General features: G+C 60.5%; 50 protein-coding genes (1 of these 50 only partly in view). 21 read left to right on the top strand and 29 right to left on the bottom strand.

Features of this window, described 5'->3' with window-relative positions; all coding sequences use genetic code 11:
* The 3 genes from BFQ03_RS00370 to folE2 all read right to left on the bottom strand — a co-directional run.
* On the bottom strand, positions 1-207 hold a 207-nt coding region (locus tag BFQ03_RS00370), incomplete at its 3' end, for a metal ABC transporter permease (protein ID WP_175403867.1).
* Positions 207-875, bottom strand: a complete 669-nt coding sequence (locus BFQ03_RS00375) for a metal ABC transporter ATP-binding protein (protein ID WP_032856981.1) — start codon at positions 873-875, stop codon at positions 207-209. The genes BFQ03_RS00370 and BFQ03_RS00375, both read right to left, overlap by 1 nt.
* Entirely contained in the window at positions 872-1,768 is an 897-nt protein-coding gene (gene folE2, locus BFQ03_RS00380; RefSeq protein ID WP_032856663.1) for a GTP cyclohydrolase FolE2, read from the bottom strand. The genes BFQ03_RS00375 and folE2 overlap by 4 nt, the downstream gene beginning before the upstream one ends.
* 81 nt (positions 1,769-1,849) lie before the next feature.
* On the opposite strand from folE2, the gene BFQ03_RS00385 reads away from it, so the two are divergent.
* Complete coding sequence (locus BFQ03_RS00385) at positions 1,850-3,025, top strand: N-acetylmuramoyl-L-alanine amidase (protein ID WP_032856664.1); 1,176 nt, start codon at positions 1,850-1,852, stop codon at positions 3,023-3,025.
* Here the strand turns inward: BFQ03_RS00385 and BFQ03_RS00390 are convergent.
* On the bottom strand, positions 3,022-3,390 hold the full coding sequence (locus tag BFQ03_RS00390; RefSeq protein WP_032856666.1) for a hypothetical protein: 369 nt from the start codon (positions 3,388-3,390) through the stop codon (positions 3,022-3,024). The two genes, BFQ03_RS00385 and BFQ03_RS00390, sit on opposite strands and share 4 nt — an antisense overlap.
* A gap of 126 nt (positions 3,391-3,516) precedes the next feature.
* Here BFQ03_RS00390 and dksA point away from each other — a divergent pair, with 126 nt between their 5' ends.
* Genes dksA through BFQ03_RS00410 form a run of 4 tightly spaced genes read left to right on the top strand, consistent with a single transcriptional unit; the run spans position 3,517 to position 6,808 of the window.
* Positions 3,517-3,921, top strand: a complete 405-nt coding sequence (dksA, locus tag BFQ03_RS00395) for an RNA polymerase-binding protein DksA (RefSeq protein WP_032856668.1) — start codon at positions 3,517-3,519, stop codon at positions 3,919-3,921.
* Positions 3,922-3,947: 26 nt separating this feature from the next.
* Positions 3,948-5,156 carry a zinc metallochaperone GTPase ZigA gene (gene zigA, locus BFQ03_RS00400; RefSeq protein ID WP_032856669.1) on the top strand — a complete coding sequence of 403 codons (1,209 nt, stop codon included), beginning with the start codon at positions 3,948-3,950 and terminating at the stop codon, positions 5,154-5,156.
* The gene (locus tag BFQ03_RS00405) at positions 5,156-5,800 is read left to right on the top strand and encodes a DUF1826 domain-containing protein (RefSeq protein WP_029290068.1); all 645 of its coding nucleotides are present in this window, start codon (positions 5,156-5,158) and stop codon (positions 5,798-5,800) included. Before zigA ends, BFQ03_RS00405 begins: the two co-directional genes overlap by 1 nt.
* Before the next feature lie 45 nt (positions 5,801-5,845).
* Positions 5,846-6,808, top strand: coding sequence for a CobW family GTP-binding protein (locus tag BFQ03_RS00410; RefSeq protein ID WP_065942320.1), 963 nt, complete (start codon positions 5,846-5,848; stop codon positions 6,806-6,808).
* Here BFQ03_RS00410 and BFQ03_RS00415 read toward each other — a convergent pair.
* Complete coding sequence (locus BFQ03_RS00415) at positions 6,802-7,194, bottom strand: DUF3301 domain-containing protein (protein ID WP_032856673.1); 393 nt, start codon at positions 7,192-7,194, stop codon at positions 6,802-6,804. The genes BFQ03_RS00410 and BFQ03_RS00415 overlap by 7 nt on opposite strands.
* A 116-nt stretch (positions 7,195-7,310) precedes the next feature.
* On the opposite strand from BFQ03_RS00415, the gene pdxY reads away from it, so the two are divergent.
* Entirely contained in the window at positions 7,311-8,183 is an 873-nt protein-coding gene (pdxY, locus tag BFQ03_RS00420; protein ID WP_032856675.1) for a pyridoxal kinase PdxY, read from the top strand.
* Between the two features lie 68 nt (positions 8,184-8,251).
* Here the strand turns inward: pdxY and BFQ03_RS00425 are convergent, their stop codons facing one another.
* Positions 8,252-8,737, bottom strand: a complete 486-nt coding sequence (locus BFQ03_RS00425) for an acyl-CoA thioesterase (RefSeq protein ID WP_032856676.1) — start codon at positions 8,735-8,737, stop codon at positions 8,252-8,254.
* 292 nt (positions 8,738-9,029) lie between these two features.
* Here BFQ03_RS00425 and BFQ03_RS00430 point away from each other — a divergent pair, with 292 nt between their 5' ends.
* Complete coding sequence (locus BFQ03_RS00430; protein ID WP_032856677.1) at positions 9,030-10,793, top strand: cation:proton antiporter; 1,764 nt, start codon at positions 9,030-9,032, stop codon at positions 10,791-10,793.
* Here BFQ03_RS00430 and BFQ03_RS00435 read toward each other — a convergent pair whose 3' ends face one another.
* The 9 genes from BFQ03_RS00435 to uvrD form a co-directional block, all read right to left on the bottom strand.
* Complete coding sequence (locus tag BFQ03_RS00435; RefSeq protein ID WP_029290059.1) at positions 10,794-11,201, bottom strand: SMI1/KNR4 family protein; 408 nt, start codon at positions 11,199-11,201, stop codon at positions 10,794-10,796.
* Between the two features lie 99 nt (positions 11,202-11,300).
* Positions 11,301-12,734, bottom strand: a complete 1,434-nt coding sequence (locus BFQ03_RS00440) for a surface lipoprotein assembly modifier (protein WP_032856679.1) — start codon at positions 12,732-12,734, stop codon at positions 11,301-11,303.
* Positions 12,735-12,893: 159 nt separating this feature from the next.
* Positions 12,894-13,652, bottom strand: a complete 759-nt coding sequence (locus BFQ03_RS00445; protein WP_032856681.1) for a Slam-dependent surface lipoprotein — start codon at positions 13,650-13,652, stop codon at positions 12,894-12,896.
* Positions 13,653-13,780: 128 nt separating this feature from the next.
* Positions 13,781-14,530, bottom strand: a complete 750-nt coding sequence (locus tag BFQ03_RS00450) for a Slam-dependent surface lipoprotein (protein ID WP_032856682.1) — start codon at positions 14,528-14,530, stop codon at positions 13,781-13,783.
* Between the two features lie 37 nt (positions 14,531-14,567).
* On the bottom strand, positions 14,568-17,681 hold the full coding sequence (locus tag BFQ03_RS00455; protein WP_032856684.1) for a TonB-dependent receptor domain-containing protein: 3,114 nt from the start codon (positions 17,679-17,681) through the stop codon (positions 14,568-14,570).
* Between the two features lie 121 nt (positions 17,682-17,802).
* Positions 17,803-18,783, bottom strand: a complete 981-nt coding sequence (locus BFQ03_RS00460) for a FecR family protein (protein WP_239695215.1) — start codon at positions 18,781-18,783, stop codon at positions 17,803-17,805.
* Between the two features lie 43 nt (positions 18,784-18,826).
* Positions 18,827-19,324, bottom strand: a complete 498-nt coding sequence (locus BFQ03_RS00465) for an RNA polymerase sigma factor (protein WP_032856686.1) — start codon at positions 19,322-19,324, stop codon at positions 18,827-18,829.
* Positions 19,325-19,510: 186 nt separating this feature from the next.
* Complete coding sequence (locus BFQ03_RS00470) at positions 19,511-20,383, bottom strand: Tim44 domain-containing protein (protein ID WP_032856687.1); 873 nt, start codon at positions 20,381-20,383, stop codon at positions 19,511-19,513.
* Positions 20,384-20,627: 244 nt separating this feature from the next.
* Complete coding sequence (gene uvrD, locus BFQ03_RS00475) at positions 20,628-22,811, bottom strand: DNA helicase II (RefSeq protein ID WP_032856689.1); 2,184 nt, start codon at positions 22,809-22,811, stop codon at positions 20,628-20,630.
* A gap of 279 nt (positions 22,812-23,090) precedes the next feature.
* On the opposite strand from uvrD, the gene BFQ03_RS00480 reads away from it, so the two are divergent.
* The 3 genes from BFQ03_RS00480 to BFQ03_RS30435 all read left to right on the top strand — a co-directional run bounded on the left by BFQ03_RS00480 (position 23,091) and on the right by BFQ03_RS30435 (position 27,349).
* The gene (locus tag BFQ03_RS00480; protein WP_032856691.1) at positions 23,091-25,964 is read left to right on the top strand and encodes a GGDEF domain-containing phosphodiesterase; all 2,874 of its coding nucleotides are present in this window, start codon (positions 23,091-23,093) and stop codon (positions 25,962-25,964) included.
* A 162-nt stretch (positions 25,965-26,126) separates the two neighbouring features.
* On the top strand, positions 26,127-26,993 hold the full coding sequence (hexR, locus tag BFQ03_RS00485; protein WP_029290040.1) for a transcriptional regulator HexR: 867 nt from the start codon (positions 26,127-26,129) through the stop codon (positions 26,991-26,993).
* A 158-nt stretch (positions 26,994-27,151) separates the two neighbouring features.
* Positions 27,152-27,349, top strand: a complete 198-nt coding sequence (locus BFQ03_RS30435; RefSeq protein ID WP_082445499.1) for a PA3496 family putative envelope integrity protein — start codon at positions 27,152-27,154, stop codon at positions 27,347-27,349.
* On the opposite strand, the gene BFQ03_RS00490 is transcribed toward BFQ03_RS30435, so the two are convergent.
* Positions 27,279-28,253, bottom strand: coding sequence for a LysR family transcriptional regulator (locus BFQ03_RS00490; protein WP_065942303.1), 975 nt, complete (start codon positions 28,251-28,253; stop codon positions 27,279-27,281). The two genes, BFQ03_RS30435 and BFQ03_RS00490, sit on opposite strands and share 71 nt — an antisense overlap.
* Positions 28,254-28,448: 195 nt before the next feature.
* Between BFQ03_RS00490 and BFQ03_RS00495 the strand changes: the two genes are divergently transcribed.
* Together BFQ03_RS00495 and oadA are read left to right on the top strand one after the other, a co-directional pair.
* Positions 28,449-29,864: an acetyl-CoA carboxylase biotin carboxylase subunit gene (locus tag BFQ03_RS00495; protein WP_032856695.1), complete on the top strand. Its 1,416-nt coding sequence runs from the start codon at positions 28,449-28,451 to the stop codon at positions 29,862-29,864.
* A gap of 11 nt (positions 29,865-29,875) precedes the next feature.
* On the top strand, positions 29,876-31,684 hold the full coding sequence (oadA, locus tag BFQ03_RS00500) for a sodium-extruding oxaloacetate decarboxylase subunit alpha (RefSeq protein ID WP_032856696.1): 1,809 nt from the start codon (positions 29,876-29,878) through the stop codon (positions 31,682-31,684).
* Between the two features lie 70 nt (positions 31,685-31,754).
* Here the strand turns inward: oadA and BFQ03_RS00505 are convergent, their stop codons facing one another.
* Positions 31,755-33,035 carry an autotransporter outer membrane beta-barrel domain-containing protein gene (locus BFQ03_RS00505; RefSeq protein WP_065942304.1) on the bottom strand — a complete coding sequence of 427 codons (1,281 nt, stop codon included), beginning with the start codon at positions 33,033-33,035 and terminating at the stop codon, positions 31,755-31,757.
* A gap of 344 nt (positions 33,036-33,379) precedes the next feature.
* Between BFQ03_RS00505 and BFQ03_RS00510 the strand changes: the two genes are divergently transcribed.
* Together BFQ03_RS00510 and BFQ03_RS00515 are read left to right on the top strand one after the other, a co-directional pair.
* Complete coding sequence (locus BFQ03_RS00510) at positions 33,380-34,693, top strand: HipA domain-containing protein (protein WP_223232690.1); 1,314 nt, start codon at positions 33,380-33,382, stop codon at positions 34,691-34,693.
* A complete protein-coding gene (locus BFQ03_RS00515) occupies positions 34,690-34,968 on the top strand; it encodes a helix-turn-helix domain-containing protein (RefSeq protein WP_032856701.1) in 279 nt (92 codons plus the stop codon). Before BFQ03_RS00510 ends, BFQ03_RS00515 begins: the two co-directional genes overlap by 4 nt.
* A 3-nt stretch (positions 34,969-34,971) precedes the next feature.
* Here BFQ03_RS00515 and BFQ03_RS00520 read toward each other — a convergent pair whose 3' ends face one another.
* Complete coding sequence (locus BFQ03_RS00520) at positions 34,972-35,787, bottom strand: amino acid ABC transporter permease (RefSeq protein ID WP_065942305.1); 816 nt, start codon at positions 35,785-35,787, stop codon at positions 34,972-34,974.
* Positions 35,784-36,605, bottom strand: a complete 822-nt coding sequence (locus tag BFQ03_RS00525; RefSeq protein ID WP_032856704.1) for an ABC transporter substrate-binding protein — start codon at positions 36,603-36,605, stop codon at positions 35,784-35,786. The genes BFQ03_RS00520 and BFQ03_RS00525 overlap by 4 nt, the downstream gene beginning before the upstream one ends.
* 113 nt (positions 36,606-36,718) lie before the next feature.
* Between BFQ03_RS00525 and BFQ03_RS00530 the strand changes: the two genes are divergently transcribed.
* A complete protein-coding gene (locus BFQ03_RS00530; protein ID WP_032856706.1) occupies positions 36,719-37,618 on the top strand; it encodes a homocysteine S-methyltransferase family protein in 900 nt (299 codons plus the stop codon).
* Positions 37,619-37,621: 3 nt separating this feature from the next.
* On the opposite strand, the gene BFQ03_RS00535 is transcribed toward BFQ03_RS00530, so the two are convergent.
* Genes BFQ03_RS00535 through BFQ03_RS00545 form a run of 3 tightly spaced genes read right to left on the bottom strand, consistent with a single transcriptional unit; the run spans position 37,622 to position 39,391 of the window.
* On the bottom strand, positions 37,622-38,302 hold the full coding sequence (locus tag BFQ03_RS00535) for a GNAT family N-acetyltransferase (protein WP_065942306.1): 681 nt from the start codon (positions 38,300-38,302) through the stop codon (positions 37,622-37,624).
* Positions 38,303-38,312: 10 nt separating this feature from the next.
* Positions 38,313-38,759 carry a GNAT family N-acetyltransferase gene (locus BFQ03_RS00540; RefSeq protein WP_032856709.1) on the bottom strand — a complete coding sequence of 149 codons (447 nt, stop codon included), beginning with the start codon at positions 38,757-38,759 and terminating at the stop codon, positions 38,313-38,315.
* Positions 38,756-39,391, bottom strand: coding sequence for an FMN-binding negative transcriptional regulator (locus tag BFQ03_RS00545; protein ID WP_032856710.1), 636 nt, complete (start codon positions 39,389-39,391; stop codon positions 38,756-38,758). Before BFQ03_RS00545 ends, BFQ03_RS00540 begins: the two co-directional genes overlap by 4 nt.
* Positions 39,392-39,494: 103 nt before the next feature.
* On the opposite strand from BFQ03_RS00545, the gene BFQ03_RS00550 reads away from it, so the two are divergent.
* Complete coding sequence (locus tag BFQ03_RS00550; protein ID WP_032856712.1) at positions 39,495-41,048, top strand: MocR-like pyridoxine biosynthesis transcription factor PdxR; 1,554 nt, start codon at positions 39,495-39,497, stop codon at positions 41,046-41,048.
* A 3-nt stretch (positions 41,049-41,051) separates the two neighbouring features.
* On the opposite strand, the gene BFQ03_RS00555 is transcribed toward BFQ03_RS00550, so the two are convergent.
* From BFQ03_RS00555 to aspA, 7 genes are all read right to left on the bottom strand, one after another.
* Complete coding sequence (locus BFQ03_RS00555) at positions 41,052-45,665, bottom strand: dermonecrotic toxin domain-containing protein (RefSeq protein WP_065942307.1); 4,614 nt, start codon at positions 45,663-45,665, stop codon at positions 41,052-41,054.
* Between the two features lie 116 nt (positions 45,666-45,781).
* Positions 45,782-46,873 (bottom strand): polyamine ABC transporter substrate-binding protein, encoded by a 1,092-nt coding sequence (locus tag BFQ03_RS00560; protein ID WP_032856715.1) that lies wholly within the window; start codon positions 46,871-46,873, stop codon positions 45,782-45,784.
* On the bottom strand, positions 46,870-47,904 hold the full coding sequence (locus tag BFQ03_RS00565; protein ID WP_032856717.1) for a histone deacetylase family protein: 1,035 nt from the start codon (positions 47,902-47,904) through the stop codon (positions 46,870-46,872). The genes BFQ03_RS00560 and BFQ03_RS00565 overlap by 4 nt, the downstream gene beginning before the upstream one ends.
* A 165-nt stretch (positions 47,905-48,069) precedes the next feature.
* Positions 48,070-49,062: an AraC family transcriptional regulator gene (locus BFQ03_RS00570; RefSeq protein WP_032856718.1), complete on the bottom strand. Its 993-nt coding sequence runs from the start codon at positions 49,060-49,062 to the stop codon at positions 48,070-48,072.
* A gap of 50 nt (positions 49,063-49,112) precedes the next feature.
* On the bottom strand, positions 49,113-50,090 hold the full coding sequence (locus BFQ03_RS00575; RefSeq protein WP_065942308.1) for an asparaginase: 978 nt from the start codon (positions 50,088-50,090) through the stop codon (positions 49,113-49,115).
* A 76-nt stretch (positions 50,091-50,166) separates the two neighbouring features.
* A complete protein-coding gene (locus tag BFQ03_RS00580; protein ID WP_032856722.1) occupies positions 50,167-51,612 on the bottom strand; it encodes an alanine/glycine:cation symporter family protein in 1,446 nt (481 codons plus the stop codon).
* Between the two features lie 483 nt (positions 51,613-52,095).
* Positions 52,096-53,520, bottom strand: a complete 1,425-nt coding sequence (gene aspA, locus BFQ03_RS00585) for an aspartate ammonia-lyase (RefSeq protein WP_017739004.1) — start codon at positions 53,518-53,520, stop codon at positions 52,096-52,098.
* 180 nt (positions 53,521-53,700) lie between these two features.
* Here aspA and BFQ03_RS00590 point away from each other — a divergent pair, with 180 nt between their 5' ends.
* The 5 genes from BFQ03_RS00590 to BFQ03_RS00610 form a co-directional block, all read left to right on the top strand.
* Positions 53,701-54,624: a LysR substrate-binding domain-containing protein gene (locus tag BFQ03_RS00590; RefSeq protein WP_029289957.1), complete on the top strand. Its 924-nt coding sequence runs from the start codon at positions 53,701-53,703 to the stop codon at positions 54,622-54,624.
* A 316-nt stretch (positions 54,625-54,940) separates the two neighbouring features.
* Positions 54,941-55,432, top strand: a complete 492-nt coding sequence (purE, locus tag BFQ03_RS00595; protein ID WP_029289954.1) for a 5-(carboxyamino)imidazole ribonucleotide mutase — start codon at positions 54,941-54,943, stop codon at positions 55,430-55,432.
* A 9-nt stretch (positions 55,433-55,441) separates the two neighbouring features.
* Positions 55,442-56,527 (top strand): 5-(carboxyamino)imidazole ribonucleotide synthase, encoded by a 1,086-nt coding sequence (locus tag BFQ03_RS00600; RefSeq protein ID WP_032856724.1) that lies wholly within the window; start codon positions 55,442-55,444, stop codon positions 56,525-56,527.
* A gap of 100 nt (positions 56,528-56,627) precedes the next feature.
* Positions 56,628-56,873, top strand: a complete 246-nt coding sequence (locus BFQ03_RS00605; RefSeq protein ID WP_029289950.1) for a GlsB/YeaQ/YmgE family stress response membrane protein — start codon at positions 56,628-56,630, stop codon at positions 56,871-56,873.
* A gap of 77 nt (positions 56,874-56,950) precedes the next feature.
* Positions 56,951-57,105, top strand: partial view of a DUF3299 domain-containing protein gene (locus tag BFQ03_RS00610; protein WP_032856725.1) — the start only. It continues 382 nt past the right edge of the window; the window shows 155 of its 537 coding nt (coding positions 1-155); it begins with the start codon at positions 56,951-56,953; the stop codon falls past the right edge of the window.

Raw genomic sequence — 57,105 nt, forward strand, 5'->3', positions numbered from 1 at the left:
CAGGCTCAGGCCGGCAAACCAGAAGCCCAGTGCGGCGCCGGGCAGGATGCCGTGGGCCACCGCATCGCCGATCAGGCTCATGCGCCGCAGGATCAGGAACACCCCCAGCGGCGCGGTGCTACAGGCCAGCAGCAGGCCGCCGAGCAGGGCGCGGCGCATGAACACGAAGTCGCTGAAGGGCATCCACAGTTGGGCGGTGAGGTGCATCAGGCGACCTGCATCTGCGGTTGTTGCAGGATCAGTGCGGTGCTCGGCGCGAGCACGCAACCGCTGCTTTTGATCTGCAACGCCTGTGGCAGATGTTGGCGGACAGCGGCCAGGTCATGGCAGACCACCAGCAAGGTGCGTCCTTCGGCATGCCAGGCGTGGATATGTTTCCACAGCAGCGCCTGGCCTTGTTCATCCAGTGCGGCATGGGGCTCATCCAGCAACAACACCGGCGCTTCGGCCAGGCTGAGGCGGGCGAGTAGGGCGCGTTGCAGTTCACCTCCGGACAGGGCCATCAAGGGGCGCTGTTCCAGGCCGTTGAGGCACCAGTCCTCCAGCACGGCTTGCAGACGTTGGCTGCGTTGTTGCGGGGAGTGTTTTGTCGCCCAGAAACCGGCAATCACCAGTTCTTGAAGGCTGATAGGAAACTGCCGGTCCAGATATTGTTGCTGTGGCAGGAAAGACAGCCCGCCGCGCCGTGGAACGTCCAACGTGACCTTGCCCGCCAGGGGCTTCTGCAGGCCGGCGATGACTTTCAACAAACTGCTTTTACCCGACCCGTTTGCGCCGATCACCCCGGTCAGGCTGCCTTTGTCCAGTTCGATATCAATGGCCGGTGTCAGCGGTTGGCCCGGAGCGCCCCAGCGCAAGGCATTGCAACGGATCACGCGCGAGCCCTCGTCCAACGGCTTTCGGCCACGGCGTCGTGGGCGTGCAAGCTTTCGGCGTGGATGACTTTGAGGTGAAAGGCTTGCACGGCGTCCGAGCGTTGCAGCGCCAGGTTCAGGCGGCGGGCGGCGTCTTCACAGAACATCAGGTTCTGCCCGTTGGCCAAGGCGAAGGCTTGTTCATCGGCCCGTTTGACCGCGGTTTGTACGGCTGTGCCAAGGGCGGCTTCGGCCTGGTCGATCAACTCAGTCAGTGGCAGCGAGGGTTGCCCAGGTTGCAGATCAACCCGCAAGTGCGCAGTGCTGCGCTGGCTGTGCGGTGTGGCGATGATCCCTTTGGCGCTGCCAAGCCAGGCCAACACGTCTTCGTGTTGCAACGACGTGTTAGCGAAGTCATCGATAAATTGCTGCTGAATCAACTGCCTGGCGAGGGCAGCCGAGCACGGGCAGGTTGAGGAATAACTAACGTCAATTTTTAGTTCCACGTGGAACATCTGCTTTTCCAGGCGTGCTTCGATGCTCACCGGATAGCTCTTCCAACCGGCTAATGGGCTGACCAGCGCAGGACGTTTAAGCAACAAGTCGGTATGAATCCGCAGGTACGCACTGTTCGACAAGCCTTCATGGCTATCGAGAAAACGCTGTAGCACCTGGCGCAGCAGCGCCGGTTGCAGGTCTTGTGACTCAAGCATTTCCAGCGCCAGGTATAAGCGCGACATATGAATGCCGCGCGCCTCGCCATCGTCCAGGCTTACTCCTGCATCGGCCTTGGCGCTCAAACGTTGGCCGTCGATCAGGATGGGCAGGGCAATGCCACACATGCCCACCCAGTCGAGTGGCAAGGCTTGGCGAGAAGCCTGCGCGGCGATATCCGGCAGAGTCAGCGCATTCATAAGCAGGTCCATCGTTGGATATAAACTGACATGTTATAGTATAACAATTCAGTCGACGATTATTTTTCTGCGGTGAATGTCATGCACAGACGTCAACTCCTTAGCCTGCTGCTGGCCAGCTCCGTGTTTACTTTGCCTTTTGCGCTGCATGCGACGCAGATCCGCAATGCGCGCCTGTGGCGTTCCAATGACAAGCTGCGGTTGGTGTTCGATCTCAGCGGCCCGGTGAGCTACAAGACCTTTTCCCTGAGCGCGCCCGAGCGGCTGATCATCGACTTGAGCGGCGCGGGCCTGAGCGGTGATTTCAGCCAATTGGCACTGGCCAACAGTGGCATTACCGCGATTCGCTCCGGGCGCCAGGGTACGGGCGACACCCGAATCGTCCTCGACCTGGCCCAACCGATGCAGCTCAACAGCTTTGTCCTGCCGCCGCAGGATGGGCAGGGGCATCGCCTGGTGCTGGACCTGAGCAGCAGCGCCCGCCAAGCGTCGGTGGAGAAAGCGCATCCGAAGCGCGACATTATCGTTGTGGTCGACCCTGGCCACGGTGGCAAGGACCCCGGTGCTGTTGGCGCCAAAGGTGAGCGGGAAAAGGATGTGGTCCTGGCCATCTCCCAGTTGCTGGCCAAGCGGCTCAAGCGCGAGAAGGGCTTTACCGTAAAGCTGGTACGCAACGATGATTTCTTCGTACCGCTGCGCAAACGGGTGGAGATCGCCCGGCGCTACAAGGCCGATATGTTTATCTCGGTTCACGCAGATGCGGCGCCACGGCTGACGGCGTCGGGGGCTTCGGTGTATGCCTTGTCCGAAGGCGGTGCCACGTCGGCAACGGCGCGCTTCATGGCGCAGCGGGAAAACGGCGCCGACCTGTTGGGCGCCACCAGCCTGCTCAACCTCAAGGACAAGGACCCGATGCTCGCCGGGGTCATCCTCGATATGTCGATGAGTGCCACCCTGGCCGCCAGCCTGCAACTGGGCAATACCGTACTGGGCAGCCTGGCGGGCATCACCACGTTGCATCAAAAGCGTGTGGAGCAGGCGGGGTTCGCGGTTCTCAAGTCGCCGGACGTGCCGTCGATCCTGGTGGAAACCGGCTTTATCTCCAATGTCCGTGACAGCCAGCGGCTGGTCACTGCGCGTCATCAACAGGCAATCGCGGATGGCCTGTTTGAAGGGTTGCAGCGCTACTTCCAGAAAAACCCACCGATCAACAGTTACATGGCCTGGGCCCAGCAGCAGAAGAACGGCCAGGCCTAGCAGCCGGTGATGCGGCTACACGTGAACTTGGCGCTGGCGCCGCCGGAGCTGGAAAACCGGTTGATCGTGGTCCAGCCCACGCGCTGCGTGTAGCCAACCCATGCCTCACCATCGGAGGCCAGCCCGGTAAAAAACGTCAACTGGCCATAACGGCTGTTGGTCTGGGCCCAGTAGCGCTTGCCGATCACCTCGAACCCGCGCAAATAGGTGGTGCTGCCCACGGTGGCGACGCTGTACGCGTTGCCCTGGGCATCGACGCAGGCCAACAGGGTGGCGCTGCGGGTGCAGGTGGCCAATTGGCTCGGCACTTGCGCGCTGACCTGGTTCGCGACCAGCAGCAACATGCCGCACAACAGGTATTTCATAAGGCTTCTCGGGGCATGGACGGGCTCAAGGATTGCGCCCTTCGTCGCGTCAGGCAAGCGGGGATTAGCTTATTTGCATTGTTATACTATAACATTAAAGCGAAGCCTGACCCGTGAACCGACCTGATGACTGAACAAGACCTGCTTGCCCAATCGCCCGCCGATTACATGAGCGAGCCCCAGCAAACCTTTTTCCGCCAGTTACTGCTGGCCCAGCGCGCTGACTTGCAAGCGCGCATCGACGCCGAGTTCATGGTGCTGCGCGAGCAGGAACCCAACAGCGACCCCGCCGATGTCGGCAGCGCCGAAGAACAGCGCCAATGGCAACTGCGCCTGCTGGAGCGAGAAAAGAAGCTGTTGGACAAGATCGACGAAGCCCTGGAGCTCCTGGCCCGCGGTGAATACGGCTGGTGCCGCGAAACGGGCGAGCCGATTGGCCTCAAGCGCCTGTTGCTGCGGCCTACAGCGACCCTGTGTATCGAAGCCAAAGAACGTGAAGAGCTGCGCGAACGCCATCAACGGGCGATTTGACCGGCCACCCTGATGAGGAACACCTGATGACCGACCGTCTACCCGTTACCGTGCTGTCCGGATTTCTCGGCGCCGGCAAAAGCACCCTGCTCAATTACGTCCTGCGCAACCGCGAGAACCTGCGGGTGGCGGTGATCGTCAACGACATGAGCGAGATCAACATTGATGGTGGCGAGGTCCAGCGCGACGTCAGCCTCAACCGCTCGGAAGAAAAACTGGTCGAGATGAGCAACGGCTGCATCTGCTGCACCTTGCGTGAAGACTTACTGATTGAGGTCACAAAGCTCGCCAGGGATGGCCGGTTCGATTACTTGTTGATTGAGTCCACCGGCATTTCCGAGCCGCTGCCAGTGGCCGAAACCTTCACCTTTCGCGATGAAAACGGTCAGAGCCTGGCGGATATTGCGCGCCTGGACACCATGGTTACGGTGGTCGACGGCATGAACTTCCTGCTCGATTACCAGGCGGCCGAAAGCCTGGCGTCCCGTGGCGAAACCCTGGGTGAGGAGGACGAGCGTTCTATCACTGACTTGCTGATCGAACAGATCGAGTTTGCCGACGTCATCCTGATCAGCAAGATCGACCTGATCAGCAGCCACGAACGTGAAGAACTGGTGGCCATCCTTGAGCGCCTGAATGCCCAGGCGCGCATCATTCCCATGGTCATGGGCGAAGTGCCGTTGGCCGAGATCCTCAACACCGGGCGTTTCGACTTCGAGCGCGCGGCCCAGGCGCCGGGCTGGTTGCAAGAGTTGCGCGGTGAACATGTGCCGGAGACCGAGGAATATGGCATTGCCTCCACGGCCTATCGGGCGCGTCGGCCATTCCACCCGCAACGGTTTTTCGACTTTATCGACCGCCCGTGGACCAACGGCAAACTGCTGCGCTCCAAGGGGTTTTTCTGGCTGGCCAGCAAGCACCGCGACGCCGGCAGTTGGTCCCAGGCCGGCGGCTTGATGCGCCATGGTTTTGCCGGTCGCTGGTGGCGCTTCGTGCCCAAGAGCCAATGGCCTGAGGACCAGGAAAGCGTTGCGGCGATCATGGGCAACTGGCAGTTGAGTACTGGCGATTGCCGCCAGGAACTGGTGTTTATCGGGCAGAACATCGATTTTGCGCAACTGCGTGTTGAGCTGGACGCGTGCCTGCTGACCGATGAAGAAATGGCCCTGGGCGTCGAAGGTTGGCGCCATATGGTCGACCCTTTTGGCCCTTGGTACGAGGAGGCAGCCGCCTGATGCTGGCACCTGTGATTCAACTGCGCCCGGTGATTCGCCAGACCCGTGGGGAAACCCCGCTGGCCCTCGCCGACATCCTGGACAACGGTGTGAACCTGGCGCTGTGGCAGCGCCAGTTGCCGCTGCATATTGCCGAGTTTGGCGCCTTGCTGGTCTCGCTGAACGAGCCGCTTGCCGAGTCGCTGGTGGTGGAGTTGGACAGCGAAGAGGCTGAGCCCAACTTGCTGGGCCTGGCCGCAGGCTGTCGTGATCTGGAAGGCTACGACGGGTTTATCGCCGATGTGGCGTGGCTGGTCAGCGCCTTTGCCTGCCTGTTGGGGGCCAAGCGCATCGGCGTGCGGCTGAGGCTGCTGGATAAGGCCATGTGCCCGCGTTTTCATGTCGATCATGTGCCGGTGCGCTTGATCACCACCTACGCCGGCATCGGCAGTCAGTGGCTGCGCGAAGGGGTGATGGACCGCCGCCAGTTGAGCCAGGCAGACGCGGAACCCAGCGAGCGCATCGAGCAGATCCACTGTGGTGAGGTTGCCCTGCTCAAAGGCGAAAAGTGGCGCGGTAATGAAGGCTACGGCTTGATTCATCGCTCGCCGGCGCTGGCCGCCAACGAGCGACGGCTGATTCTGACGCTGGATTGGTTGGCATAACCGGGTAGGATCAAGCCTCTCTACACGGTCAGAATAATGTCCAGCATGCTGCAAAATATTCCCACTCATGTGATTGCCGGGCCTTTGGGCGCCGGCAAGACCAGCCTGATCAAGCACCTGCTCGCCCAGCGCCCGCCCCACGAACGCTGGGCAGTGTTGATCAATGAGTTCGGGCAGATTGGCCTGGATGCCGCGCTGCTGACCCTGGATGACGATGGTATTGCCTTGGGCGAAGTGGCTGGTGGCTGCTTGTGTTGTGTGAATGGCGCACCGTTCCAGGTAGGCCTGGGTCGTTTGTTGCGTAAGGCCAAGCCCGACCGGTTGTTTATCGAGCCCTCGGGGCTTGGCCATCCGGCGCAATTGCTCCAGCAGTTGCGCCAGGCGCCCTGGCACACCGTGCTGGCCGTCCAGCCTTGTGTGCTGGTACTCGACGCCCAGGCGCTGGCGGCGGGCAGGTCATTGCCCGAGGCCCAGCGTGAGGCGCTGGTCAGTGCCGGGTTGCTGGTGCTGAACAAGGATGAAGGGCTGGACGCCGTACAGCGCGGCGAGATTGAAAGGGCGCTGCCGGCTTGCGAGATTTTCTGGACCCGACAGGCGCAACTGCCATTGGCCCGGCTGCCGGGGCTCGATGCTCAGGCTGGGGCGGTTGTGGATAACTTCGAAACACCCAAGGGGCTGGGGCAGATCCCGGCTGTCTGGAGCGATCCGTGCGTGCCGATTTGCCTGCATCAGGCCCAGGCAGGTGCGTGGAGCATCGGTTGGCGCTGGCATCAGAGCCAGCAGTTCGACACCAGCAAGGTCCGGCAATGGCTGGAAAGTTTGGACTGGCAGCGCGCCAAACTGGTTATCCACAGTGTCGGTGGCTGGGTCTCGGCCAACGCTGTGGATAACACCACGCTCACCTGGCAGCCCAGCGAATGGCGGCGGGACTCACGTATCGAGCTGATTTTCAGCGAGGAACAGGACGTGGCTATGCTGCAAGCAGCCTTGGCCAATTGCCGTCAGTGACGGGTCTTGCTGTGCTCCTGGCGCCACTGGCTCAGTTCAATCACTTCGGCAGTGGGCGGCGGCGTCTTTATTTCAAACGGATAGGGCGCCAGTTCGATCTGCGCACTGTGGGCACCAAACTGGGTGATGGTACCGGGATGGCGTGCTTCGCCGGTCACGGTGAACTCAAAGTTGTAGACCCGCGCCAAACGCCGACGGCCGTTGGCGTCCTTGACGAAACCGATGCGTTTCAAGGCCACGGCGCCGTCGAGCAGCTCGATGTCGAGCTTGGCGCAATGCTGCTTGACCCTCTCCAGCGCGCGCTCGCGCAGGCCGTGGTTGTGCCACACCCAAGCGGCAGCCGCCGCCAGCAGCATCAGCACAAAGATATTTCCCAGGGTCAGCATGCGATTTGCTCCAACAAAGTAAGGCCAGCTTAACTGTGTCTCCGGTCTGTCGTACAGGCTGCTTTTAGTCGCATACTGCGCGGCCAGAATTTAACGGTTTTACGGAAATCCCCTGCATGAAACGTACGCCTCATCTGCTTGCGATCCAGTCCCATGTGGTCTTCGGCCATGCCGGCAACAGCGCCGCCGTGTTTCCCATGCAGCGGGTGGGGGTGAATGTCTGGCCGCTCAACACCGTGCAGTTCTCCAACCATACCCAGTATGGCCAGTGGGCGGGAGAAGTGTTGGCGCCGCAGCAAATTCCTGCGTTGGTAGAAGGGATCGCGGCGATTGGCGAGCTGGGTAACTGCGACGCGGTGCTGTCTGGCTACCTGGGCAGCGCCGCCCAGGGCCGGGCGATCCTGACCGGTGTGGCGCGGATCAAGGCGATCAACCCCAAGGCGCTGTACCTGTGCGACCCGGTGATGGGCCACCCGGAAAAAGGCTGCATCGTGCCGCAGGAAGTCAGTGATTTTTTGCTGGACGAAGCCGTCGCCATGGCCGACTTCCTGTGCCCCAACCAACTGGAACTGGACAGCTTCTCGGGGCGCAAGCCGCAGTCGCTGTTCGATTGCCTGGGCATGGCGCGAGCGCTGCTGGCGCGCGGCCCCAAAGCGGTGCTGGTCAAGCACCTGGACTATCCGGGCAAGCTGGCGGACGGTTTCGAGATGTTGTTGGTGACTGCCGAAGGCAGCTGGCACCTGCGCCGGCCGCTGTTGGCATTCCCGCGCCAGCCGGTGGGCGTGGGCGACTTGACCTCAGGTTTGTTCCTGGCGCGGGTGCTGCTGGGCGACAGCCTGCTGGCGGCCTTCGAGTTCACTGCGGCGGCTGTGCATGAAGTGCTGCTGGAAACCCAGGCGTGCGCCAGTTACGAGTTGGAGTTGGTACGAGCCCAGGACCGCATCGCCCACCCGCGCGTGCGCTTCGAAGCCACGCCGATCAGCCTGTAACACCACCAACCCTAATGTGGGAGCGGGCAAGCCCGCTCCCACATTAGGGTTGGGTTTACAGTTTGGGATCAGAGGGCGTCGGCCTTGATTTCCTGGTAGCGCTTCTCCAGCTCCTGGCGAACCTGGCGACGCTGCTTGCCCTGGATAAACCGGCGCTTGTCTTCACTGTTCTGTGGCTGCAACGCGGGCACGGCGGCCGGTTTGCGGTCGTCGTCGACAGCGACCATGGTAAAAAAGCAGCTGTTGGTATGGCGTACCGAGCGCTCGCGGATGTTCTCGGTGACGACCTTGATCCCCACTTCCATCGACGTGTTGCCGGTGTAGTTGACCGACGCCAGGAACGTCACCAACTCGCCGACATGGATCGGCTCGCGAAAAATCACCTGGTCCACCGACAGTGTGACTACGTAGCGGCCGGCATAACGGCTGGCGCAGGCGTAGGCCACTTCGTCGAGGTACTTGAGCAGGGTGCCGCCGTGGACATTGCCTGAGAAGTTGGCCATGTCAGGGGTCATCAATACCGTCATCGACAGCTGGGCGTTTCCGGGTTCCATAGCACACTCACGGTTGTAGGCATTGGTTGGGGGGCACCTCTGCGGATGCTGGAATCATTACAGCGCCATCCCTTACGGGACGCCGGGACGGGGCTTGCCGTCACGCCGGGAGCGATCTGTTTCCATATATTGCACCGGCTTTCTGCCGGAAGTCGCGGTGTTACCCTTCAAAAGCCTAGTTCAAGGGCATTTCTTACGATTAAGGCAGACTTTTCCTTCCGCACATTACGAGCCGTTGTGGTGGCTGCGTGGAACTTGGGAAAGTGCCAGTACCCTCAAGGAGCCCCTCGCCATGCACGCCATCAGCTTTATCCAGGACTTGGCCGTGATCATGCTCGTGGCAGGGGTGGTGACCATCCTGTTCCATCGCCTCAAGCAGCCAGTGGTCCTGGGGTACATCGTCGCTGGCTTCATCATCGGCCCGCACACTCCGCCATTCGGGCTGATCCACGACGAAGACACGATCAAGACCCTGGCCGAGCTGGGGGTGATCTTCCTGATGTTCTGCCTGGGCCTGGAGTTCAGCCTGCGCAAGCTGTTCAAGGTGGGCGCCACGGCGTTTATCGCAGCCTTCCTCGAAATCATCCTGATGATCTGGATTGGCTACGAAATTGGCCAATGGTTCGATTGGAACACCATGGACTCGCTGTTCCTCGGCGCGATCCTGGCGATTTCCTCGACCACCATCATCGTCAAGGCGCTCAACGACCTGAAGATGAAAAACCAGCGCTTTGCCCAACTGATCTTTGGCGTGCTGATCGTCGAAGACATCCTGGGTATCGGCATCATTGCCTTGCTGTCGAGCATCGCCGTCAGCGGTACAGTCAGCTCCGGCGAAGTGTTTTCCACCGTCGGCAAGCTCTCGCTGTTCATGATTGTGGCGCTGGTGATCGGCATTTTGCTGGTGCCGCGGCTGCTGGCCTACGTGGCCAAATTCGAAAGCAACGAGATGCTGCTGATTACCGTCCTGGGCCTGTGTTTCGGGTTTTGCCTGTTGGTGGTCAAGCTCGAATACAGCATGGTGCTGGGGGCCTTCCTGATCGGCGCGATCATGGCCGAATCCCGGCAGTTGCTGAAAATCGAGCGTCTGATCGAGCCGGTTCGCGACATGTTCAGTGCGATTTTCTTTGTCGCCATCGGCTTGATGATCGACCCGCAGATCCTGCTGCAATACGCCTGGCCGATCGCGGTGATTACCGTGGCGGTGGTGCTGGGCAAGATGTTGTCCTGTGGCCTTGGCGCGTTTATCGCTGGTAACGACGGCCGCACCTCGTTGCGGGTAGGGATGGGGCTGTCACAGATTGGCGAGTTTTCTTTCATCATTGCGGCGCTGGGGATGACGTTGCAGGTCACCAGCGACTTTCTCTACCCGGTGGCGGTGGCGGTTTCTGCGATTACTACGCTGCTGACGCCGTACCTGATTCGTGGTGCCGATCCTCTGTCGTTGAAGATTGCAGCGGTGATGCCGCAGCGCCTGAGCCGGGTGTTTGGCCTGTATGGCGAATGGCTGCGCAGCATTCAACCCCAGGGCGAAGGCGCAATGCTGGCGTCGATGATCCGCAAGATCATCCTGCAGGTGGGGGTGAACCTGGCGCTGGTGGTCGCAATTTTCTTTACCGGCAGTTTCTTCGCGGCGCGTATAGGCGGGTATCTGCAAGGCTGGATCAGTGATCCGAGCTGGCAAAAGGCATTGATCTGGGGCGGCGCATTGTTGTTGTCGCTGCCATTCTTGATTGCCGCGTATCGCAAGCTCAAGGCGCTGTCGATGCTGCTGGCGGAGATGAGCGTGAAGCCGGAAATGGCCGGGCGCCATACCCAGCGTGTGCGACGGGTGATTGCCGAGTTGATCCCGATCCTTTCGCTGCTGGTGATTTTCCTGCTATTGGCAGCCTTGTCGGCCAGTATTTTGCCGACCAACAAGTTGCTGGTGTTGATTGCGGTGGTGACCGCCGCAGTCGCAGCGGTGCTCTGGCGCTGGTTTATCCGCATACATACGCGCATGCAGGTGGCCTTGCTGGAAACCCTGGATAACCACAAGGACACCCACGAACACTGATCAGCTTTCCAGCCAGACGTCCCGCGCCCAGTGCCACACCGATTCCCAGGACTCTTCGGTGACCAGCTCTTCTTCGCCGGACCACAGCACGACCGTGCCGTCTTCCTCGACGCAGTAGTAATCGTCACCGTCCTGGCAGATCGGGATCAGCTCGCGAGGCACGCCGATATCCCAGGCATTGGCTGCGACTTCCGGCAGATAGGTGTGGGACTGTGGGTCGGTGATGGTCACCGGCTCCAGGCTGCCATACACCACATCGCTGACGGTCAGCAGGAATTCCTTGAACACAAACGGGATGTTGATAAACAGCTGTTCTTCGACTTCCACCAACTGGTCTTCGTCGGGCAGTTCCAGAGGAACCGGTACCGGTTCGTTGGCTTCACGCAATTGTTCGATAACTTCTTCCACGGCCGGGATCCTCATGCTAGATGGCGCGGTTTATAGGGGCGTTTTATACAGTAGCTCGCTATAAGTGCAACCGCGAAATAGAAAACCCGGTGAAGACGGTTAAAACTGCTTTTCCAGCTTTAGGCTGATGCTGTTTTTGTCGTAGGAATAAAGCCAGTCGACATTGCTTACGACCTTGTTGTACTTGACTGTCAGACTGGGCACCACATCCATCACCGCCAGGCGTGGGGCGCGCAGGATAAACGTGTAGCCTTGTTCATCGTCGCTGCGACGGTCATCAACAATCGCGCTGTAGGCATCGTATTGGCGCTTGCGGTATGACGCGAACAGCACGGCGCTGACACCCACCTCGAAATCCTTGGCGACGCCCAGCCGCACACCTTTTTGCAGGTAAGCCTGGGTACGGTCCTGGGCGTTGCGCTGGCTCAGGTCCACGCCGCCGAACAGCGTCCAGCGCTGGGGCAGTGCCTGCCATAGGGTGGCGTAGACCGAACTGATGCCGCCGTCGAGGTTGGTATTGAGGTCGTGCTTGTAGGCCATGTCCTTGTATTCGCCTTCGAGCTTGAACATGCGCGTGGCCGATAACGTGTGGATCCATTCGCCCCGCAGCCCCCAGGCGCTGTACATGGCGTTGTCGGCAATGGTGTTGAACTCATACGACGGCCCGAAGGAGTACTGGTTCTTGGCATCGTGGTAGCTGTAGCCGGCATTGTTGATCACTGTGCCTTCGTTGTACTTGCTCTCTTTTTCATACGCCTGGCCGTACAACAGCGAGCGCATGAATACCCCGTGATGGCCGCTGAGGGCGATGCGTTTGTTGAGCGTGGCCTCGTAATCCGCGCCGTGGGCAGACACGGCCTTGGGCAGCGAGCGTTGGACCAGAATGGTTTCTTCGGCAGTGACGTAGCGATACGTCACCGTGCTTTCGGGTGACTGATTGAGGTTTTTGCCCCAGGTCGGGCCGATGGCGAAGGAGCCTTGCCAGTCTTCACGGTGATCCAGGGCCTGCTTGAAACTGTCGACGGTCTTGCCCAGGCCCATGGCCTGCGCGTCGGCGGGGCTGAGGCCGCTGCTGATCTGCTGGAATACGGCGTTGGACTCGCCATCCTTGCGGTTCTCGAACAGCACCCGCGCCAGCTCCAGGCGGCCCGGCAGGAAGTCGGACTGTATCGCCAGCAACTGCCGGTAATAATCTTCGGCCTGTTCCAGATCGCCATCGGCGCGGGCCAGGCCGCCCTTGGCATAGGCGGTGAGCATCGGGTCGTGGCCGGGCAGGGCGGTGTAGCGTTTGAGATAGTCCCTGGCCTGTGGCCAGTTCTGGCGCGAGAGGGACACGTACACCGCACGGCCCAACTCATCCAGGTTGTTGCCGACGGTGTAGTCCTGGCCATCGATGTTCAACAGTGGCGCGGCGCCGTCGCTGGGCAGTTCATCCTTGAGCAACTCGCGCTCTTGCTGGTTGGCGCGGTACTCGATGGTCTGGTTCAGGCGCAGGCTGGTGTCCTGGTCGGCAGCAAATACCGCAGGGGCCATTAACAGCAGCAGGGAAAAGGGTAAAGCGTGGAGCGCAGGGGATCGTTTGCAGTAGGGCTGGGGCATTACTGGGCTCTCGGGATCGCTTCAAAACGCCAAAAACAAGTGCCTGGGGGCAGGCACTTGCTTGGGTGGTGCTACAACAGGTTCAACCGGCGATTACTTGGCGACGCCACCGAAGGCGGTGTCGTAGTTGCGATCGGAGAACTTGGCGATACCGGCCAGCGACGCGGTAGAGCCTGCGCCGAAGAAGCTGCCTTGCGAGGTGCCCGACGAAAGCAGTGCGTTGGTTGCGGTATTACGCGCTTGGGCAGTACCGGCGAAGCCTGCGGTGGCGGTGTCGATGGCGGCGGTGACTTGAACTTTCAGCGCGCTGTTGCTCAGCGAGCCGGTCAAGGTGGGTGCAGCGTTGCCGAACGAGGCGGTCAGGTCGCCGGACAGCACGTTAGCCCCGGAGTAGTTGTTGATGCCCTGTACGGCATAGGTCACGTTGGCTGTTGGCAGTACGCGGCCGGCGGTGTCGCCGGAGTAGTACACGACGCGAGTCGGGTCGTTGTTGGTGCCGTTTTGCGACCATTCGCCGTAGTACACCTGCTGGTTGGCGACTTGTTTGAAGTCGAAGTTGCCCAGGGCGGCGTGGGAGGCTGGCATCATGGCGGGGGTAATAGTGGTGACCCCATTGCCATCGGTGGCAACCATGCCTTTCAAGCCACTGAACGGTACTTTTGCACCGCCGTAGAAGGCCACGACGCCAACAGCTGGCACCCCTGGGGAGCTAGGGTGGTTAGGCGACGAAGCGCCAGTACCGCCAACGACAATGGCACCGGTGTAACTTTGACCGGAAGCAGAATCTGCCTGGGCAACCCCAGTCAGACCAAGAAGAGCGATTGCCAGTACTGTGTAGTTTAAAGTTTTCATTTCATGATCCATTGAGTGATTTAAATTAAGTCAACACGTCAAGCAGTTGCCGATTGCTTCTTCAGCCTCCCATGGCTCACCTCGCAAGTTTAAAGTTGTGGAAAAACGATTCAGATAAGAAGCGGCTGTTACTTAACAACCCCACCGAACGCCGTGTCGTAATCACGATTCGCGAACTTGGCGATACCGGCCAGCGAGGCGTTGGCGCCTGCTCCATAGAAGCTGCCCTGGGTGTTGCCGGTCGAAAGCAGCTTGCCGTCGATGGTATTGCGTGCTGCCGCAACGCCATTGAAGTTGGCGTCAGTGGTGTTGATAGGTGCCGCCAACTGGATGCTCAGGCTGCTATTGCTCAATGTGCCCACCAGTTTGGGGGTGGCAGTGCCGAAGCTTGCGAACAGCTCACCCTGTAGTAGATTGGCGCCCGAGTAGTTGCTGATACCCTGGACGGCATAGGTCACGGTGGCCGTGGGCAATACACGGCCTGCCGTGTCGCCGGAGTAATACACGACCCGTGTTGGGTCGTTGTGGGTGCCGTTATTTGACCATTCGCCGTAGTAAACCTCTTGCCCGGCAACGTCTTTGAAGTCGAAGTGACCCATCGCAGGCGGCGGCAAGTAGGCCAGGCTGTAAACGCCGCTGCTATCAGGGCGTGCATAGCCTTTTAGTGCATTGAAGGCGAGCGTTATACCGCTATGGAAGTTGGTAAGTTTCAGACCCGGTTGGCCTGGCACACTGGGATACTCGGGTAATCCAGAGTTATACGTGGAGCCTGCAACGAAATAATTAATGTAGCTTTGCCCCGAGGCGTTCCCCGCTTGAACGATACCAGCCAGACTAAAGGCGGTAAGCGCCAAAAAGGCACGGGTGATGACTTTCATTTTATCGCTCCTTGAATTCGATGAATGTTTTGAAACTTCAAAAGTTTGTGGTAAATGCAAGCTTCAGGGTTCGACCGGGAGCGGGCATTGCGGAACGCGTCAGGGGATCGATGTAGTAGAGGTTACTCAAGTTAGTACCGGTCAACTCAAGGGAGGCATCATCGGTCAGCTTGTAGTTGACGTAGGCGTCATAAGTGACAATGTCGTCCCACGACATGGGCGTATTGATGTAGTAACTGACCATGGCGCTGTTTGCATAGTTGCTATAGAACTTACTTTGGTGTTGGCGGTAATAAATCGCGCGTCCGCCCACTTCCAGCTTTCGATCAAAGAATCGCGCACCCAGGCCTAGGTTGGCTGACCACTCCGGCTGCGACATGCTCACCAGATAACCGCCTACAAAACCATCATCCACGCAATTGGGGGTACTGCCGTCGTAGCTGATCAACATCGCCGAAGTCTCGTCACAGACTTTGTTTTTCAATACATGGGCAAGGCTTACATCGGTGAAAAAACGCCCGCTGTCGTAGCGCCCTTGAAACTCGACGCCGGAGGTGGTTTGTTTTTCCAGGTTACTAAAGCGCAGTTCGGGGCTGCGTTCGATCACGTTCTTGATAGTGTTGTGGTAATAGGTCAGCTTGATATCCGCATGTTCACTGCCACCCCAGCCGGCGAGGTTATGGATGTAGGCGGCTTCGTAGTTGTAGGCGTGTTCGGGCTCAAGTCCCCAAGGGTTGGTAGATGACGAGAAGCCTATAGTGCTTTCAAACATGCTCGGGTAACGGATGGCCTCACTGTAGCGAAGGTAGACTCGGCCATTTTCCGAGGTGTAGAACGTGGCAGATAAGTTTGGCGCCCAGCCGCTGTCTTTCTGGTGTTTGGCCTTGATATCTTTTTGCTCATAGATTTCGCCCACCGATGCAGTGCACTGGATCATATTTTCTCCAGCAGCACCGTTGATACACGGATTGTTATCGCGCGAATAACGACCTTTGCCATCATGTTCCCAGTTCACCGTATGCTCGGTGTTTTGGACGCGCGGCGTATTGTTTTTAATAAGTTCTGTTAATTCCTGACGATCTGATTCAGGGGTGTCAAACATGTCCCAGAAGATTTTTTCGAAGGCAATTTTCCGGTCAATATCGGTTTGCCACTCAGTGTCTGTCAGGGTTTTTTGAGTGGTATAAGTGACTTTTCGCCCGGTTTCTACGGGTTTTGACGTTATGCCGGTCTTGTCTTGTTCACTTTTCAAATAGTCATCAAACGCCCAGTAAGATGAATAACGCATTCCGGCGTTGAATCGGGCAAAGCTGACAGGGCGCCAATCGAAGTTGAAGTTGTATTCCTTTTCCTCACGGCGCCCGGCCCGGGGGTACATGCGCAAGGTATCGCTGATGATGGGATCGTAGTAGTTGTCGTTCGACCCCAGTTTTTCATGTTGATAACTGCCGCCAAGAGTCAGGTCGAGGCTGTCGAGCAACTTGAATTTGTTGCTCGCAATCAAGCCGGTGCGGTCGTGCTGGGCATTGGCCAGTGCGGTGTTCCTGTACACCGGGTCGTCTATGGTGCTGGCATTGGGGACACCACCGCTGCTGTAGGTATCACTGCGGGTGTTGGTTGCCCACAGGTTGGAATAGAAATCTACCCACGGGTTATCTTCGGGCTTGAGGTTGTATTCCAGGTTATAGGCTTTGCTTTGTACATGGCTCAAGGGCCACTGCGGTACGCCGTAGGTGGCTGCGTCATATCGGTCCTGGGGCCTGAAGAACGAGATGCGCGATGGCATGATTTCGCCATATAGCGCATCCGTGTCGCGGTAGCCGAACTCCAGGGATTGGCCTTCATCGATCTTGAGTTTGGCCTTGGCCAACCAAGACTCCATCTTGCTGGAGGTATTGGGCACTTCATCGCCTGGCTTGTAGATATTGGCCAGGTTGGGGATGTAATCAAATTGGCCGTTGATCTGCTTACCGGTCGCGTAAAAGTCGCTTTTGTTCTTGCCAGCGTAGTGGTTGCCCTTTTCCCGGAAGGCGTAGGCAGCGAGCAGTTCGAATTTTTCCTGGCGCGTGCCCAGGGCCAGGCGATAGGCAGAGTCGTCACTGGACAACAGGTTGTTGCTACTGCTTGTGCGCGGGTGTTTGTACAGCGATGGATCGTAGTACGAGTGGACGGGATAATAGATATGGTCAGGGCTGGGCATCTGCCCGGTCATCAGCGTTGGCAGCTTGGGTGAAACCGAATTGTTGCTGCCTTCCATCTTGAGTTCGCCACCGAACTCCTGGTCTTGCTTGAGAATGTCATCGACGTTAAGGGTGCTGGCTACCACCGCACCACCGACGCCGCTATAGACGTTGCGCTCCAGGTTCGGGCCTTTGAGCACCTTGATGCTGCCGATCAGGTTGGGGTCGATGTAGTTGCGGTTGTTGGCGCCCATATAGCCGCGATACACCGTCAGTGCCTGCTCGGTGCCGTCGATGGTCAGCGGCACGCGCCCCGGGCCCTGGATGCCGCGGATGTTCGGGTCCAGCGCGCCGCTGTTACGCGAATCGCCGCTGTAGACGTTAAGCATGCCCTTGAACATATCGGCGGGGGCTGCGCCTTTGTAGCGCTCGATCTGCTCCTTGCCGGCATAGACCGTGGAGATGTCCTGGTCGTAGACGTCGTTGTAGCCTTTTTCATCGCGCGACTGTTTGCCCTCCATGCCAAGCACGTAGGTGGGATGCAGGTCGCCAGGCAGGATGCCGGCCGAGTTCGGCCCGGGCTGCACCTGGATGATCGGGCGGTCGGACGGGCCGCTGAGGCTGTAGGTGACACCTTGATTGGCCAGCAATGTTTGCAGCGCTGCGTCCAGGGACAGGCGACCCTTGACCGGGTTGCCGTAGCTGTTGGTGAAGTCGTTGCTGCCCAGGTACAGCTCGACACCGGCCTGGCGCGCCAGCAGCACCAGGGCTTGATCCAGGGCCAGGGTCGGCACATCGAAATTGTGCACATCAGTGGCCGGGGCGTGTGTTGCACTGACGGCCGGGGCTGCCAGTACCGGGCTGATAGTCGTGGCATCGGCGACCAGCGCAATGACGGCCAACTGAATCCCCAGGCTCAGTCGGGTACGTTTTGTTGCCTGGCGCTTTTTGTTGTTCTCGTGCGTCTGCAAAACCGGCCTCACTAAAGTAAATAAGATTTATTCACATGTAGTAGAAACGGCTCAGCTGCAAAAACGCGATAGATCGTTATGATCTATGAATATGATTTTTTATTTGATTTTTTAAGATCGATCAGTAGATCAGTGTCAGCCTAGGCAGCTCGACAATACGCCCATGAACTTGCGCCACCAGGTGCTTGAGCGCCTCGTCGAGGTTATCCAGGCGCATCACTGCACTGATTTTGACGTTGCGCAGTGCCTCACCTTTGACCAGTACCAGCCCAGGTCGATAGCGGTTGATGCGGGCTGCGGCGTCGGCCAGGGATTCACGCTGGAATACCAGTCGTCCTTCCTGCCAACTGGCCAGCTCCTCAGGGCTGGTGTTCAGCGGTACAAGCCCAGATTTTGGGCTGAAGCGCAGGCTGTTGCCCTGTTCAAGCAATGCCGAGCCGGCGGCCTCATCGCGCCCGTGATCGGTCAGATTGACCTCGACCCGGTGCTGCAATACGCCTACCCAGCCTTCGCGATCCTTGCCGATACCCACCAGATAGCGGGTGCCGCGTGCCGTGATATCGGCGCCGGGTGCCTGGACGGTGAAGGGGCGTCGCTCCTGTTCATTCATCGGCGCAGGTGTGAACACGGCTTCGCCCTGACTCAAGCGCACGCGCCGGGTCTGATCGTCGTAGGCCAGGTTGAGAATACTGTGGCTACCCAACTGCACCTGGCTGCCGTCGGCCAGGGTGATCTGGCGTACTTCGCCAAAACCGGTGTGGTAGTCGCTGGTCAGGGCTTGTGCCCAAAAAGGCGGCGCCAGCAGCATCCAGCAGCCGAGGGCGAAGGCCGTCGCCGCGCCTCCACTGATGATTGGCATGCGTAGCCAGGCCGAGCGCGGCGGGCGCTGGGGTTTTACATAACCGGGGCGTTGCTTGAGCGATGCCGTGGCCTGCCAGGCACGATTGGCGCGCTCAACGGCAGCCGCGTGCAATGGGTCGGCAGCCAGCCAACGCGCAAAAGCCTCAAGTTCACGTGCCGAAAGCTGTCCTTGGCGATGGCGCATCACCCAGTCGGCAGCTTTGCGCTCTACCGGGTCGATAGTCTGTGGGGAGGCGTTCACGGTTCGGTCTATTTACCTTTTGGCTCTTTGTCATACACAAGGCTCAGCCCTCTTGGTCTGGCTCTAGCGCCCGGCCAATCCTGGCCAGGGCCATTGCCATGTGTTTTTGTACAGAGCTTGTGGATATCCGTAAATAGCGCGCGGTCTCTTTGTGCGTCATGCCCTCGACGCGACAGAGCATAAATACGTCGCGGGTACGGGCAGGCATGCGTTCAAGCAGGCTTTCCAGGTGCTCCAGTTCGAGTGCGCCGAGTGCCTGTTCTTCAGGGCAACTGGTTTCATCGACCAGGGTGGCGAAAAAGGCCGTGGAGTCGTTTTCGTAGCGCTTTTCACCAAAGCGCCGGTGATGGTCGATCATCAGGTTGTGCGCTACCCGAAACAGATAGGACGGCGCGCAGAGCACGCGCTCCAGGCTCTCCAGCTGGGCGATGCGCAAAAATGTGTCCTGCACCAGGTCCGAGGCCAGGCTGGGGGAGCACTTCTTGCGCAACAGATATCGATGCAACGCAGGGGCGTGTTGAGTGAACAGTTTTTCCAGCACGGCGGCACTTTCCTATGCACGGGCAGAACCGGGGGAGGGCGAGTATAATGAGAGTCGTTCTCATTAATCCAGTAAAACTCCTCACTGAGTTTTCCACAGGCAAAAAAACACCCCGGTGGTGCAGGCTCTTTGGAGCACTGCACTCGACCGGGGTGTTTGTTACAGCAGGCTATGCGCCTTTGCGGATCAGCCGTTCTGGCGGATACCGGCTACCAGCCAAGGCTGGTTTTCGCCTTGCGGACGTTCCATGTTCCAGCTTTCGCTGAACACTTCGCCCTGGTCGAAGCGCGAGGTCTTCGACACACCGCTGAAGGTCAGGGTGGCGATGGTCTTGTCGGCGCGGTCATCCACACCTTCCAGTTGCACGCGCAGGTCGTCGATGTAGGTCGACTGGAAAGCGTCGCCCAACTCGGCACGTTCGCGCTTGAGGAACTCCAGCAGTTGCGGGGTCACGAACTCGGCGATCTTGTCCATTTCGTTGGCGTCCCAGTGTTGCTGCAGGGACTGGAAGTGGTTGCGGGCCGCTTCGACGAAACGCTCTTCGTTGAACCAGGCTGGCGCATTGATCACCGGACGCGCAGCCGCAGGTGCCGCCGAGCCGCCGAAGATCGAACCCATGGCCGGCTTCTGCTCGAACACTTCACGCTGCATTGGCGCGCCAGCTGGAGCCAGGTGCTCCTGTTGCTTGCGACGACGGGCGGCGATAAAGCGGAAGATCACAAAGGCGATGACGGCCATGATCAGGATGTCGAAGATCTGCATGCCCTGGAAGCCGCCGCCCATGAACATGGAGGCGAGCAGGCCACCGGCAGCGATACCGGCCAGAGGGCCCAACCAGCGCGAAGCACCGCCGGCCTTGGCAGCAGCGCCCGCGGCACCGGCTGCACCTGCGGTGGCAGCCGCTCCACCCATGCCGCCAGCGGCTGGGGCCATTTGGCTGGTCTGGTGGCTCGGCGCTGCGCCGGAGCTTTTACCGCCACCGAAGCGTTTGGCGTTGGCGTCGAGGCTCATCGTCAGGCCGATGCACAACGCCATGGCGATGCTAAGAAAACGTTTCATAAAGGGAATTCCCATTTGTGGATTGCACGCGCGCCATGTTGCACAGGTGTACTGACAGTGGCTAGCGACATAATGTTTCGGGCTTTTGCGTAAGGCCTAATCCGAATGCTCTGTAGGGTGTATCCGTGCCCTGTGTAGGAGCGAGCTTGCTCGCGAAAAACTCCAAGACACCACGCTCATCCAGGATGCCCGCGTGATCGTTGACGATCTTCGCGAGCAAGCTCGCTCCTACGCAGGGCAGGCTTTAGACCGCTTCGAGCTTGGCGTAGCCCATCATCAGCCACTTGCTGCCTTCGGCGAAGTTCACCTGCACCCGGGCCTGGGCCCCGGCGCCTTCGAAGTTGAGGATCACACCCTCGCCAAAGATCGCATGCTTGACCAACTGGCCCAGGCTGAACGGGGTTTCGGGAATTTCCGAGCCGGCAAACATGTTGCTGGAATTCTGCTGCTGGCCACCGCCAAACGGCCGGCTGACGCTATTGGACAAGCGCACTTCCTGAATCAGCCCTTTCGGCACTTCTCGTACGAAGCGCGACACCTTGTTGTAGGTCTCGCTGCCGTACAGACGACGTGTCTCGGCGTAGGTCATCACCAGGTTCTGCATGGCCCGGGTGATGCCCACGTAGGCCAGGCGGCGTTCCTCCTCAAGGCGGCCGGGCTCTTCCAGGCTCATCTTGTGCGGGAACAGGCCTTCTTCCATGCCCACCAGGAACACGTAGGGGAATTCCAGGCCCTTGGCACTGTGCAGCGTCATCAATTGCACGCTGTCTTCGTGCTCGTCGGCCTGGGTATCGCCGGCTTCCAGCGATGCATGGCCGAGGAACGCCGCCAATGGCGACAGGTCGGCATCTTCCTCGCTGTTCTCGAAAGCCCGGGCGGCGCTGACCAGTTCCTCAAGGTTTTCTACCCGGGCCTGGCCTTTCTCGCCTTTTTCCGCTTCGTGATAAGCGATCAGGCCAGACTGTTCGATCACGGTCTGGGTCATCAGGTGCAGCGGCATTTCCAGGCACTTGGCGGCGAGGTTGTCGATCAACTCGACAAACCCACCCAACGCCCCGGCAGCGCGACCTGTCAGGCCTTTATTGACGATCAGCAGGCGCATCGCCTCCCACATCGACACATCGCTGTGACGCGCGTGTTCGCGGATCGCCTCGACGGTTTTCTCGCCAATACCCCGCGCCGGTACGTTGATCACCCGCTCCAGCGCCGCATCGTTGCCGCGACCTTCCAGCAGGCGCAGGTAGGCCATGGCGTTTTTGATTTCCGCACGTTCGAAGAAGCGCTGGCCGCCATAGATGCGGTATGGGATACGTTCGCGCAGCAAGGCTTCTTCCAGCACCCGCGATTGGGCGTTGGAGCGATACAGAATGGCGATGTCGCTGCGGGCCAGCCCGGTTTTCAGGGCGCTTTCAATGGTTTCCACCACGTAGCGCGCTTCGTCGTGTTCGTTGAAGGCTGCGTAGAGGTTGATCGCCTCGCCTTCGCCGCCGTCGGTCCACAGTTCCTTGCCCAGGCGCCCGGTGTTATTGGCGATCAAGGCGTTGGCGGCCTTGAGGATCCCGGCGGTGGAGCGATAGTTCTGCTCCAGGCGAATGGTCTCGGCGTCCGGGAAGTCGTCGGAATACTGGTAGATGTTCTCGATTTTCGCGCCGCGCCAGCCGTAGATCGACTGGTCGTCGTCGCCCACCACCATCAAGCTGTCGCCGCCCTTGGCCAGCAGGCGCAACCAGGCGTACTGCACGGCGTTGGTGTCCTGGAACTCGTCCACCAGAATGTGCCGGAAGCGCTTCTGGTAATGCGCCAGCAAACCGGGGTTGTCGCGCCACAGGTCGAGGGCCCGCAGCAGCAATTCGGAGAAGTCGATGACGCCGGCACGCTGGCAGGCCACTTCGTAGGCTTCATAAATGCTGCGCATGGTGGCCAGGAACAGATCGCCGCTGGCCTGGATATGTTGCGGGCGCAGGCCTTCGTCTTTCTGGCCATTGATGAACCACTGGGCCTGGCGCACCGGCCAGCGTTGTTCATCCAGGCCCAGCTCGCGGATCACCCGCTTGACCAGGCGTTGCTGGTCATCGCTGTCAAGAATCTGGAAGCTCTGGGCCAGGCCTGCTTCCTGCCAGTGGGCCCGCAACAAGCGGTGCGCCAGGCCGTGGAAGGTGCCAACCCACATGCCGGCCGGGCTGATGCCCATCAACTGCTCGATGCGGTGGCGCATCTCGGCAGCGGCCTTGTTGGTGAAGGTCACCGACAGGATGGAATGCGGGGACGCGTTCTCGACCTGGATCAACCAGGCGATACGGTGCACCAGCACTCGGGTTTTACCGGAGCCAGCACCGGCCAGGACCAACTGACGGCCAACGGGGGCTGCTACGGCCTGGCGTTGGGCATCGTTGAGGGAGTTCAGCAAAAGGGAGAGATCATCGCGCATCGGCGCATTCTAGGGTGCCGGGGGAAGGGGGGCAAATCCCATTGCCGGGTGGTCGGCACAAAAAACCGCCGGTGATCTTCAATCGGCAAATAATCGCGTCGCCGTGATGACTGGTAAGTCATCGCCTGCAGCCCGCGTCCCGTCTTGTTCAGCCCCTCTGGGCCAAAGGTTTGCGCGGGTTTATTCGCAGAATTTTATGATCCAGAGCAGTTTGGTCTGCCGGCCTGCTTGTGTATGCTCCGTCGACGTTTCGGGCTCACCATTATAAGAACACTGCCTATGACCCTCAGCACTGACCTGCCTGGCCCTTCTGTCGCGCCGGCGCAGGTTATCCGCAAGCACTACGCCATGGAGATGGCGGTCGAGCGCACGCGTCTGTTGTACCAAGGTTCGTTGCTGCCCACTTTATTAATGTTGATCAACGGTCTGGTCTGCGCCTGGTTGCTCTGGAGCCCGCCGCGCTATGTGCTGGTCGGCGGTTGGCTGGTGTGGTTGCTGGCGCTGGTGGCGATGCGGGTGATCCAGGTGGCGGCCTTCGACAGCGCCCTGCCCAGCCGGCAGGCACAGCCGATCTGGCGACGGATGTTCATGTTGGGCTCGGCGGCCAGCGGCCTGACCCTGGCGAGCGCAGCCATTGCCCTGGTGCCCTTGGACAGTTTCGTACAGCAGGCCTGGATCTTTGGCCTGATTGGCGTGGCGACGCTATCGGCCAGCGTGGCCTACGCCGTGAGTGTGCCGGCCTTTTTGTCGTTTGCCTTGCCCTGCCTGGTGCCCACCATCCTCTATCTATTCTTCAGCGGCGAACCGCGATTGCAGGGCTGGAGTTACCTGGGCCTGATTCTGCTGGCGTCCCTGAGCCTGGTGGCGTGGCAGGTCAACCGCCTGATCCAGCGCGGTTTGCTGCGGCGTTTCCAGAACCAGGCCTTGATCGAACACCTGCAACAGGCCCGCCAGCGCAGTGAGCAGTTGAATCAGGAACTGGTGCGCGAGGTCGAGCAGCGGCGCCAGGTCGAACAGGAACTGCGCGAGGCCCAGGTCGGCCTGCAACATCGCGTCGAACAACGCGGCCAGCAACTGGACGCCGCCAGCCTGGCCCTGAGCAAAAGCGAGGCGCGCCTGGCCATGGCGTTGCAGGCCAGTGAACTGGGCTTGTGGGACTGGAACCTGCAAACCGATGAGGTCCATCACACCCAGCTCAAGGAATTGTTTGGCCTGGAGCCGGAATACGTGACGGCGATGCTGCGCGACCTCAAGCCCCGCCTGCACCCGGACGATTTGCCGCTGCTCAAGCGCGCGCTGGTGGAGCATTTGACGGGGCGCAGCGAGGACTATCAAGTGGAGTACCGCGTGCGCCATGGCGATGGGCGCTGGGTGTGGATCGAGGACCGTGGGCGCGCTGTGGAGCGTACCGCCAGCGGACGCGTGACGCGCATGCTCGGTACCCGGCGCGATATCAGCGCCGGCAAGGCGGTGGAAGAACAGCTGCGACTGGCGTCGACGGTATTTGAGGCGGCCAGCGAAGGCATTGTGATCCTGGACCCGGAGTACGTGCTGATTGCGGTCAATCAGGCCTTCAGCCGCGTCACCGGCTTTGATATCGACGATATGCTCGGGCGCAATGTCGTGGAGCTGCCGTGCAGCCGCGATGCGCGCCGACACTTCCCGGTGATTCGCCAGGCCTTGTTGAGTCACGGCAGTTGGCAGGGTGAGTTGGTGGAGGCGCGCAAGAACGGCGAGCTTTATCCACAATGGCTGCAATTGAGCGTGGTGCGTGATGTTCGGGGAAATGTCAGCCATATCGTCGGCTTCTTCGCTGATCTGTCGGCACGCCGCGAATCCGAGGAGCGCATGCGCTACCTCACCCATTACGACGAGCTGACGGGCCTGGCCAACCGTTCGCTGTTTCGTGAGCGCCTGCGTGAAGCCCATCAACGGGTACGCCAGGGTGGCCGCAGCCTGGCGTTGCTGCATATCAACCTGGACCGTTTCAAGCTGCTCAATGACAGCCTGGGTCATGAAGTCGCCGACCAGTTGCTGCAAAAAATGGCCCGGCGCCTGATCAATGCATTACCGGAAGCCGACACCATTGCGCGGCTGTCCGGCGACGAATTCGCGGTGCTGTTCGATGCTTATGGCAGCCTGTCGAGTCTGGCGCGGGTCGCCACCCGGCTGCTGGCCAAGCTGCGGGTGCCGATGACGGTGGATGGGCATGAGTTGGTGGTCAGCGCCTCAATCGGGGTCAGCCTGTTACCCGATAACGCGCGGGAAATTTCCGCACTGGTCAGCCAGTCGAACATGGCCATGCAACACGCCAAGCACCTGGGCGGCAATAACTTCCAGTTCTACACCGACAGCCTGCAAGCCAGCACCCTTGAGCGCCTGCAGTTGGAAAATCAACTGCGCAAAGCCATTGATGAGCGCCAACTGAAGGTGTTCTACCAACCCAAGTTGTGCCTGGCCACCGGCAAGATGAACGCCGCCGAGGCGCTGGTGCGTTGGGACCACCCGCAATGGGGCAGCGTGCCGCCCGGTGATTTTATCGGGCTGGCGGAAGAGACCGGGTTGATTGTCCCGTTGGGTGAATTCGTGCTGCGCCAGGCCTGCTGGCAGGCGTGCGAGTGGCAGCGCCAGGGCCTGGCGCCGATCCGGGTGTCGGTCAACCTGTCGGTGCATCAGTTGCGCCAAGGCAAGCTGGTGAGCCTGGTGCGCCAGGTCTTGGACGAAACCGGGCTGGCGCCGCAATACCTGGAACTGGAACTGACTGAAAGCCAGTTGCTCGACAGCGTCGAGCACATCATCGCCACCTTCCAGCAATTGCGCGACCTGGGGGTGAAGTTGGCCATTGATGACTTTGGCACCGGCTATTCGTCCCTCAGTTACCTCAAGCGCATCCCTGTGGATTACGTGAAGATCGACCAGACCTTTATTCGTGGCCTGGGCCAAGGGCGTGAAGACCTGGCGATTACCCGGGCAATCATCGCCATGGCCCACGGGTTGGCGCTCAAGGTGGTGGCCGAGGGTGTGGAGGACCAGCAGCAGATGGATTTCCTGCGGGCCGAACACTGCGATGAAGTGCAGGGCTACTTGATCAGTCGACCCATCGAGGCCGAAGGCTTGGCGGATTTGTTACGAAAAAATGCGCTTTTTCCCTAGCCGGAACGCGTGCGCACCCGCAGCTACAAAGCATTTGCCCGCTGATTCAGGGGGCAGCAGGGCGATTTAGTGATGCATCGAACGGGCAAATCAACAATTCTTGTAGTATAACTACAAGCTTGCTACATCCCTGGCGTCTGCCAATAACAAGAGTCCAGCCCTTTGAACCTGTTGCAACATATCGCCCAGTCGCGCCACCTGTTACGCAAATCGGAACTCAAGGTTGCCGATCACGTGCTGCTTGACCCTGCGGCCGTGATGCACAGTTCCATGGCTGACCTGGCCCACAGCGTGGGGATCAGCGAGCCGACCATCGTGCGCTTCTGCCGCGCCATCGGTTGTTCGGGGTTCCAGGACTTGAAGCTGAAGCTGGCCCAGAGCCTGGCGGCCGGCGCCAGCTTCGGCCAGTTCGCCATTCATGAAGACGACTCCGTCGCCGACTACAGCCTGAAAATCTTCGACACCACCCTGCACACCCTGATGGAGGTGCGGGAGAAGCTCGACCCGATCGAGCTGCAAAAAGCCGTGACTGCCATGTCCCAGGCCCAGCGCGTGGAGTTCTATGGCTTTGGTGCGTCCGGCGCGGTGGCGGCGGATGCCCAGCACAAGTTCTTTCGCTTGCTGCTGACGGCGGCGGCCTACAGCGACCCGCACATGCAGGCGATGTCGGCGGTAACGTTGAAGCCCACCGATGTGGCGATCTGCATTTCCCAGTCCGGCCGTTCCAAGGACTTGCTGATCACCGCCAACCTGGTGCGTGAAAGCGGCGCCTCGCTGATCACCTTGTGCCCGAGCCAGACACCGTTGGCGGAACTGTCCACCGTCAACCTGGCGATCGATGTACACGAAGACACCGAGATCTACACCCCGCTGACCTCGCGTATCGCCCACCTGGTCGTGATCGACGTGCTGGCAATGGGCGTGGCGATGGCGCGCGGGCCGAGCCTGGTCAACCACCTCAAGAGCGTCAAGCGCAGTTTGCGCAGCCTGCGGTTGTCGCCCAAGTCCGTCAAAGCCCTCGACGACTAAGAGTCGTACACCGATCAAAAATGTGGGAGCAAGCCCATTCCCACATTTGGATCTTCAGCGGATTCAGGAAGATTCATCGTCCTGTAACCCCCGCGCCGCCAAACCGTCATCCCCCGCGCCCATCCTGTACTCCCCGTACTCGCATTGGGAGACTCGAAATGGCCCGGCACTACGAAGACAGCACCAGCACCGTCAAGACCCGTCGTCAGCAGGAAGACCAGCGCCGCATGGCGTTCCGGCGTGCAATTGAAGACCGTTGCGACCAGCGCCAATTACAGCAAAGCATCAGTGATTATCCGGAGCTGCACTGGCAGGCCCCCGCGGCCGCCCAGCGAAGCGTTCAGCCAACGCGCTGATCTGCACCCGCTCGTTGCGGATAAAGCCCAGGAACGCATGGGCCACCGGTGACAGGCGCTTGGCCTTGGCTTGCACCAGGCACCAACTGCGGTACAGCGGCAGCTCTTCCACCGGCAGCTCCTTGAGCCCGCCGGTGGCCAGCTCCAGGTTCAGGGCGTGGCGTGTCAAAAGCGCCACGCCCAACCCCGCCACGACGCACTCGCGCTGTGCCTCGGCCGAGGCCACTTCCACCGTCTGGGTGAAGTGCACGCGCTTTTCCTTGAAATATTCCTCGCAGGCCAGCCGCGTCCCGGAACCCGGCTCGCGCAGCAGCAGGGTGTAAGGCTCCAGGTCTTGCAGGCGCAACGGGCCTTGCAGGCTCAGCGGATGGTCTGGCGGCGCCACCGCCACGATCGGGTTGTTGAGAAACGGCAGGAACTCCAGGCCCATGTCCTGGGGCACCATGGACATGATCACCAGGTCGTCACGGTTGTCCGACAGCCGGCGGATCACCTGGGCGCGGTTGACCACCGTGAGGCGCAGTTGCACCTCCGGGTGCTGGCGCTTGAAGGCGGCGAACAAGTGCGGCACGAAGTATTTGGCGCTGGATTCCACCGCCAGTTTCAGTTGGCCCTGTAGCGAGCCCTGCATGTCCGAGAGCTGCATATCGAGGTTTTCCAGGCGCCCGAAGATATCCCGGCTGGCGCGTTGCAGGGCTTCGGCGGCTTCGGTCATGTAGAGCTTTTTGCCTACGTAGTCGAACAGCGGCTGGCCGATCAGCTCTTCGAGCTGGCGGATTTGCAGGCTGACCGCCGGTTGGGTCAGAGACATTTCCTCGGCTGCACGGCTGTAGGAACGCAAATCGCAGACTTCATTGAAGATCTGCAACTGGCGTAATGTCATACGCATCAATGACTTACGCATAATTCAAAAGGTCTCGCCGGGGTCTGTCCGATCAACTATAAGTCTTTACTTATACACAACCCAATAATTATTGATTTTTGTTAATCCCTAAGTGCGCATAGTGTGTCTCTCGCGACTGGCTGGAAACATTTGGTCACGCGCCGACCTGGTCTAGCAGGTCGAAGAACGCAGCAATCGGCTCAAGGGAATTTCCAAGTGATAACAAAGATCCTGATCGCCAACCGTGGTGAGATTGCCGTCCGCATCGTGCGGGCCTGTGCCGAAATGGGTATCCGTTCGGTGGCGGTCTTTTCCGACGCTGACCGTCATGCCTTGCACGTCAAGCGCGCCGACGAGGCCCACAGCATTGGTGCCGAGCCCCTGGCCGGTTACCTGAACCCGCGCAAGCTGGTGAACCTGGCGGTGGAAACCGGCTGCGACGCGTTGCACCCCGGCTACGGTTTCCTCTCGGAAAACGCCGAACTGGCCGATATCTGTGCCGAACGCGGAATCAAATTCATTGGTCCATCGGCCGAAGTGATTCGCCGCATGGGCGACAAGACTGAAGCGCGCCGCAGCATGATCAAGGCTGGCGTACCGGTCACCCCAGGCACCGAAGGCAACGTCGCCGACATCGCCGAAGCCCTCACCGAAGGCGACCGTATTGGTTACCCGGTGATGCTCAAGGCCACCTCCGGTGGTGGCGGTCGCGGTATCCGTCGTTGCAACAGCCGCGAAGAACTCGAACAAGCCTTCCCCCGCGTAATCTCCGAGGCCACCAAGGCCTTCGGTTCGGCGGAAGTGTTCCTGGAAAAATGTATCGTCAACCCCAAGCACATCGAGGCGCAGATCCTCGGTGACAGCTTTGGCAACGTGGTGCACCTGTTCGAGCGCGACTGCTCGATCCAGCGCCGTAACCAGAAGCTCATCGAAATTGCCCCAAGCCCGCAACTGACCCCCGAGCAGCGCGCCTACATCGGCGACCTGTCGGTGCGCGCGGCCAAGGCCGTGGGCTACGAGAACGCCGGCACCGTGGAGTTCCTGCTCGCCGAGGGCGAGGTGTACTTCATGGAGATGAACACCCGGGTGCAGGTGGAACACACCATCACCGAAGAAATCACCGGGATCGACATCGTCCGTGAGCAGATCCGTATCGCCTCGGGCCTGCCGCTGTCGGTGAAACAGGAAGACATCCAGCACCGTGGCTTTGCGTTGCAGTTCCGCATCAACGCCGAAGACCCGAAGAACAACTTCCTGCCCAGCTTTGGCAAGATCACCCGCTACTACGCGCCTGGCGGCCCCGGCGTGCGTACCGATACGGCGATCTACACCGGCTACACCATCCCGCCGTTCTACGACTCCATGTGCCTGAAACTGGTGGTGTGGGCGTTGACCTGGGAAGAAGCCATGGATCGCGGCCTGCGTGCCCTGGACGACATGCGCCTGCAAGGCGTGAAGACCACCGCCGCCTACTACCAGGAAATCCTGCGCAACCCGGAATTTCGCAGCGGCCAGTTCAACACCAGTTTTGTGGAAAGCCACCCTGAGCTGACCAACTACTCGATCAAGCGCAAACCCGAAGAGCTGGCCCTGGCCATCGCCGCCGCCATCGCCGCCCACGCAGGCCTGTGAGGAATATAACAATGAGCAAGAAGATCTTCGTTACCGACACCATCCTGCGCGACGCCCACCAGTCGTTGCTGGCGACCCGGATGCGCACTGATGACATGCTGCCGATCTGCGACAAGCTCGACAAAGTCGGCTACTGGTCCCTGGAAGTCTGGGGCGGTGCGACCTTCGACGCCTGTGTGCGCTTCTTGAAAGAAGACCCGTGGGAGCGCCTGCGCAAACTGCGCGCTGCGTTGCCTAACACGCGTCTGCAAATGCTCCTGCGTGGGCAGAACCTGCTGGGCTACCGCCACTACAGCGACGATGTGGTCAAAGCCTTCGTCGCCAAGGCCGCCGTGAATGGCATCGACGTGTTCCGCATCTTCGACGCCATGAACGACGTGCGTAACCTGCGCGTGGCCATCGAAGCGGTGAAAGCGGCGGGCAAACACGCCCAGGGCACTATCGCCTACACCACCAGCCCGGTGCACACCATCGAGGCATTCGTGGCCCAGGCCAAGCAAATGGAAGCCATGGGTTGCGACTCGGTGGCGATCAAGGACATGGCCGGCCTGCTGACCCCGTACGCCACCGGCGAACTGGTCAAGGCGCTGAAGGCCGAGCAGAGCCTGCCGATCTTTATCCACTCCCACGACACCGCTGGCTTGGCTGCAATGTGCCAACTCAAGGCCATCGAAAACGGCGCCGACCATATCGACACCGCCATCTCCAGCTTCGCCTGGGGCACCAGCCACCCAGGCACCGAGTCGATGGTCGCGGCCCTCAAAGGCAGCGAATTCGACACCGGCCTGGACCTGGAACTGTTGCAGGAAATCGGCCTGTACTTCTATGCCGTGCGCAAGAAGTACCACCAGTTCGAAAGCGAATTCACCGCCGTCGACACCCGTGTGCAAGTCAACCAGGTACCGGGCGGGATGATTTCCAACCTGGCCAACCAGTTGAAAGAGCAGGGCGCCCTCAACCGCATGAGTGAAGTGCTGGCTGAAATCCCGCGGGTGCGTGAAGACCTGGGCTTCCCGCCGCTGGTGACCCCGACCTCGCAGATCGTCGGTACCCAGGCGTTTTTCAACGTGCTGGCCGGCGAGCGCTACAAGACCATCACCAACGAAGTGAAGCTCTACCTGCAAGGCGGCTACGGCAAGGCGCCGGGCACGGTGGACGAGAAACTGCGGCGCCAGGCCATCGGCAGCGAAGACGTGATCGACGTGCGCCCGGCCGACCTGCTCAAGCCGGAAATGACCAAACTGCGCGGCGAAATCGGCGCGTTGGCCAAGTCCGAAGAAGACGTGCTGACCTACGCCATGTTCCCCGATATCGGGCGCAAGTTCCTCGAAGAGCGTGAAGCCGGCACCTTGTCCCCTGAAGTGCTGTTGCCAATCCCCGAAGCGGGCGGCGTGGCGCGTGCTGGTGGCGAAGGTGTGCCGACCGAGTTCGTCATCGACGTGCACGGCGAAAGCTACCGCGTCGACATCACCGGTGTCGGCGTCAAGGCTGAAGGCAAGCGTCACTTCTACCTGTCCATCGACGGCATGCCGGAAGAGGTGGTGTTCGAACCGCTCAACGAGTTCGTCGGCGGCGGCACCAGCAAACGCAAGCAGGCCAGCGCGCCTGGGCATGTGAGCACCGCGATGCCGGGCAATATCGTCGATGTGTTGGTCAAGGAAGGCGACGTGGTCAAGGCCGGCCAGGCCGTGCTGATCACCGAAGCGATGAAGATGGAGACCGAAGTGCAGGCGGCCATCGCCGGCAAGGTCACCGCTGTTCATGTGGCCAAGGGCGACCGGGTCAACCCTGGCGAGATCCTGATTGAGATCGAAGGCTGATCGACAGCCTTCGACACTACCGCTTAATCCTCGGGGGGGCATGTGCCCCCCTTTTTTTTCGCCTGGATTATTAGAAGCTCAGCGTCCATTGGCCGAGGACACTCTGGTTACTGCTACGCGTGCCGAATTCGCTGCTGTAGGTCAGGCCGATGCTCTGGCTGGCGGAGACTCCCACATCCAGCCCAGCCTTCAGCGCAAGACTGTCGCGGTCCAGCGAGGAGCCGTCGATGACGAAGTCACTGTTGAACACGGCCTTGTTCACCCACGCCGAAGACTGGCGCACGCGACTGGTGACATCCCCGTAAAGGTGTTTCCAGTGGGTGCTCAGGTGTGGCTTGAGGGTCATCTGGTTGTCCAGTGTGTAGAGGCTGGCCAGGCGCACACCCAAGGTGCTGCTGAGGTTGTCCTGGGTCTGCGCGCCGACGTTCAGGGCTGTCATGCCGCCCTTTTCCTTGAAACTCTTACGCTGGTAACGCTGATAGCCCAGGCCGATAAAAGGTTCTGTATTGAACGTGCCGCTGTCCAACCGATAGCCCAACTCGGTGAAGGCATTCTGGCTTTGGGCCTTGTATTGGCCGTTGACGCGTTCGCGGTAGTCAATGAAGTCGAAGTCGATGCTGCGCTTGTTCTGACCACTGTGGTTGCTATGGATCGCCCCCAGGCGCAGCGCGAGTGGCCCATCCTGGCGCACGGCATACGCGCCCAGGTGCCAGCTGTCGAGGTCGGCCTTGAAGCGTTTGGCGCTCAGGTCACTGTCCGATTTACCGACCATTGCGCCCACCCGCCATGCGGGGTCCACCGCCCAGTCGGCGCCCAGCATCAAACCTTGAGTGCTTTGCTTCACACCAGCGCTGCCGCGTTGGCCGTCGAGCCTGCCGGTGTTACCCAGGCCCTGGACCCAGAGCCGGCCAGGGCCGGAGCGAGTGGTGGAGTCATTCAACTCGCGCATGGCCGAGAGCAGGCCGTTGCTGATCTGGTTCATGTTGTTTTGTGTGGCACTGCCCAGGTTAGCGTTCTGGCTGCCGGCCAGTTGCTCCAGCACCGCACCGATTCTTCCAGGGGCCAGGTTGCCCATGTAACGGGCGTCATCTGCAATCAGATACTGCTCGCCCAGGCTCAGGTTGCCGGACTCCAGCAAGGCGTCCACCGCACGGTCCAGCACCTGGGCCACGCTCCGACCGTTGTCGGTGGTGGCGTAATCGACGAAATAAAACGGCGTGGCCGGTTCGGGGGCGACGGGCTGATGGTCGCTGGGCGGTTCCATATCCCCGCGTGCTGAGGCTATTTGAATGCTGAAAGCGCTCAGCGCGAAGGTGATGACAAGGGCAAGTCGCTTGGATGTGCAGGGCATACGGTCCCAACCTCTGGTATGTGAGGCGGGGAATTTAGCGAGGCTGCGGGAGGATAACTGTCAGGGGGCGTGTTCGAGGCCGGCGGGAGATGTCTTTAGTCCGGGGCGAATCAAGGCGTGGGGGTTGTGGTCTGAAAAGACGCTGCCGCCCTGCGACAAGGGCAGACGAGGTGGTTGATGGATTTGCATTTTATTGCGTTTTATAGGGTGCTGATCTGCTCTGGATGCATTTTAATGCGTTAAATCAGCACGGCTGTCGATTTTGATGCACTATATTGCAGATTAGGTACCGGCTAACCTCTTGAGGATGCATTAAATTGCAAATGGAACCGATCCACTCACTCATGCTGCAAATTTATACTGAGGGTCATTGGCATGATGCCATGCGGCTGGAGTTCTCCGAGCCGCAAAAAGGCTTTGAGGGGCCCTGTCGGTTTCACTATCGCCAGGATTATCTCGTCGAAAACCTTGATGACATTCAACAGGCGTTTTCCAACGCCGTGAGTGGCCGTTTCCCTCTGGAGTGGGATGTTACTTTCCTCAAGACAGCTCCCGCGTTCTTACACGACATTGCGCCGGCAGGTGCGGCGAAGCGTTTTCTGATGAGGCGAGTCGGCGAGAGCAAGCCGGACAATGTCAGCGTGGACCTGTTTTTACTCGGCCGCTGCACGCCGGCGCCCATTGGCAACTTGCGTATCAAGGAATCCGTTGAGGCATTGGGTGCCCGCTTGCCCATCGGCTTTGCCCGGCAGGATGTGATTAGCCGCGATAACGGTTTTCTGGAATATGCCTACGAGCAAGGCGCCGCCATTGGCGGAGCGACCGGAGCGGGAGGAGAGGCGCCGAAGCTATTGATGGCGCAGAGTCGCGAAGGCCTGCTGTATCCGGATGCGATTCTTGAAGACGCCGATGTTGCCCAGCATTGGTTTATCAAATTTGCCCGCAATGGTGCGACCCTCAACGATCAAGCGATCCTCAGGAGCGAATTTCACTACTACAAGGCGCTCCAGGCATTAGGCATCGAAACCGTCGCCGCCCAGGGGTTGGCATTGGAGGAGGCGTCCAAGCCCAGCCTGTGGATGCATCGGTTTGATCGTAATGTGACGGCGACGGGTGTCGAGCGGCTGGCGGTCGAGTCGATTTATTCATTGGCGGGTGTGATCACACCTGGCAGCTACATGGATCATCTGGAAGTTGTGCAGATGCTGGCCGATCAATGGATAAAGGTTGGCCAGGCAGATGAAGTCGCGGACCTGATTGCCGACTATTTGCGGCGGGACTTGCTCAACAAAATCCTCGGCAACTCGGATAACCATGGGCGTAACACCTCGATTATTCGCGAACGTGCCTCTGTGCGCCTGGCGCCGATTTACGACTTGGCCCCGATGGTCATGGATGCCGAGGGTATTACCCGCACCACCAAGTGGCCCAAGGCCCTGGAAGTGGCCGGTGAAATCAACTGGCGCGGCGTATGCACCGCGCTGGCCGGTTTTGTCGATCCGCAGCAAGCCTTTGAACGACTGCGAGCAGATGCCGAGCACTTGCGGGCGTTGCCGGACCTCCTGGTGGCAAGCGGTTTGCCAGCCGTCACCCTGAATCACCCGGCCATCGCGCTCGGCAAGCTGGACCAACGATTGAAGCAATGGGGGCTCGGATGACCATCAGCATGGATACACGCGCCTTGTTGATTGAGAGCGTGGAACAGGGCCTGGCCCAGGGCACCCTGCAGATCGGCGAAGCCGTGCGCCGGCTGCGGGTTGAAGTCACGGGCCTGCACCAGAGCCAATTCGCCAGGATGTGCAAGATTTCCGTGCGCACCCTGGTGCATATCGAGCATGGCGAGGGCAATCAGACGCTCAAGTCGTTGAACGCGGTGTTCCGGCCGTTCGGTTTGCAGATGGGCGTGGTCAAGGTGCGACGTCAGACGGGCTGAACATCAGCCGCGTCGTACATACCCCTTGCCGTAATGGCGCTCCATCCGCGCCTGGATCAGCTCCAGCCCGATGGACAGCATCCAGTAGATAATCGCTGCGGTGGTCAGCATTTCGATATAGCGATAGCTCGACCGGCCATAGGATTGTGCGAGGAACATCACTTCCCAGACGCCCATCACCGAAATCAGCGAAGAATCCTTGAGCATCGAGATGAACTGGTTGGTGGTCGGCGGAATAATCGTGCGCATGGCCTGCGGCAGGGTCACGTGCCAGAAGATCGCGCTGTCGCGCATGCCCAGGGCCAGGGCGGCTTCCCGTTGGCCGTGGGGTACGCCGAGAATGCCGGCGCGAAAAATCTCGCTCAGATAAGCGCCATAGTTCAGCGACAAGGCGATGATCCCGGCGGCGATGGCGCCCGGCACCAGGCCCAGTTGCGGCAAGCCCAGATAGATCAGCAGGATCTGGATCAGCAGCGGGGTGCCGCGAAAGAACGACGCGTAGAAACTGGCAATGCCAAAGGCCACGGCACTTTTCGACAAGCGCCCCAGCGCGGTGACAAAGCCCAGCACCGACGACGCCACAATCGAACACAGGCATAGAAATAGCGTCAGCGCTGCGCCTTGCAGGAAGCCATTGGGCGCTAGGTGCAGGCCCAGCAGATTGGGCAGTTTGTCGAGGATGATCGAGAACTTCAGGTCAAAGCTCAGGAAAAAACTCGCGAACAGCACAAACAATGCCGCCCAGGTCAGGTACAGGCGGGTGCGGAAACCGAACAGCCGCTGCACGCGCGATTCGGGAGGTGTAGGGAACGCGCTCATTGGCTGATATCGGCGCCGATCCACTTCTGCGACAGCTTGCTCAAGGTGCCGTCCTGTTTCAGTTGGGCGAAGACTTCACGCACTTTGTTGTCCCATTGCGGGTCGCCTTTCTCGATGGCCACCGAATTGGGCTCCGAGTACAGTGCCTCGCCGGCGAGCTTGAAACGTTTGTCTTCGCTCAGGCGCGGTTGGGCGGTTACCAGGTTGGTGAGGATCGCATCCAGACGCACACCAGCGCCCAGGCCGAGGTCCTGGAAGGCCACGTTATCGGTGTCGTAGGGCGCGATCTGCACATTCTCGAACGGGTACTGCAAGTGCGTGTCTTCGGCCCCTTCGATCACCAGATTCTTGTTCAGGTAGCTTTCATAGCTTGAAGCGCTGGTGAGCCCGACCTTCTTGCCGCTCAGGTCCTTGGCGCCGTGGATCCGCTCATCCTTGGCATTGACCACAATCACCGCCGGCGAGGCGTAGTACTGCACCGGGAAATCAAACACCTCGGCGCGGGCCTTGCTCGGGGTCATGGAGCAGATGCAAATGTCGTAACGCCCGCTCCAGCGGCCGGCGGCGATCACATCCCATGAAGGGGTTTCCAGGCGCAGCTTCACGCCCAGCTTCTGCGCCACCGCCTTGGCCACATCCACATCGAAGCCGTCGAGTTGGTTTTGCTCATTGAGGAACGAGAACGGTGGGTAGCTTTCCATCAGCACGCCGACCAACTCCTTTTTCTGCTCGATACGGTCCAGGGTGGCACCGCCGAAGGCTTGGGTCGAGGCAGCCAAAATTGTCAGGCCCAGGGCCAATAGCGGTTTGATGTTCAAGGAGGGCACCTGACTAAAAAAGAGGTTGTGATAAGGCGAATTGAGCGTATTAAATAGTTATAAGAACGACTCTCATAGTGAGTTATTTTCATAAGCTTATGAGTAAAAAGCATATGGGCGCAGCAACTACAGTAATTTTGGACGGCGGCATGGGCCGCGAACTGCAGCGCCGTGGCGCGCCCTTCAGGCAACCGGAATGGTCGGCGCTGGCATTGAGCGAAGCACCGCAGGCGGTGGAGGCGGTACACGCGGCTTATATCCAGAGCGGTGCCAATGTGATCACCAGTAACAGCTATGCGGTTGTGCCTTTTCATATTGGTGAAGCGCGGTTTGCCGCTGAAGGGCAGGCCCTGGCGGCGTTGGCTGGCGAACTGGCACGGCGGGCGGTGAATGCATCGGGTAAGGCGGTGCGGGTGGCGGGCTCGTTGCCGCCGCTGTTCGGTTCCTATCGGCCCGACCTGTTTGAGGCGGCGAGGGCAAGCGAATTGCTAGCACCACTGGTGGCAGGCCTGTCCCCCCATGTGGACCTGTGGCTGGCAGAAACCCAGAGTTCAATTGCCGAAGCACGCGCCATCCACGCGGGGCTGCCAGAGGACGGCAAGCCGTTCTGGCTGTCGTTTACCCTCAAGGATGAAGACACCGACGCAACACCGCGCCTGCGCTCCGGCGAACCGGTGGCGGACGCGGCCGAAGCGGCGGCACAGTTGGGTGTGCAGGTGTTGTTGTTCAATTGCAGCCAGCCCGAGGTGATCGGTGCGGCGATTGATGCCGCCCACCAGGCATTTGCCCGCCTGGGGGTGACGATTCAGATCGGCGCCTACGCCAACGCCTTCCCACCGCAACCCAAGGAGGCCACAGCCAACGACGGCCTCGACCCGCTGCGCGAGGACCTTGACCCGCCCGGCTACCTGCACTGGGCCACCGATTGGCAAGCGCGCGGCGCCAGCCATCTGGGCGGTTGCTGCGGGATTGGGCCGGAGCATATTGCGGTGCTGGCGCAAAAACTGGGTTAAGGCTTAAAGCGCCTGGCGGCGACACTCCGCCAGGCCCTTCAACTGGCCCGAACCCGCCTGGTTACCCTCAGACAACCACGCCTCAAACCCCGCGCCCACCGTCGGCCACTCCCCATCCAGAATCGAATACCACGCGGTATCGCGGTTCTGCCCCTTGACCACCATGTGCTGGCGGAATACCCCTTCAAAACTGAAGCCCAGGCGCTCGGCTGCGTACTTGGAGCGGGCATTGGCGTTGTTGCACTTCCATTCCAGGCGTCGGTAGCCCAGTTCAAAGGAATGCCTGGCCAGCAGATACACCGCCTCGGTGCTTTTTGGCGAGCGCTGCATCGGCGCGCCGAAGGTGACGTGGCCGATTTCGATGCGACCCTGGGCCGGGATGATCGACATCAGGCTGAGGATGCCCTGCACGTCGCCGCTGGCACGGTCGATCACACTGAAAAAGTACGGGTCGCTGTTAAGCGCGTGATTGTTCAGCCAGGCGTCGAAGGCCGCGCGCTCGGGAAACGGGCCATAGGGCAAGTAGTCCCACAGCTTGGGGTCGGCGCCGGGCCCTTCGAGGGCTTGCCACAAACCATCGCCGTGGCGGGCCGGGTCGAGTTTTTCCAGGCGGATAAAGCGTCCTTCGATCAGCTCTGCGCTGGGCGCCGGGGCGCCTTTCCAGTCGGCCGGTGATATCGACATGCGGTGCTCCTTAAAGGCCTTTGCGAAACTGGATAAAACCAGGGCGCTCGGCGATACGTTCGTAGAGGGTAATGGCGGTCGCGTTGCTTTCATGGGTCAACCAGTGGACCTTGCAGCAACCGTCAGCCTTGGCGGTGGTGTAGACGAATTCGATCAGCTTGCGCCCAACCCCGGTACCGCGCTGGGCGGGGTCCACCAGCAAGTCCTGCAGGTAGCAGGCGTTCTCGATGCTCCAGTTGGAGCGATGGTAGATGAAGTTGACCATGCCCACTGCCTTGCCGTCGTGCCAGGCCAGGGCCGAATGGGTTGGTTCGTTGGGGTCGATCAGACGTTGCCAGGTGCTGGTGCTGACCGCGTCCGGCAGTTCGGTGTTGTAGAAGCGCAGGTAAGCCTGCCACAGCGGCAACCATGCGGCGTGGTCGGCATGGGTGACCTGGCGGATTTCAATCGGGTTCATACGGGCTCCTTGGGCATGAATCGGGCGAGGGTCTGGTCGCGCACATCGAGGCTGGCAGCCAGGCCTTCACGCACGCCGGCAATATCCGCCGCGCTGCGGTTCTGGCTGAGTTTGCGTTTGCCGATCAAGCGCTCGATCGGCAGGGCGAATCCGACGATGGCCTTGAGCATGCCGTCAATATAGTCGGCCGGGGCATCGCTGACTTTCCATGGCTGGGCGCGACCGGTTTCGTGGCGCTCGGTGAGGGCGCCGACGACACCCAGCAGGCGCTCGGCATCGGTGAACACCTCGGCCTGGCCGTAAGCGTGTACGGCGATGTAGTTCCAGGTCGGCACGACTTTGCCGTGCTCGGCCTTGGCCGGATAAAACGCCGGGCTGACGTAGGCCTCGGCACCAGCAAAAATCACCAGGGCCGCGCTGGCGTTTTGCAGGTCCTGCCACTGCGGGTTGGCCTTGGCCAAGTGTCCGTAGAGGGTGCCGTTGGGGCCTTCATCAGGATTGAGCAGCAACGGCAGGTGGCTGGCCTGCAGGCCCTGCTCGCCAAAGGTCACCAACTGCGCCAGGCGGGTGTGCTGGATCAGTTGCTGCAGCTCGGGCAGATCGTCGAGGGCAAAGGCACGGGGTGTGTACATGGAAATTTTCCTTGGCGAATGCCTGCATCCTAGGCAGGCTAATGGTTCGTTGTAAGAGCCATCTTTGGCCTATTTCATAGGTCCAATTTACGGAGTGTCTGTCATGCCCCCGTTAGAGCCGCCGCTGTCGTTCAACCCGGCCGGGATTGACCTGGATCGCCGCCAGGGCCTGACGCGCCAGTTATACGAGGCGCTGCGTCTGCGGGTTCTGGATGGGCGGCTGGTCAGCGGCACGCGACTACCGGCCAGCCGCGATCTGGCGGCGGCCTTGGCGATTTCCCGTAACAGCGTGGTGCGGGCCTACGATCAGCTGTATGCCGAAGGCTTTATCGAAGGACGGGTGGGTGATGGAACCTACGTGGCACAACTGCCTACCAGCAAGACGGTGGCCAAAAAACTATCCACAAAAGTGTCCACAGGGTTATCAACAGGCTTATCCCCAGCCTTATCCACAAAACGTGAAGATTTAGCTGGAAATTTGTCCAGTAAAGTTATCCACAGCCCGGCCCTGGAGCGCCTGCAAAACAACCATTTACCATCGCCACCCAGTGGTCCGCCTCGGGCTTTCAGGGTGGGTGTGCCGGCCTTTGATTTATTTCCGTTCGACGTCTGGGCCAAGCTCAATGCGGCTTTCTGGCGCAAGCCGGACTTACAGCAACTGTGCTATGGCGACCCGGCGGGGGACGAACGCCTACGCGGGCTGATCGCGGCCTACCTGCGCAGTTCCAGAGGCATGCAGTGCACCGCTGAGCAAATAGTGATCACCAGTGGCGCGCAACAGGGAATAAGCCTTTGTGCACAGCTGCTGGTGGAGCCCGGAGATGCCGTAGCGATCGAAAATCCCGGCTACCGGGCGGCAGGGCATGCGTTCGCGATTGCCGGTGCCAAACTCCATGGCGTAGCGGTAGACGCCGAAGGCATCGATTGCACGGCATTGAACGCACTCAACGACTGCCGTCTGGCCTATGTCACGCCGTCCCACCAGTACCCGACTGGGGTGGTGATGAGCCTGGTGCGACGCCTGGAATTACTGGCCTGGGCCGAGCGCACGGGCGGCTGGATCATCGAGGACGATTACGACGGCGAGTACCGTTACAGCGGCGCGCCCCTGGCACCGCTGGCGGCCCTGGATCGCAGCGGTCGGGTGCTCTACGTGGGCACATTCGGCAAGGTGGCGTTCCCGGCGTTGCGCCTGGGTTATCTGGTCCTGCCACAGGCAATGGTGGACGCCTTCACCCGGCGCCGCGCCGTGGATGTGCGGCATTCGGAGGTCAGCACTCAGGCGGTGATGGCCGAGTTCATGGTAGCGGGGCATTTCCAGCGGCATATCCGTCGGATGCGTCGTGCCGCCTTGAGTCGACGCAATGCCTTGCTGGCCGGTTGGCCTGCCAATGTGCCAGGTATGGGCAGCCTGCCCGGTGTCGCAGCAGGGTTGCACCTCACAGTGCGGGTGGAAAGCCTGGCTCGGGAAGCGCAATTGCTGGCCCAGGCCCGGGCGATGGATGTCGAAATCAACGGTTTGAGCAGCTACTGGTTGCCCGATTCCATCCCGATACCAGACTCGCGCGCCGGCCTGGTATTGGGGTTTGCCGCCGTGCCCGAAGAGGCCATCGCCCAGGCCCTGGCAAGGTTGCGCAAGGCCTGGCAGGTCGGATGATAATCAGCTCTGGAAGAATAGGGAGCGGGCCAACTGCGGACTGATTTCACTGCGATAGATTGCGATCTGGTCGCGGACACTCAAGCCTGTGCGGTGGATGGCGCCTCCAAGTTTCTGTTGGTTGCGGGTCTTGAGGTGGCCGGCGATGTAGTGTTCGAGCTCTGCTTGCGGCGACTCATAGTGAAAGTGCGCGTACCAAAGCACCGCGTGAGTTTGATGATCACGCACCTCGTATTCGTCGAGGTAGTTTTTCCCGGGGCCCTTGAGCCGTCGGCGGGTGAGCACTTTGGCGATTTTCACCAGCCCTTGGCTATGCAGCCATTCCACCCGTGCTGCCGTCGGCGGTTGCTGTTTGGTCATTTCGATGCGGGTGCTTGTTCCCAGCTCGTAGAGCCGCGTAGCCGCGTTGTTGAGTTTGCGGTTGAGGGTGGCGGCGGGAGGGCGGTCGCTTTCGGTGAGGTTGAGTTGAGTCAGAGCTTCTTCGATGGTGCTCGCCGCGCGTTCCAGGCGTGCAGCGTACTGATGAAACATTTCTTCGATTTCCACCGGGATGCGTCCGGCTTTCTTCGAGTGGCTCAAGGTTCGCAAGGTGGCGGCGGGCTCTTCGTCCAACAGGCTCTGCCCGGTATTGATACTCCGACTCAGGTCGATGGCCTGGGGTACAAGGGAAGCTGAGGAGGGGCTCTCCCGCTCGACCCAGACCCCTGGGCTTTTTTCGTGAAAGGTCGCGATGACCTTGCCCGTCACGGGTGCCTTGACGTCCACCAGGCTACGTTCGGCTTCACGGGGCTCGCCCACCACGACCCCGTTGAAGCGCGTCTTGATGACTTTGCGTTTGGGCGCCGGCGGTGTTTTTGATGGGCCGGGTTTGGGCTCCTGGGCTTTTCTTTCCTTGAGCAGCCCCACCAGTTCCTGAACTGCCTGCTGGTTGAATTGTTCGACTTGTTGGCGGAGGTTTTCCAGCGGCTCTCGTTGCACCTGCTCCGGGTATTCGGTGTGTAGGTCCAGCAGGCGCTGGTCGACAATTGCAAATTGGTCGAGCAGGCTGTTCAACACTTCAATGCGCTCGTTCAGGTCACTGACGCTGGCTTCTACCAGTGTCTCGATCCACGTTTGTACGTTGAGATCGGCGATATCGATGATGTCATTGAGTTGGGCGTGGGCGTTGGTGAAGGCCTCCCCACTGCCTTCGCCAATACACAGGTAGCGGCTGAGGGTGAGTTGCAGCGCCTTGAGGTCGTAAAGCTTGAATTCGGGCAAGGCTTTCATGGTGGTCTGGATGACTTTTGCACCCTCTATGCCTAGGCCCTCCAACTCGCGAAAGCGCGAAAGCGCGTACTCCATGCGGTTGATCATATCCAGGTTCAACTTAGCCATTGTCTGGGCGATTTCGCTGCGCTGTTTTAAGTTCTGGCCGGTAACGGCTTCTATGTCTCCCACCGCTACCAACAACTTTTCGCGAAAGACAGGGAGACGTTCTGAGATAGCAGAGCGTGTCAGCAGCAGTTGTTTGTTCAAGTAATCGAACATGCTGCTCTGGTAGTTGGGCACCGAGTCGAGGATGTTCAGCGATCGCAGTTGACGAATGGGCACGTCATATTCGGCCAGGCGGCTGTCCACCTTGTCGAGGAATGTCTGGCGCTGGCGGTCGGCGGACGGCCCGGGAGTCGGGTCTATCGCCGCGTGCGCCGCTGATACTTCGGCCTGCCCGCGTTTTTCTTCGGCGTCGAATTTGTTGAGTTTCTCCCTGAGGTCGTTGATCCGGGAGGGTGTCTTGCCTCGGGCAGATTGCCGGCGGTTCCGGAAGCCGGCGCCACGCAGGCGCAGGCGGGTATCGACAAACCATTGACCGGCCAGGTTACTCACCAGTAAAGGGCCGTTGTGGGAGGGGCGTTTTGGGTCGACGATCACGACACTGTCGTTTTCATCCACCGTGACCTCGAACCAGCGGACTCCGACGGGTGCATACCATTTATCGGCAAGCGAATAGAGATGCAGGTGAGCCCCTGCTTCTTTGATCGGCTCCCCCAGCCCTTCGGGTTTGGCAATGTTGAAGCGCTCCAGTGTTGTTCCCAGGTTTGCGGGTGCGCGATTGAGCGGGCCGCTGGTATACAGGGGCCCTTGATGGTGAGCGGGTAGATCGGCATCGGGCAGGTTGGGTTGTTGCGACACGGGGACTTTGCGGGCCGGTAGCGGTACGACTTCAGGATCCGTCACGGGGGTGGATTCAGGTACCGGCGGTTGCTCCTTGATCGTCTTTCGCCCCGGCGGATGTCGCAGGGCGACGTGCAGCACCAGGGCCATGCCCAGGTTGAGCAGCAGGTCGACCTGCGCCGCCCAGGAAGCTTTCCCGTCGGGCCCTGGCTCGGTTTGGGCGGATGCTTGCAGGTCGTCCATGATTTGCCAGATCCAGACGGCGATCCCGGCTGTACGCCCCATGAATGGCAAGGCTGCGCTGAAAATCATCCAGCCGGCTTGCCGGTAGCTTGCCCAGCGTTTCTTCACGTTGGATACCGATTGCCGAGTGGCCAGTTCAACCATCGCATTGGCGTTGTCCTTGAACAGCGTCGCCAGGGTGTCGTTGCCTACCACTTCATCGCTCAAGGCAATGGGACCGCTCATTTGCATCACCACCTGGGGCTCCACCAGCCCGCGCACGACGGTCCACGGTGAGGGCAGTGCGGTGGGGAAGACGTATTGCTCGTAGTTAAAGCGCACGTTTTCGGGTAACCAGGCCAGCACCGAGTCGCGCAAGGTGCGGTGATGCTTGATGGCATAGAGCAGGTTTTGCCGTGACGGGTACTGAACCAGCACCGGCTCCAGCAGTGGGCGATACAGTAGGCACGGGCCTTGGGTGTGGTCGCGGGGACCGATCACGAACATATTGGCCACCACATCCTGTGTCTGGCCGGGGCGCAAGGTGGGGACAAACGCCAGGCGTCGGATGACGATTGCTTGCCCATCGACCTGCCGTTCATGCGCTTGCGCGTGCATGACAGCGGCGATATAGCGGTAACCACGATCATCGAGGCCATGCAGGCGTTGAATTTTCCACTGCAGTGCCAGCAGCGGCAGTTGCACCTGCAAGTGTGAGGTGTAGAGGGTTTGCCGGCTCTTTGACTCAATAGGGTCGTCAAGCAAGGTGCGCTTGATGAGGTTCGGATAGTGTTCGCCCAGGTCGAGGGTTTCGATCAGGTCCTTGAGGTAGCTGTACGTCAACCATGTGGGGCCATTGCCACCGTTGTAGCGCACGCTGGCCGTGCCGGTGGGTAACCCGGTGAGATTATCCAGGGCCAGGTCGATCAGGTTGCACCGGGTGATGTCACTGGTGCCTGGTAGCACAAAGGTACCCCAGAGCACCGGGCTCTCGATACTGATCTCGATTTTGTCCAGGTTCAGGCTCGCGTCATTTCTGTGGGTCTGCATCTGGTTTTGCAGCTGCTGCCGGGCGTAGTCGCGGATCGGTGGGATACCGTCCTGGAAAGACTGCCCATGATTGTGCGTATGCAGTTCGGCCAGCTCGATCACGCACCGGCTGTAGGTCGATACATCCAGGTCCGAGGCACGAGCGAGCCAGTTGGGGAGCTGTTGATGGATCTGGCGGATATTCGACAGCGAGTCATCGCTCAAGTCTTCAATCACCGGCAGGATGCGGGCTACCGCCTGGCCGGTGACGACCGTTGCGGGAGGTGCTTCGAGGCTGGACGAGCCAACTACGCCGATTTCTTGCAGTTGCAGGGCGATCAGATTGCACGCCAGGCTATCGAAGAAATCACCGGTAGGTTCGTACAGTCGCCATTGCACACTCACGTCGGGTTGATATTGAGTAAGGCTCGCCGGCAACGCTTCGCCGAGTTTATCCAGCGACTCGAATTTCTCGTAACCGCTGATCAGCGAGTACGCCAGAATTCGCGGGTGCTGCTCGTGTACACCGATCAACACGGCCATATCCGATAGACCAATGTGAACGCAATTGTTGTTGTAATGCCCATCCATATCGATCAGGTAAGCGTGTGTCTGGTACGTATCGGAGGCCTTGCGCTTGTCCAGCTCCGGAGCGTGGAACAACGTCCTGGCCATGGCGCAATCGTGCTCATCCCAACCTTCCTGGGTGGTGACATTCCACACCTTGCGCAGGGAATGGGAGAGCGTCTGCCAGCGCGGACCTGACAGGCCATTGGAGGCATTCCAGTAATCGAGCTGCTGCTCCTGGAAGGCGGTGAATATCAGGGCCGATAGCTCATTGATCAACCGTGCGATGGCATCGATCTTCACCGGCAGGTGCACGGCAGGCTGGGCCTCTGGCTCCAGGGTGAGGAAATGCTCACCGTCGATATAGATCACCTGGCTCGGCGACAAAGCCTGGTTGGCCAGGATCGAGGTCAGTGATTGCGCGGAGGCGGGCGCCGACTGAATGACATCGCCGACGATGCGCCAGTGTGGCGTGATAACCATGGCCAGGTCCGGGTCGATAGTGAGTGTCGGGTATTGCTCAATGAGGGAGGAGCGCAACAGGTTGGCGGCGACATCCCGAATGGACGGACCAACGCTCAATTGCGTCAACAGTTCATAGTTACTGGGAGGGTGGTTGTTGGTGAGGGATGAGTCGTTGGGCATCTGCAGCTCCTTGGCCAGTGTCAGGCTTTAAGAGCGCCAAGGTAGTTTCCGGGAGGGAGGGAAAGACGGTAGATAAATAATCATGGCCGGGGCGGGCTCTCCCCGGCCATGAGTGATTATGTCCCGGACTTGATCTTGGTCCAGGCGCGGGTCCTGGCACGTTCGGCATCGCGGGCCAGGGGTTTCAAGGTGTAGAGCGTGGCCATCGCTGCTTCGCTGGGGTACAGGTTGGGGTTGTTGCGGATCGCTGGATCCACCTGTTCGGTGGCGTCCTTGTTGGGGTTGGGATAACCGACAAAATCGCTGATGGGGGCGATGACCTGGGGTTGCAGCAGGTAGTTGATAAAGGTGTAGGCGTCTTGCGGGTTTTTGGCGCCCTTGGGTATCGCAAGCATGTCGAACCAGATCGGCGCGCCTTCCTTGGGCAGGCGCATATCGACCGTCACCCCGTTCTTGGCTTCTTTGGCACGGTTGGCAGCCTGGGAGAAGCTGCCGGAATAGCCGACGGCCACGCAGATATCACCGTTGGCGATGTCGGCCATGTATTTGGAGGAGTGAAAATAGGTGATGTACGGCCGGATCTTGAGCAGCAGGGCCTCGGCTTTTTCATAGTCCTTGGGGTTGCTGCTGTTGGGGTCCAGGCCCAGGTGTTGCAAGGCCAGGGGCAGGATTTCCGACGGCGAATCGAGAAGGGCGACGCCGCACTGCTTGAGCTTGCTGATGTTCTCTTCCTTGAAGATCAGGTCCCAGCTGTCCACGGGGGCGCTGTCTCCCAGCGCGGCCTTGACCTTGGCCGGGTTGAAGCCGATCAAAATGGTGCCGTACATGTACGGCACGGCGAATTTATTGCCGGGGTCGTTGGCCTCGATCAACTTCATCAGCTTGGGGTCGAGGTGGTTCCAGTTCGGCAGTTGGCTGCGGTCCAGGGGTTGGAACACACCGGCTTCGATCTGTTTGGCCAGGAACACATTGGACGGCACCACCACGTCATAGCCGGAGTTGCCAGTCAGCAACTTGGCTTCCAGGGCTTCGTTGGTGTCGAAGATGTCGTAGATCAGCTTGATCGCCGGGTTCCGGGCCTTGAAGTCGTCCAGCGCCTTGGGGGTGATGTAGTCGAACCAGTTATAGACCCGCAGGGTGTTTTCTTGTGCATGGGCGGTGGTGCTCAGCACGGCGGCGCAGAGCACAAGCGACTTGAGCATGTTCATTGGGCTGCTCCCTCAAAACCTTCGAGAACGTTGACGGCATTGATGCCGATTTCTTCCACCGCGTAACCGCCCTCCATCACAAACAGCGTGGGCCTGCCCAAGCGCGCGATACGTGCGCCCATGGCCAGGTAGTCCGGGCTGTCGAGTTTGAACTGCGAGATAGGGTCGTCCTTGAACGTGTCCACGCCAAGGGACACCACGATGATCTCGGCGCCGTAACGTTCAATCTCCGTGCAGGCGTCTTCAAGTGCTGCACTCCAGGATTCCCAGCCGGAACCAGCCGGCAGCGGGTAGTTGAAGTTGAAGCCTTCACCGGCCCCATCACCCAATTCGTCGGCATAGCCCAGGAAAAACGGAAACTCCGCTTCCGGGTGGCCGTGGATCGAGGTGAACAGCACATCGCTGCGCTCATAGAAAATCGATTGGGTACCGTTACCGTGGTGGTAATCCACGTCCAGGATCGCGACCTTTTTATGGCCTTGGTCAAGGAAGGCCTGGGCGGCAATAGCAGCGTTGTTGAGGTAGCAATAACCGCCCATCAAGTCACTGGCGGCGTGGTGCCCCGGTGGGCGGCAGAGTGCGAAGGCACTGTGGGCGCCCTGCTGGATGGCTGCCTGGGCTGTGAGAGCGACCTGCGCCGCGCTGTACGCTGCTTGCCACGTGCCGGCGGTGATCGGCGCGCCGCCGTCGAAGCTGTAATAGCCCAATTGGCCATGCAGGCTGGTGGGCAGTACACGCCGCAAGGTGCGTGCGGGCCAGGTGTAGGGCAACAGGTCGCCGTCCTGGCCGAACTCGGTCCAGCGCGCCCAAGCCCCCTTGAAGAAGTCCAGGTAGGCACGGCTGTGGATACGCTGCAGCGGTGCCAGGCCGAAATCCTGGGGCGCCTGCACCGGGCCCAGTTCGCGGTCCTTGACCCGTTGCAGCACGTGGTCGGCGCGCGAGGGCATTTCAAAGCAGGGCATCAATTGCCCGTCCATCAGTTCGCAACGGCCGTGGTGCAGGTGGTGATCGTCTGAGTAGATCGTCAGCATTTGTTGTTCTCCGCAGGCTGTATCGGTGAATGCAGTCTTGCGGCGAGCGCGATTTAAGAGAACGGCAGGAGCGGCCAAAAGGGGATTAATACGGCCAAATTATCTGTCCGAAATTCGCCCCATGTGGGAGCGGGCTTGCTCGCGAAGGCATCAGCGCGGTGCGGGTCAGGGGCGAAATTGACTAGGCGCCACACCGCTCCAGCGCACAAATGCGTGCCGAAAACTTGCGGTCTCGCTGAACCCCAGGGCCTCGGCAATCCGATAGATCGGCCACTGGTCTTGCGACAACAGTTGCTTGGCCTGCTCGAAGCGCAGCTCGTCCAGCAACTCCTGGTAACTGCAGCCCAGGTCATGCAGGTGCCGGCGCAGGGTGCGCGGCGAACAGTTCATCTGCTGGGCCAGGCCATCCAGCCCGGGTGCGGCGTGCAGTTGTGCAGCGAGCAACTGGCGGACCCGTCCCAGCCAGGCCTCGCGCCCGGTGAATTCGGTGTTCTGTTTGCGGCAGCGCTCAGCCATGGCCCGGTGGGTCACGGTATCGGCCAGAGGCAAAGGTTGGGCAAGCCAGCGTTGGTCAAAGGCGAACGCATTGGCAGTGGCCTGGAACTGCAACGGGCAGTCGAAGCACTCGGCGTAGCGTGCCTGATAATCCGGCGCATCATGCTCAAAGCGCGCGCCCAGCAGAGGCAGCGGGTGGCCGAGCAGGTCGTCGCAGATAACCTTCAACGACCCCAGGCACAGCTCCACATTGAAGGCAGTCAGCGCCGGGTTTTCTCGGTAATCGCTGGCGGTGAACCAGATACGTTCGCCGTCCTCCTCCAGGCTCAGCTCAAACAGTGTTCCCAACAGCGCCGGATAACGCAGGGCCAGGCGCAAAGCGTCACCGAAAGTGGCACTGGTGAGCAGGGCATAGCCGAGCATGCCGTAGGCCGATACGTGCATTCGCTGTCCCACGATCAGCCCGATATCGCGCTGCAAGGCCACGGCATTGGCGCACACCTGCATCTCCTGGTGCGTGGCGATGCGTGTGTCGGCGCGGCTCAAGTCCGCCGCACAGATGCCACTGCCGGCCAGCAGCGCTTCGGCGGGCCAGCCTTCGGCCTTGAAGGTGCTGAGCACCAGGGAAACGGCATTGAGGGTAGTGAGGTGGGAGTGCAACATGGGAACTTCCAGCCAGGGGATGGCTGGAAGTGGAGCAAGTTATATGCCGCTCAGCTCAGTTCGCCGCACAGGTCCAGTTCCACCAGGCGGCGGACTTCGTGGGTTGCAAGGCCGGCGCCGAGCAGGGCCTGTAATTTGCCGAAAACCGCTTCGCGGGTCATGCCGCCTCCAGACAAAACGCCCACACCGCGCAAACGGCTGCCCGCTTCGTACACATCCAGTTCCACGCCGCCGTCATGACATTGGGTAATTGCCACCACCACTACGTTGTGCTCCTGCGCACGCTGGAGGCTGGCGAGAAACGCTGGGTTATCGCTCGGCCCGGTACCGCTGCCGAAGCACTCCAGGACCAGCGCCTGGATACCGCTGTCGACCAGTGCATCCAGTTGCCCAGCGGTGATGCCCGGCACCAGCGGCAGCACACCGACATTGGCCAGGGCCTTGGGTTGGCGGTAATCCAGGCCGGCGGGAATTGCCTGGGCCTTGGCCACGCCGCCGTTGCGCTGCAGTGCGGCAAACGGATGGCGACCAAAGCTGCGGACCTTCGCGCAGCGGGTCGGTGCCATCAGCGCGCCGTGGAAATACAGCTGCACACCCGGTGCCAGGCCTTCGCCCAACGCGGCCAGGGCGCCGCTGACGTTTTCCCAGGCATCGCTGTCGGGCACGCCGGCCGGCAGCATCGACCCGGTAAACACCACGGGCGCCGGCAGGCCCAGCAGTTGGAAACACATGGCCGCCGCGCTGTAGGCCAGGGTGTCAGTGCCGTGCAGGATCAGTACGGCATCGGCGCCGTTGTCCACAGCCTCGACCACGGCGCTGCGCAGTTGCTGCCAGTAAGCGGGGGTCATGTTGGCGCTGTCGATCAGCGGCGCCATCTCCCGGAAGCGCCACGCGGGCACTTGCATGTTGGCAAGCTGCTCGCGCATGCGCGCCTCGAAACCCGATGCAGGCGCCAGGCCGTTGGCGCTGGCTTGCATGCCGATGGTGCCACCGGTGTAGAGCACCATGACGTTGTTGGATGGGGACATGAATTTTCTCCTGAACGAAAAACGCCGCCGGGCCCAGAGCATGCCCAAGGCCAGGCGGCGTGTCATCTATCTACGCTCAGCGTTGCACTTGAGCGTTCAGTTCAACCGATGGGGCTGCGTCCGGTTGCACCGGGTTGGCCGGCCAGGCCTTGCGGTCCAGGTCCAGGTCGGGGAACTGGCTGGAGTCGAACACCGGGGTCTTGATCCCGGCGGCGCGCTGGTCGTCGTAGTCCTTGAGCAGGCGCATGGCGATCTTGAACAGGAACGCCAGGGCGAACAGGTTGACGAACGCCAGCATGGTCATGGTGATGTCGGCGAAGGCGAACACGGTGCCCAGGTTCTCGATCGAGCCCCAGAAGATCAGCACCAGCACCAGCGCACGGTAACCGATCAGCACCTTGCGGTTGTTACCCACCAAAAAGCGCAGGTTGCTCTCGCCCAGGTAGTAGTTGTACATGATCGAGGTGAACACGAACAAAGCCAGGGCCACCGAGATGAACATACGGCCCCAGTCACCCACCACCGCAGCCAGGGAGTTCTGGGTCAGGGCAATGCCGTCGCCTTCAAAACCTGGGGTGTAGAACCCCGAGAGCAGGATCAGCAGCGCGGTGCAGGTGCAAATGATGAAGGTGTCGAGGAACACGCTGAACGCTTGCACCACACCCTGGGCGACCGGGTGCTCGACCGAGGCCACGGCGGCCACGTTGGGCGCACTGCCCAGGCCGGCTTCGTTGGCGAACACGCCGCGTTTCACGCCCATGATGATCGCGCTGCCCACCAGGCCGCCGAAGGCTTGGTCCAGGCCAAAGGCGCTCTTGACGATGGTCATCAACATGCCCGGCACCTGGTCGAATTGCAGCACGATCACGTAGACCGTCACGGCGATGTAGACCAGGGTCTTGACCGGCACCAGCAGGTCGGCGATCGAGGCAATGCGCTTGATCCCGCCGATGAACACCAGGCCCAGCAATACCGCCAGGGCCAGGCCGGTGTAGGTGGTGTCGAAGCCAAAAGCATTGTTCAGCGAGTGGGTCACGGCATGGGCTTGCAGGCCGTTGAAGGCAAAGCCGAAGGTCACCAGCAGCAGGAATGCCATGACCATGCCCAGCCAGCGTTTTTGCAGGCCGTGCTGGATGTAATAGGCCGGGCCGCCACGGTAGGTGCCTTCAGCGTCGGTGCGCTTGTAGAGCTGGCCGAGGGAACACTCGATAAAGCTCGAAGACATGCCCACCAGTGCGGTGACCCACATCCAGAACACGGCACCCGGGCCGCCGAGGGTCACGGCAATGCCGACGCCGGCGATGTTACCGGCGCCCACCCTCCCGGCCAGGCTGAGCATCAGCGCCTGGAACGAACTGAGTTGGCCGGCGCTGCTTTTCAGGCTGTCGCGAAACACCGCGAACATATGAAAGAAGTGACGAAACTGAACGAAACGCGAGCGGATCGTGAAGTAGCCACCGAGCCCGACAATGAGCACGATCAGCACTTTTCCTGAGAGGAAGTCGTTGATGACTTCTAGCATGGAGTATTCCTCGCTGTTTTTTGTAAAGGCAAAAGCCGGACGGTTCGACACATCGTGTTACATACAATCGCGCAGGCAGCACGATAGGTGGGTCGAGTGTTCGTCCCGGTTCCAAGTCGCGGGTTGTTATTAGTTCGGCGTTCGCATGCGGTTGACGACCGTGCATGCGAAGAGGGGCGGCACTATACCGATGTGCGCGCCAGCCGTCTGCAAGCAGCGCAACTGGGCGAGGAATGGTAGGCGGGCAAAGGGCTGAACCGGTTCACTTTTGTAGGAGCGAGCTTGCTCGCGAAGAACGTTAACGATAACGCGGACTTGCTGGATGAGCGCGGCGCTCTCAGGTTTTTCGCCAGAAAGCTCGCTCCTACAGGGAGCAGGCGTTAAAAAACAGGCAAAAAAAAGGGCCTGAAGAACAAGTCTTCAAGCCCTCAAAAGGGTGAGAGGTGTCTAGTCCCTCAACCTGGTGAGCGGTGCTACATGCGTTCAGGCCTTCAAAGGCACCAGACGCGGGGCAATCATGTTTTCCGGGCGCAGGATGTCGTCGAGCATGGCGTCGTCGAGCAAGCCTTCTTCACGCACCAGTTCCAGCACGCCGCGGCCGCTTTCAAGGGCGATACGGGCGATGCGGGTGGCGTTTTCATAACCGATGTACGGGTTCAGCGCGGTGACCAGGCCGATGGAGTGTTCCACCAGTTCGCGGCAGCGGGCTTCGTTGGCGGTGATGCCGACGATGCAGTGTTCGCGCAGCATGTCCATGGCGCGTTGCAGCAGGCGGATCGAGTCGAAGATTTTGAAGGCGATCAGCGGTTCCATCACGTTCAGTTGCAGTTGGCCGCCTTCGGCCGCCATGGTCAGGGCCAGGTCGTTACCGATCACCTGGAACGCGACCTGGTTCACCGCTTCCGGGATCACCGGGTTGACCTTGCCGGGCATGATCGAGCTGCCTGGCTGACGCGCTGGCAGGTTGATTTCGTTGATCCCGGTACGCGGGCCGCTGGACAGTAGGCGCAGGTCGTTGCAGATCTTCGACAGCTTCACCGCAGTACGCTTGAGCATGCCGGAGAACAGCACAAAGGCGCCCATGTCGGAGGTGGCTTCGATCAGGTCGGCGGCTGGCACCAGCGGCTGGCCGCTGATGGTGGCCAGGCGTTGTACGGCCAGGGCCTGGTAGCGCGGGTCGGCGTTGATGCCGGTACCGATGGCGGTGCCGCCCAGGTTGACTTCGGTCAACAGCTCCGGAGCCAGGGTCTTCAGGCGGGCCAGGTCTTCACCCAGGGTGGTGGCGAAGGCGCGGAATTCCTGGCCGAGGGTCATCGGCACGGCGTCTTGCAGCTGGGTGCGGCCCATTTTCAGGACGTGGCCGAACTCGACACCTTTGGCGGCGAACGCCTGGATCAGGCTGTCGAGGCTGGCCAGCAGCGCGTCATGGCCCAACAGCAGACCCAGGCGGATCGCGGTCGGGTAGGCGTCGTTGGTCGACTGCGCCATGTTCACGTCGTTGTTGGGGTGCAGGTACTGGTATTCGCCCTTCTGGTGGCCCATGGCCTCCAGCGCGATGTTGGCGATGACTTCGTTGGCATTCATGTTGGTTGAAGTGCCAGCGCCGCCTTGAATCATGTCCACCACGAACTCTTCGTGGAAGTCGCCGCGGATCAGGCGGGCGCAGGCTTCGCTGATGGCAGCGTGCTTGGCTTCGCTGAGCTGGCCCAACTCGCGGTTGGCGTCAGCGGCGGCTTGCTTGACCATTGCCAGACCGACCACCAATTTCGGGTAATGCGAAATCGGAACGCCGGAGAGACGGAAGTTATTCACGGCTCGCAGGGTCTGGATGCCGTAATACGCTTGGGCAGGTACTTCGAGTACGCCAAGCAGGTCTTTTTCTGTGCGGAATGATGCAGCGGAGGACATGACGGAAATCATCTCGATATGGACCCGGAACAGGCCGGAACGCTGCGAATGCTAGGCTTGCAGAAGTTTTTGGGCCAATGCTGTTAAGCACTGGCCTATGCACAAACGGCATAATGTTGATGTGACCCGGTTATCATGGCGGGCGTGTGTGCCAAAATGGTGCATGCCCTGGAGAATCAGATGAACCTTGAAAGCAAATGGCTGGAAGACTTTAGCGCCCTGGCTGCCACGCGCAGTTTCTCCCAGGCTGCCGAGCGGCGCTTTGTCACCCAGCCGGCCTTCAGCCGACGTATCCGCAGCCTGGAGGCCGCGTTGGGGCTGACCCTGGTCAACCGCTCGCGCACGCCCGTCGAACTGACGGCGGCGGGGCAATTGTTTTTGGTGACGGCGCGCACGGTGGTCGAACAACTGGGCGAAGTGCTGCGCCATTTGCACCACCTCGAAGGCGGGCAGGGCGAAGTCATGCAAGTGGCCGCCGCGCACTCCCTGGCATTGGGCTTTTTCCCACGCTGGATCGCGCAATTGCGCAATGAAGGGCTGAACATCGCCACGCGGCTGGTGGCCACCAACGTCGGCGACGCCGTGCATGCACTGCGTGAAGGCGGTTGCGACTTGATGCTGGCGTTCTACGACCCGGATGCCGCGATGCAGATGGACCCGGACATTTTCCCGTCGCTACACCTGGGCAACACAGAAATGCTCCCGGTCTGCGCCGCCGATGCCGATGGCAAGCCGTTGTTCGACCTGGAGGGCGAGGGCAGCGTGCCACTGCTGGCCTACAGTGCGGGTGCGTTTCTCGGGCGCTCGGTCAATCTGCTCTTGCGCCAACGTGCCCTGCGCTTTACCACGATTTACGAAACCGCGATGGCCGACAGCCTGAAAAGCATGGCCCTGGAAGGATTGGGAATTGCCTGGGTGCCACAGTTGAGCGTGCGCGCCGAACTGGCGCGCGGCGAGCTGGTGGTGTGCGGCGGGGCGCAGTGGCATGTGCCGCTGGAGATTCGCCTGTATCGCTGCGCGTTGGTGCGCAAGGCCAACGTGCGGTTGTTGTGGCGCAAGCTGGAAGGCGGCGCAGCGCAGTCCCCGGCGGCTGAGCGCGGTTAAATGTGGGAGCTGGCTTGCCTGCGATAGCGGTGTATCAGCTGACATTTCAGGCACTGACCCTCCGCCATCGCAGGCAAGCCAGCTCCCACAGTATTTTGTGGTGTTTTCGCTGACCTGGAAGTCAATAAAATCGCAGGTTTAAAGCGTAAGACAGATGGTCATCCAAGGGGCTGTTTATCTGCATTATTACGGTATACTGCGCGGCCTTCGGCCGGTCCAACCGGCCTTAATTCGTACAACAAGCCACGCCGGATTTCCCGCGTGGCTTGTTGTTTTTTGACGCGCCTGCGGGCGCCCAGAGAGAAGAGGCACGACGATGAGTGCATTGGTTGGCGTGATCATGGGCTCCAAGTCCGATTGGTCCACCCTTAGCCACACCGCCGATATGCTGGAAAAACTCGGCATTGCGTTCGAAGTGAAGGTGGTCTCTGCCCACCGCACGCCGGACTTGCTGTTCCAGTATGCCGATGAAGCAGAATCCCGTGGCATCGAGGTGATCATCGCCGGTGCCGGTGGCGCAGCCCACCTGCCGGGCATGTGTGCGGCCAAGACCCACTTGCCGGTACTCGGCGTGCCGGTGCAGTCGTCGATGCTCTCGGGCGTGGATTCGCTGTTGTCCATCGTGCAGATGCCGGCCGGGATTCCAGTGGCTACCCTGGCGATCGGCAAGGCTGGCGCGATCAACGCGGCATTGCTGGCCGCGAGTATCCTGGGCGCCAAGCACCCGCAGTTCCACGCGGCACTGAAGAAGTTCCGCGCGGAACAGACTGACAGTGTCCTGGACAATCCTGACCCACGCATCGCCTGAGGTTGATTGATGAAAATCGGTGTAATCGGTGGCGGCCAACTGGGCCGCATGCTGGCTTTGGCGGGTACTCCGCTGGGGATGAACTTCGCGTTTCTCGATCCGGCGCCGGACGCCTGTGCGGCGGCCCTGGGTGAACACCTGCGGGCGGACTACAGCGACCCGGACCACTTGCGCCAACTGGCCGATGAAGTCGACCTGGTGACCTTCGAGTTCGAAAGCGTCCCGGCCGAAACCGTGGCTTTTTTGTCACAATTCGTGCCGGTGTACCCGAGCGCCGAAGCCTTGCGTATCGCTCGCGACCGCTGGTTCGAAAAAAGCATGTTCAAGGACCTGGGCATTCCGACCCCGGCCTTCGCCGACATCCAGTCCCAGGCGGACCTGGACGCGGCGGTCGCCAGCATCGGCCTGCCGGCCGTGCTGAAAACCCGCACCCTGGGTTATGACGGCAAGGGCCAGAAAGTCCTGCGCACCGACGCCGATGTGGTCGGGACTTTCGCCGAACTGGGCAGCGTCGCCTGCCTGCTGGAAGGCTTCGTGCCGTTCACCGGCGAAGTCTCGCTGGTGGCTGTGCGGGCCCGTGATGGCGAAACCCGTTTCTACCCGTTGGTGCACAACACCCACGACAGCGGCATCCTCAAGCTGTCCGTGGCCAGTACCGACCACCCGTTGCAGGCGTTGGCCGAAGACTATTCCAGCCGCGTGTTGAAGCAACTGGATTATGTCGGGGTGATGGCGTTCGAGTTCTTTGAAGTCGACGGTGGCCTCAAGGCCAACGAAATCGCCCCGCGCGTACACAACTCCGGGCACTGGACTACCGAAGGCGCCGAATGCAGCCAGTTCGAAAACCACCTGCGGGCGGTAGCGGGCTTGCCGTTGGGTTCCACGGCCAAGGTCGGCGAGAGTGCGATGCTCAACTTCATTGGCGTCGTGCCGCCGGTGGAGCAGGTCATTGCGATTGATGACTGCCACCTGCATCACTACGGCAAGGCCTTCAAGGTCGGGCGCAAGGTCGGCCACGCCAACCTGCGTTGCAAGGATCGCGCGACCCTCGACGCGCAGATTGCCAAGGTCCAGGCGCTGATCGCCGCGCAATAACCCTGGGGTAGGCGGGAACCATTGGTTGCCGCCATCCTCTGATTGCAGGATGCCAAAGTCTGACTAGGCTTCAGCTAACTTTCATTCAGAGGGAAATGCCATGGGTATCATTGGAACCATCTTTATCGGTTTGATCGTCGGCCTGCTGGCGCGTTTCCTGAAACCAGGCGATGACAGCATGGGCTGGATCATGACCATCCTGCTGGGTATCGCCGGCTCTCTGGCGGCCACCTATGGCGGTCAGGCACTGGGGATCTACCAGGCAGGCCAAGGCGCAGGCTTCATTGGCGCGCTGGTCGGTGCCATCGTGTTGCTGGTGATCTACGGTCTGCTGAAAAAGAAATGATTTAGCGTCAAGCCCTCTGCGCTGCGCAGGCGCAGAGGGCTAGAATGCCGACACTTGTTTATTGGTCGAGCCACTCCATGCGCCGTCTTCTGTTGACTGTCCTTTTGCTGGGCTCAAGCCTGGCCCACACCGCTGAGCTGGCGGAAACCGACTGGCTGGAACTGATGCCCAAGTCGGACCAGAAAGCCCTCGAACAAATGCCTGATATCGACCACAACTCCCCGGAAGCCCT

The organism is Pseudomonas sp. 25 R 14 (assembly GCF_900004755.1).
GTDB lineage: Bacteria > Pseudomonadota > Gammaproteobacteria > Pseudomonadales > Pseudomonadaceae > Aquipseudomonas > Aquipseudomonas brenneri.

Excerpts from the sequence above, each read along its gene's own strand:
- folE2 (WP_032856663.1), bottom strand. The coding sequence starts at position 1,768 with ATGAATGCGCTGACTCTGCCGGATATCGCCGCGCAGGCTTCTCGCCAA.
- BFQ03_RS00385 (WP_032856664.1), top strand. The coding sequence starts at position 1,850 with ATGCACAGACGTCAACTCCTTAGCCTGCTGCTGGCCAGCTCCGTGTTT.
- BFQ03_RS00390 (WP_032856666.1), bottom strand. The coding sequence starts at position 3,390 with ATGAAATACCTGTTGTGCGGCATGTTGCTGCTGGTCGCGAACCAGGTC.
- dksA (WP_032856668.1), top strand. The coding sequence starts at position 3,517 with ATGACTGAACAAGACCTGCTTGCCCAATCGCCCGCCGATTACATGAGC.
- zigA (WP_032856669.1), top strand. The coding sequence starts at position 3,948 with ATGACCGACCGTCTACCCGTTACCGTGCTGTCCGGATTTCTCGGCGCC.
- BFQ03_RS00405 (WP_029290068.1), top strand. The coding sequence starts at position 5,156 with ATGCTGGCACCTGTGATTCAACTGCGCCCGGTGATTCGCCAGACCCGT.
- BFQ03_RS00410 (WP_065942320.1), top strand. The coding sequence starts at position 5,846 with ATGCTGCAAAATATTCCCACTCATGTGATTGCCGGGCCTTTGGGCGCC.
- BFQ03_RS00415 (WP_032856673.1), bottom strand. The coding sequence starts at position 7,194 with ATGCTGACCCTGGGAAATATCTTTGTGCTGATGCTGCTGGCGGCGGCT.
- pdxY (WP_032856675.1), top strand. The coding sequence starts at position 7,311 with ATGAAACGTACGCCTCATCTGCTTGCGATCCAGTCCCATGTGGTCTTC.
- BFQ03_RS00425 (WP_032856676.1), bottom strand. The coding sequence starts at position 8,737 with ATGGAACCCGGAAACGCCCAGCTGTCGATGACGGTATTGATGACCCCT.
- BFQ03_RS00430 (WP_032856677.1), top strand. The coding sequence starts at position 9,030 with ATGCACGCCATCAGCTTTATCCAGGACTTGGCCGTGATCATGCTCGTG.
- BFQ03_RS00440 (WP_032856679.1), bottom strand. The coding sequence starts at position 12,734 with ATGGCCCCTGCGGTATTTGCTGCCGACCAGGACACCAGCCTGCGCCTG.
- BFQ03_RS00445 (WP_032856681.1), bottom strand. The coding sequence starts at position 13,652 with ATGAAAACTTTAAACTACACAGTACTGGCAATCGCTCTTCTTGGTCTG.
- BFQ03_RS00450 (WP_032856682.1), bottom strand. The coding sequence starts at position 14,530 with ATGAAAGTCATCACCCGTGCCTTTTTGGCGCTTACCGCCTTTAGTCTG.
- BFQ03_RS00470 (WP_032856687.1), bottom strand. The coding sequence starts at position 20,383 with ATGAAACGTTTTCTTAGCATCGCCATGGCGTTGTGCATCGGCCTGACG.
- uvrD (WP_032856689.1), bottom strand. The coding sequence starts at position 22,811 with ATGCGCGATGATCTCTCCCTTTTGCTGAACTCCCTCAACGATGCCCAA.
- BFQ03_RS00480 (WP_032856691.1), top strand. The coding sequence starts at position 23,091 with ATGACCCTCAGCACTGACCTGCCTGGCCCTTCTGTCGCGCCGGCGCAG.
- BFQ03_RS30435 (WP_082445499.1), top strand. The coding sequence starts at position 27,152 with ATGGCCCGGCACTACGAAGACAGCACCAGCACCGTCAAGACCCGTCGT.
- BFQ03_RS00490 (WP_065942303.1), bottom strand. The coding sequence starts at position 28,253 with ATGCGTAAGTCATTGATGCGTATGACATTACGCCAGTTGCAGATCTTC.
- oadA (WP_032856696.1), top strand. The coding sequence starts at position 29,876 with ATGAGCAAGAAGATCTTCGTTACCGACACCATCCTGCGCGACGCCCAC.
- BFQ03_RS00505 (WP_065942304.1), bottom strand. The coding sequence starts at position 33,035 with ATGCCCTGCACATCCAAGCGACTTGCCCTTGTCATCACCTTCGCGCTG.
- BFQ03_RS00510 (WP_223232690.1), top strand. The coding sequence starts at position 33,380 with ATGCTGCAAATTTATACTGAGGGTCATTGGCATGATGCCATGCGGCTG.
- BFQ03_RS00515 (WP_032856701.1), top strand. The coding sequence starts at position 34,690 with ATGACCATCAGCATGGATACACGCGCCTTGTTGATTGAGAGCGTGGAA.
- BFQ03_RS00520 (WP_065942305.1), bottom strand. The coding sequence starts at position 35,787 with ATGAGCGCGTTCCCTACACCTCCCGAATCGCGCGTGCAGCGGCTGTTC.
- BFQ03_RS00530 (WP_032856706.1), top strand. The coding sequence starts at position 36,719 with ATGGGCGCAGCAACTACAGTAATTTTGGACGGCGGCATGGGCCGCGAA.
- BFQ03_RS00535 (WP_065942306.1), bottom strand. The coding sequence starts at position 38,302 with ATGTCGATATCACCGGCCGACTGGAAAGGCGCCCCGGCGCCCAGCGCA.
- BFQ03_RS00540 (WP_032856709.1), bottom strand. The coding sequence starts at position 38,759 with ATGAACCCGATTGAAATCCGCCAGGTCACCCATGCCGACCACGCCGCA.
- BFQ03_RS00545 (WP_032856710.1), bottom strand. The coding sequence starts at position 39,391 with ATGTACACACCCCGTGCCTTTGCCCTCGACGATCTGCCCGAGCTGCAG.
- BFQ03_RS00550 (WP_032856712.1), top strand. The coding sequence starts at position 39,495 with ATGCCCCCGTTAGAGCCGCCGCTGTCGTTCAACCCGGCCGGGATTGAC.
- BFQ03_RS00555 (WP_065942307.1), bottom strand. The coding sequence starts at position 45,665 with ATGCCCAACGACTCATCCCTCACCAACAACCACCCTCCCAGTAACTAT.
- BFQ03_RS00560 (WP_032856715.1), bottom strand. The coding sequence starts at position 46,873 with ATGAACATGCTCAAGTCGCTTGTGCTCTGCGCCGCCGTGCTGAGCACC.
- BFQ03_RS00565 (WP_032856717.1), bottom strand. The coding sequence starts at position 47,904 with ATGCTGACGATCTACTCAGACGATCACCACCTGCACCACGGCCGTTGC.
- BFQ03_RS00570 (WP_032856718.1), bottom strand. The coding sequence starts at position 49,062 with ATGTTGCACTCCCACCTCACTACCCTCAATGCCGTTTCCCTGGTGCTC.
- BFQ03_RS00575 (WP_065942308.1), bottom strand. The coding sequence starts at position 50,090 with ATGTCCCCATCCAACAACGTCATGGTGCTCTACACCGGTGGCACCATC.
- BFQ03_RS00580 (WP_032856722.1), bottom strand. The coding sequence starts at position 51,612 with ATGCTAGAAGTCATCAACGACTTCCTCTCAGGAAAAGTGCTGATCGTG.
- aspA (WP_017739004.1), bottom strand. The coding sequence starts at position 53,520 with ATGTCCTCCGCTGCATCATTCCGCACAGAAAAAGACCTGCTTGGCGTA.
- BFQ03_RS00590 (WP_029289957.1), top strand. The coding sequence starts at position 53,701 with ATGAACCTTGAAAGCAAATGGCTGGAAGACTTTAGCGCCCTGGCTGCC.
- purE (WP_029289954.1), top strand. The coding sequence starts at position 54,941 with ATGAGTGCATTGGTTGGCGTGATCATGGGCTCCAAGTCCGATTGGTCC.
- BFQ03_RS00600 (WP_032856724.1), top strand. The coding sequence starts at position 55,442 with ATGAAAATCGGTGTAATCGGTGGCGGCCAACTGGGCCGCATGCTGGCT.
- BFQ03_RS00605 (WP_029289950.1), top strand. The coding sequence starts at position 56,628 with ATGGGTATCATTGGAACCATCTTTATCGGTTTGATCGTCGGCCTGCTG.